Below are 57,671 nucleotides of genomic sequence, written 5' to 3'. Positions count from 1 at the left end.
CCGTCTTGCCGCGCGGCGTCCGCCGCGAGCCCCACGCCGCGCTCAGCAGGCCGACCAGTTGCAGGCCGCGGCCGCCCTCGTCCGTGTCGCGGGCGCGGCGGCGCCGGGGCTGGACCAGGCCCGCGTCCCAGACCTCGCAGACCAGCGTCCGGTCCCGCAGGAGCCGGAGTCTGATCTCGCCCTCGCCGTAGCGCAGCGCGTTGGTGACGAGCTCGCTGACGAGGAGTTCGACCGTGTCGATCAGGGCTTCGAGGCCCCAGGCCGTGAGCTGGCCGCGGGCGAGCTCACGGGCGCGGCCGACGGAGCGGGGCTCGCGCGGCAGGCGCCAGTCGCCGACGGCCTCGGCCGGCAGGCCCTGGATACGGGCCATCAGCAGCGCGATGTCGTCCTCGCCGTGCCGCGTGTCGAGCGCTCCGAGCACGTGGTCGCAGACGTCCTCCAGCGGGCGGACCGGATCGGTGAGCGCGGTGCGGAAGGCCCGTAGGCCCTCGTCGAGCGGGTGGTCGCGGGACTCGACCAGGCCGTCGGTGTAGAGGGCGAGGAGGGAGCCCTCGGGCACTTCGACCTCCACCTCCTCGAAGGGTTCACCGCCGACGCCGAGCGGCATCCCGGGCGGCACGTCGAGCAGCAGCGCCTCCTCCCCCGGTTCGACGAGCACGGGCGGCAGATGGCCGGCGTTGGCGAAGGTGCAGCGGCGGGTGACCGGGTCGTAGACCGCGTAGACGCAGGTGGCGAGGTAGACCTCGGAGAGGTCGGCCTCGCGGGAGGCGTGGGCGACGCGGGACGGGACCTGGGCGCCGCCCGGGGGCCGTCCGGACTTGGCGGGGCTGCCGAGTCCGCGGGCGATCTCGTCGAGCGCGGAGAGTACTTCCGCCGGTTCCAGGTCCAGCAGCGCCAGCGTCCGTACGGCGGTGCGCAGTTCACCCATGGCGACGGCCGCCCGCAGCCCGCGGCCCATCACGTCGCCGACGACCAGCGCGGTGCGGTGGCCGGGCAGTTCGATGACGTCGAACCAGTCGCCGCCCACCTCTGTCGCGGCGGCGCCGGGGAGGTAGCGGCAGGCGATGTCGAGTCCGGCGGCCTCGGGGTCGCCGGGCGGCAGCAGGCTGCGCTGGAGGATGAGGGCGCGCTCGTGCTCCCTGCGGTACAAGCGGGCGTTGTCGATGCAGACGGCGGCGCGGGCGGCGAGTTCGACCGCGAGCGCCCGGTCCCGCTCCCCGAAGGGTTCGCTGCCCTTGGCACGGGAGAACTGCGCCAGTCCGACGACGGTGTCGTGCGCCACCATGGGCACGGCCAGCGTCGACTGGACGAGGCTGCCGTCCTCCCCGGGGACCGTCCGGACGCGGGCGGTGCGCAGGGCCCCGGCGCACGGGGAGTTGAACGGGTAGCGGTGGACCTCGCCGACGGCGGTGGGGGCGCTGCCCTCGGCGACGCAGCCCGGGGTGGTCATCAGGGGGGCGTCGGAGACGGCGCTGGCGAAGGCGACGCGCCGCAGTTCGGCGCTGCCCCCTCCGAAGCTCTCCGAGCGCGCGGATCCCCACTGTCCGGGCGGGGCCTCCTCGCCGGTCAGCAGCCCTTGGTACAGGTCGACGGAGGCGAGGTCGCAGAAGCCGGGGACGGCGACGTCGAGGAGTTCGCGGGCGGTCGTCTCCAGGTCGAGGGAGTTGCCGATGCGGGCGCTCGCCTCGTTGAGAAGGGCGAGGTTGCGCCGGGCGTTCGCGGCTTCCCGGGCGGCGATGTGACGGCGTGTGACATCGGTGCCGAGCCCGGCCACGCCGACGGGCCGGCCGGAACCGCCGTGCACACGGTAGAGGTTGACCGACCAGTGCCTGCGGTCGGTGCTTCCGGGCACCGTACCGACGATCTGGAGGTCGGTGACGGACTCCCCGGTCTCCAGGACACGGCGCAGGGCGGCGTCCATCCGCTCGGCCTCCGGGCGGGAGAGGTAGTCGTGGACCGTGCGGCCGCGATGGTCCTCCGCGGAGCCGCCGAAGACGGTGGCGAAGCGCCGGTTGGCGCGCTCCACGGTGAGATCGGTGCCGAAGAGCAGGAAGCCGAAAGGAGATTGGCCGAAAATCGCCTGCGATGCGGCGAGGTCGGACTCGATCCTGCGCAGCGCCCGGACGTCGACGACGATGCAGAGCGCGGCCTGTTCGCCCAGGAGCGTCCGGCTGGGCATCACATAGATCTCGGCGAGGCCGTGCGTCCGGCCGCCTCCCGGCATCCGGAACGGGACGAGTCCCGTCCACTCCTTGCCGTCGAGGACTTCGGCGATCCGGCGGTGGCCCCGCGGACGCAGCTCCGCGGGCATGAAGACCTCGACCGGGTCCTTGCCCCTGACCTCGTCGGCGGTGATGCCGAACAGTTCCACGGCCCGGTCGCTCCACTGGTCGACCAGTCCGTCGTGACCGATCGAGAAGGAAGCCACCTTGATGTAGTCATAGATCGAGCCAGGCGGGCTGCTCTGCCATACGACATCGCTCGCCGTCTCAGGTATTTCGCTCACGCGACCGTCCCCTCCAGCTCACCCACCGGACCGGTCATGACCGCAGTATTCAGCACTACGGCTCCCACCGACACGGCGTTCACGATCACAGAGAGGTCTCGTTCGTTTTGAGCCGACTCAAGGCGTGATCGTCGTCCCTGAAGTCTTCTAACCAGCCAGAGCCAGCTCGAACCACACGGTCTTGCCCGTCCTGCCGCGACGCGTGCCCCAGCGGCGGGCGGAACAGGCAACCAGCTGCAGGCCGCGGCCGCTTTCGTCCTCCGACCGCGCGGACTTCTCGACCGGGGGATCCGGCAGCGGATCGGAGACTTCGACCCGCAGGACGGGCAGCGGGTCTCCGCTTTCCGGCCGGAAGAGCCGGACGGTGATCGGACCGGGGGTGTAGCGCTCGGAATTGGTCACCAGCTCGCTGACCAGGAGAACCGTCACATCTCCGACAGCGGCGTCCAGTCCCCATTCACCCAGTGTGTCGCGGACGGCATGACGGGCCGTGCGCACCACGTTCGGTTCGGCCGGAAAAGTCCACTCGGCGCATTCGCCTCTGGTGCCGATCACGCCGACCACTTCCCGATCACCACCGAAATCGTGTCCCATTTCAGGGGGGTTAATACGGACATACCCGTTTTGCGGCCCGGATTACCGTGCCCGGACCACAATGGAGGCACGCATGGCACCAACGGCGCACAGCTCAATGACGCGCGCCGCCCCCGGCCCGCTCACGGCGCAGGCGCGCCCATGCCGCGACCGCGGGCCGGTCCTGGTCGAGCCAGTCGACGGCGTCCAGCTCCTCCGGCGCGAGCCAGCGCAGTGCGTCGTGGTCCTGAAGAGGGCTCGGCTCTCCGGACACCAGCCGGACCGTCCACACCTGGAGCACATAGCCGGGCCGCAGCGGCCACTCGCCGGGAACGCGTTCGACCGGCTCGGTCTCGATGCCCAGCTCCTCGCGCAGCTCGCGGACCAGCGCCTGCTCGGGGCTCTCGCCCGGCTCGAGCTTGCCGCCGGGGAGCTCCCAGCGTCCGGCGAGCTCCTCGGGCGCGCTGCGGCGCGCGGCGAGGAGCCGCCCTTCCTCGTACACGGCGCCGGCCACGACCACCACACGATCAGTCATGCGGCGGAGCGTACTGCGCGCCGCAGCACGACCGGACGAGCCCCCGGGCGGGACGGGCCCCGGCGCTCCGGCGGCGCCGTCAGCGGGTCGTCCGGCCGACGCGTTCGATCCAGTAGAGCTGCTTGTGGCCGCGGCCGTCGAGGGAGTCCGCGATCTTCTGAGCCTCGGCCTCGGTGGCGTACCTGCCGACGCGGTAACGGTTGCCGTTGTCGTCCTGCCGTATGACGAGCCAAGGCAGGACAGCGCCACTGTCGGTCATCGCACCCCTCCCTCGGCCCAACCGAGTGTCCGTAACGATCGCCAGGAAACCGCAGTCTGCATATGCGGAAGCCTACGCCTGGCATTTACTGAGCGGATACGGGTTTTTACAAAGAGACATGAAGAGGGGGCGCATCCGGCCGGATGCGCCCCCTCGTGCCGGCTTGCGGCCGTCAGCTCCCGGCCTCCGGTCCCCGGCTCACTTCACGGGCAGGTGGTACGCGATGCGGTAGCGGTCCGCGGGCACGACGACGTCCGCCGTCTCGACCGGGCGCCCCGAGGCGTAGTACGTCCGCTCGATGACCATCACGACATGGCCCGGGACGCCGCCGAGCGCGAGCAGCTCCTCCGCGAGACCGGGGCGGGCGCCGACCTCCTCCGTCACGTTGTCCACCACGACGTCGATGGCGGCCATCCGCTCGACGACGCCGCAGCCCCCGAGCGGGCCGTCCTCGGGCAGCATGACCGGGGTGCGGCCGGTGACTTCGAGGGGCTCCCAGGAGGTGGAGAGCATCATCGCCTCACCCGCGTCCCGGAAGACATAGCGCGTGCGCATCACGCGGTCGCCGGCCTTGATGTCGAGCCGGGCGGCCACCTCGGGCGTCGCCGACTCCTGCTCGCTGGTGGACTCCCAGGTCCCCCTGGCCTCCTCCGCGGCCTGCTCCTGACGGAACGGGGACGCGCCCGACGGCGGCCGGAAGCCGGAGCGGGCGACCCGGCGGGGCACCGGCCGCTCGCGCACATAGGTCCCCGAGCCGGATCTGCCCTCCACCAGGCCCTCGGCCATCAGGACCTTGCGGGCCTCGAGGGCGACCGTGTCGGAGACGCCGTACTCCTCGCGGATGCGGGCCTGCGAGGGGAGACGGGTGTGCGGCGGCAGCGAGCCGTTCACGATCTTCTCGCGGAGATCGCTCGCGACGCGCAGATAAGCGGGCTGCTCACCGAAGGTCACTGGCCACTCCCAACAGGTTGACAGAGAGCAACAGCGTGACAACGGTCGGTTGCATGTCGCAAGCATGGGCCAGGGTTTCACTCGAAGTGATGATTTGCTGCTGACCAGAGGTTTATCGCGGATACGGGCGTCCGGCGCTCCGAGGGCCCTTGACCGCAATGGTCCATACCAATACGTTCCTGCGCACACGACACGACACCCCTCACGGAACCTGTTTCCGGTACGCGCACAGGAATGAGCCCGATGCGTCGAAGAACCTTTGTCCGGGCGGCCGTTGCCGTCTGCTCGCTCTCGCTCGTCGCCACCCTCGGCCCGGCCGCTGCCGCCACCTCCGCCCAGGACTCCCGTCACGGCGGCCACGGCCACGACCAGAAGCAGTCGTACAAGCGCGTCGGCTACTTCACCCAGTGGGGCGTCTACGGCCGCGACTTCCAGGTCAAGGACATGGACACCAGCGGCCAGGCCGCGAAGCTGACCCACATCAACTACGCCTTCGGCAACGTCGACGCCGAGGGCCGGTGCTTCACGGGCAACATCCCCGGCGAGGCCGACGCCTGGGCGGACTACGCGCGGCCGCTGCCGGCCGCCGATTCGGTCGACGGCGTCGCCGACACCGCCGAGCAGCCGCTCGCCGGCAACTTCAACCAGCTGCGCGAGCTCAAGGCCAAGCACCGCGGCCTCAAGGTCCTCATCTCGCTGGGCGGCTGGAGCTGGTCCACCCACTTCTCCGACGCCGCCCGCACCCCCGAGTCCCGCAAGGCGCTCGCCTCGTCCTGCATCGACCTGTACATCAAGGGCAACCTGCCGGTCGACGGCGCACGCGGCGGCGAGGGGGCGGCGGCCGGTCTCTTCGACGGCATCGACCTGGACTGGGAGTGGCCCGGCTCCGCGGGCGACACCGACACCGTGTACCGCCCGGAGGACAAGCGGAACTTCACGGCGCTGGTGCGCGAGTTCCGCACGCAGCTGGACGCCTACGCGAAGTCGCAGCAGAAGGCCGCGGGCGGCAAGCGCAAGCACTACGAGCTCACCGCCTTCGTGCCGACCGCGCCCGCCAAGATCGACGCCGGCTTCGAGGTCCGCAAGATCATGCGGGACTTCGACTTCATCAATCTCCAGGGCTACGACTTCCACGTCTCCGGTGAGCAGACCACCGCCCAGCAGTCCGCGCTGTACGCCCGCGGGGACTTCAGCGTCGACCAGACCGTCCGCGACTGGATCCGGCGCGGCGCACCCGCCCGCAAGCTGGTGGTCGGCATGCCCTTCTACGGCCAGGGCTGGACCGGGGTGACCGGCCGGGGCGACGGCATGAACCAGCCGGCGACCGGGCCCGCCCCGGCGACCTGGGCGGCCGGGTACGAGGACTACAAGGCCCTCAAGAAGCTCGCCGACTCCGGTGCGTACGAGGTGCACCGGGACCGGCGGAACGGGCACGCCTGGCTCTTCGACGGCACCACGCTGTGGACGTACGACGATCCGCAGGTGCTGCACGCCAAGACGGCCTACATCCGCCGGCACGGGCTCGGCGGCGCGATGTTCTGGTCGATGGACGGGGACACCGCGGACGGCGAACTGACGGCCGCGGTCGACAAGGGGCTGAACCGCCGCTGACGCGCGCGGCGCGGCCCTCGTCCCGGTGCGACGCCGGAACGAGGGCCGCGCGGCCCTCTCGTGTCTCAGGCCTCGGTCCCGTACTCCTCCGGCGGCGGGGTCGTACTCAGGCCCAGCGCCTCGCGGGCCCCGGTCCGGGTCTGCCGGGTCAGCGCCGCCTCCGCCGTCGTCACATGCGTCCAGAAGGCCGCCTCGTCCGTCGCCTTGGCGGCGCGGTCCCATTCGCCGGCCGACTTCTCGAACTGCCGCCCCCGCTCGTCCAGCGCCGCGGACGCCTCCTGCGGCCACGAGCCGGCGCGCAGCGCCACGGCCTTCTCCCGCAGGACGGCCGACATCTCCCGCGCCCAACTCCGGTGTGCGACCGGGTCCTCGGCGAACTCGGCCTCGGGCTGTTCCCACGCCGCCTTTTCCACGGCGTGCTCGGCGTTGATGTACGACAGCTGGCCGGGGTCGTGGCTCTCCGGTCCCACATGGAGCGACCCCTTGAGCCCGTCACCGGTGAAGGCGCAGGTCAGCATGCGGTCGCCGCGGGCCCAGCTCTGCTCGGTCGGGATGTAGTAGTACGTCTCGACGTCCTCGGGGAGCGCCCATGAGTCGCGGGCGTAGGCGTCGTTGATGTCCAGGCAGGTCCTCTCGGCGAACTCCTCGCCCCTCGGGCCGCCGGGCGCAGGGTCGGACTTCTTGATCCGGTAGGTGCCGGTCACCTCGGCGTCGTGCTCCTCGGCGCAGGGGACGATCCGGACGCTCACGACCACCCGCTCGAGATCACCGCCCGGCACGTTGAAGCAGTCGCCCCGGCGCAGGTCCTGGGTGCTCTTCGACCGGGCCGCGCCCTGGAATCCGTCCCGGAACCCGTTCCACGCCTCACGCGCCTCGCCCGAGGCGATCACGAGCAGGACGAGCAGGGTGCTGATCGACGACAGGACGATGCCCGCGATCGCCATCCCCTTGCCCCGTCCGCCCTTCCGGCGGATCTGCGTGAGCGCGAGGCCGCCGAGGATCAGCCCGAGTGGCGGCAGACAGCAGACGATGCCCAGGACGAGCGAGGTGACGGCGATCCCGTTCACGGGCGCCGGCGCCGGCCGTTGCGGCTGCGGGTACGGGTGCCCCCAGTTCGGGGGATACGGCTGCTGGTACGGCTCCTGGGGCGCGAAGGGCCGCGCACCCTGTTCGGAGGGGTCCACGGCTACGGGTGCTCCTCGTCGGTTCGATGGTTCGCACTCGGTGCGAACAGGCAGCGCGCAGGATACGCGGCGTCAGGAGTACGTCCGTGGGCGGCCCGTGGCACGGCGAAGGGCGGCCGCTCACGCGGCCGCCCCTTTGGCTGCTGTGCCGGTCACCGGCTCATGGGCTCAGAACTGCAGCGCCCAGGAGTCGATCTTTCCGGTGTCCCAGTAGTAGTTGTCGCTGACGCGCAGCTTCCAGGTGCCGTTGGCGGCCTCGGAGGACGCGTCCACCGTGTAGGTGGTGTTGATGTTGTCGGCGCTGCCTCCGGTGCCGTAGTTCTTCAGCGTGTACGCGGTGCCGTCCGGGGCGACGAGCTGGACCCGGAGGTCACCGATGTACGTGTGCTGGATGTTGACCTCGACGCTCAGGTTCGACGGCGCGTTGCCCGAGATGCCGCTCACGGTGACCGGCGATTCGACGGTGGCGTTGTCGTTGATCGCGTAGTCGGCGGTGTTCTCGAAGCGGTCACCCGTCGGCGGGTCGGGATCGGGGTCGGTGCTCCCGGTGCCCACGTACAGCAGGCGGTTCGGGGAACCGGTGCCCGGGTTGCCGACGACACCGCTGGTGGCGGCGGTGGTCAGGGCCGAGGAGACCTGGGACGGGGTCGCGCTCGTGTTGTCCGCCAGGTACAGCGCGGCGGCGCCGGCGACGTGCGGGGCGGCCATCGAGGTGCCGGAGATGGTGTTCGTCGCCGTGTCGCTGCTGTTCCACGTCGAGGTGATCGACGAGCCGGGCGCGAAGATGTCGAGCACGCTGCCGTAGTTGGAGAAGCTCGAGCGGGCGTCGGAACTCGTGGTGGAGCCGACGGTGATGGCCTCGGTGACCCGGGCGGGCGAGTAGTTGGAGGCGTTGGCGTTGGAGTTGCCGGCGGCGATCGCGTAGGTCACGCCGGAGGCGATGGAGTTGCGCACGGCGTTGTCGAGGGTGGTGTCGGCGCCACCGCCGAGGCTCATGTTGGCGACGGCCGGCTTGACCGCGTTCCGGGTCACCCAGTCGATACCGGCGACGACTCCGGCGGTGGTGCCGGAGCCGTTGTTGTCGAGGACGCGGACGCCGACGATCTTCGCCTTCTTCGCCACGCCGTGCGCCGTGCCGGCGACCGTGCCGGCGACGTGCGTGCCGTGGCCGTGGCCGTCCTGGGCGGTGTTGTCGTTGTCGACGGCGTCGTAGCCGTACGTCGCACGGCCGCCGAAGTCGCTGTGCGTGATACGCACGCCCGTGTCGATGATGTAGGCGGTGACGCCCTGACCCGCGCTGTCCGGGTAGGTGTAACTCCGGTCCAGCGGCAGGGCCTTCTGGTCGATCCGGTCGAGACCCCAGGAGGGAGGGCTCGGCTGCGTGCCGGAGATCGTGAAGACGCGGTTCTGCGCGACGGACTCGACGGCCGGGTCCGCGGCGAACTTCTTGGCCTGCCGCTCCGAGAGCTCGACGGCGTAGCCGTTCAGTGCGGCGGTGTACGTCTTCTTGATCTTGGCGCCGTACTCCGCGGCGAGGGCCTTGCCCGCCTTGGACTCCGCGTCGGCCGCGGACTCGCCGAGGGTGACGATGTAGCTGCCGGGGACGGCGTTCGGGGCGCCGGCGTACTGGATGACGCCTTCGGGCGCCGGCTCGACCGCGACGGCCGGAAGAGCGGAGACCGTTCCGAACGCCAGGGCGGCGACGGCTATGGCGCTGACCGACGTAAGTCTTCGCCGGGAATCACGCATCACTGACATGTGAGGGGTCCTCCTCATTGGTGGTGCGTCGCTGTGGGGGATCTTGAAGCTTGGCAAGAGCATGACAAGGCACACCGCCGGGTTCGCGGCGTTCCAAGTCCACCTACCGAGCGAAAGATTGACTGATCCATAGGAATCTCACAAGAGGTCCGACCGACAAGTAACAAGCGCGGCACGGAACTGCCATGCTGCCGGACCATGACGACCTATCACTGCCCGGACTGCGGCACCCAGGCCCCGACCACGTCCCTGACCTGGTGTTGTCCGGAGTGCCGGGGGCCCTGGGACCTGGCTTTCAGCGCCGCCCCGGTCCCGCTCACCGCCCTTGCGGGCCGGGTGAATTCCCTGTGGCGTTACGAGGAGGCCCTGCCCCTCTCCGACCCTGCGGCGTCGCTCGGGGAGGGCCGCACGCCGCTCGTCGAACTCACCCCTGCCGTCTCGGCGAAGCTCGACTTCCTGACGCCCACGCTCTCCTTCAAGGACCGCGGCGCCGTCATGCTCGCCGAGCTCGCGCGGCGCCTCGCACCGCGCGAAGTGATCGCCGACAGCAGCGGGAACGCGGGCACGGCGATCGCCGCGTACTGCGCCCGGGCGGGGCTGCGGTGCACCGTATACGTCCCCGAGGCCACCTCCGCCAAGAAGGTCGAACAGATCCGGGCACACGGCGCACGGCTGGAAATCGTCCCCGGCGACCGGGAGGCCACCGCCGCGGCCGCCCGTACGGCCGCCGACGCGGACGGCGTCTTCTACGCGAGCCACGTCCACAACCCGTACTTCCTGCACGGCACCAAGACGTACGTCTACGAGCTGTGGGAGGACCTCGGCGGCCGGCTCCCGGAGGCGATCGTCGTCCCCGTCGGCAACGGCACGCTGCTGCTGGGAGCGGCCCAGGCACTGTCCGAACTCCACGCGCACGGGCTGATCGACACCCGTCCCGCACTGGTCGCGGTCCAGGCCGAGGCGGTGTCACCGCTGGCCGCGGCGTTCCACGCGGGCGCCGACGACCTCCTCGACGGCGCCCCCGCGCGGCTGACGCTCGCCGAGGGCATCGCCATCCCGCGACCGCCGCGGGCCCGTCAGATCCTGCGGGCGGTACGGGAATGGGGCGGGACGTTCCTGACCGTCACGGAGGACGAGCTCCGCGCCGCGCAGCGCGATCTCGCCGCGCGGGGCCTGTTCGTCGAGTCGACGGGGGTGGCCTGCTGGGCGGCGGCGGGCGCGTGGACGGACCGGACGGCCGTGGTGCCGCTGTGCGGGGCGGGGCTGAAAACGGGGCTTGCGGGGTGAGGGGGTGGCAGGGGCGGGGGGGCGTCCGGGGCGGTGCCCGTCGCCGGTCACCCGCCACTCGCGCGTCAGGCCGGGGAGGGCGCGTCCTCCGACGAACCGGTGAGCCGCGGCTGTTCGTCCTCCGGTCCGCCGGTGAGCCGCCGCTGTTCGTCCTCGACGATCCGGCGGGCCAGCGAACCGACCGAGATGTCGACCGCGTCGGGCGTGGCCTCCGCGACGTCGCTGCGGCGGGCGTACGCGTCGAACAGGCGCGACTTGTTCGCCAGGATGTCGAGCATCCGCTGGTCCACGCTGTCCGTGGCGAGCAGCCGGTGCACCTGCACGGCGCGCACCTGCCCCATCCGGTGGGCGCGGGCGACCGCCTGGTGCTCCATCGTCGGCTTCACCTGCGGCTCGCAGATGATGACCACGGACGCCGCCTGCAGGTTGAGCCCGACACCGCCCGCCTCGATCTGGGCCAGCAGCACCGCGTGCCCGGGCTCGGCGGTGAACTCGTCGACCAGCCGCTGGCGGCGAGCCGCCGGGACGCTCCCCGAGATCGGGCCGAGGACCCGGCCGCCGGCCAGGGCCTCCTGGACCGTGCCGAGGACATCGCGGAAGTACGAGAACACGACCACCTTGAGCCCGTTCTCCGCGGCCTCCGCGACCAGTTCGCGCAGCCGCTCCAGCTTCGCCGACTGCGCGGGACGCGCGTACGCCGCCCTGCGCATCGCCATGAAGTTGCCCATCACCACCGCCTCCCGGTACGCCTCCGCGTCGGACGCGCTGAACTCCTCCCACTCCTCCACCTGGAGCAGCGACGGCAGTTCCGTGAGCACGTCCTGCTGGTTGCGGCGCAGATAGGCCGGCGCGACTGCCCGGCGGAACGCCTGGGAACCCGCGACGGCGTCGCTGCCCTGGATGCCGGGCAGCAGCTCCGGCCGGAGGTGGCGGACCAGGTTGCGGAACTCCTCGACCCGGTTCTCCATCGGCGTACCGGTGAGGAACAGGACCCGCTCGCACCGCTCGGCCCAGCGGGACACCGCCTGGGAGCGGCGGGCGTCCGGGTTCTTCACGTAGTGGGCCTCGTCGACGACCAGCATCCCCGGTGGTGTGCCGTCGGGGACCGCGAGAGCGTGCAGGGCGTCGAAGGTGGTGATCGCGATGCCGCCGCGCTCGCACCAGTCGGCGTACGCGTCGCGGCGGTCGGGTCCGTGCACCGGCACCGGTCTCAGCGCGCTGCGGGACCTGACCTCACGCGTCCAGTTGATGAGTACGCTCGCCGGGCACACCACCATGAAGTGGGTCTGCCCCCGCGCCGCGAGGTGGGCGAGCGCGGCCAGGGCCTGAACCGTCTTGCCGAGTCCCATCTCGTCGCCGAGGATCACCCGGCGCTGTGCGAGCGCGAACCGGGCCCCGAAGGCCTGGTAGCCACGGAGCGAGACCCGGCGGTGGGTGTCGTCGAGCGGCTGGGCACGGACGCGTTCGGCGAGCTCGGCCGGCAGGAACCCCTCTGCGGTCTCGGGATCGGGGTCCCGCCCGGAGACCTCCGCGAGGAGGCTGTAGTACTCGGCGGAACGCAGCTCGAAGTCCACCCACGCCGCGGCCTCGGAGGCCGGGCTCCGCAACAGGTCCACGGACGCCTGCCCGAGCAGCAGCGGCACGTCCGCGTCCGCGGCCTCCGCGGTCGCCTCCTTCAGCCGCCCCAGCGCCGCGAGCGCCCGCTCGCGCCGGTCCCGGCCGGCGAACAGCATGCGCATCCGCCCGGCGGCCGGCCCGGCCGCCGCGAGCAGCCCGGTGAGCTCCTTCTCCAGCCGCTCGGCCGTCTCCAGCGCGCGCCGCAGCTCCGGCCCGGCCTCGACGAGCCGGTGCAGGGCGATGACGAGCGCGGTGGTGCGCGGCTCGGGGTGGTCGACGTCGATCCGTACGGAGACGGTCTCCGCGACCGCGTCCGCGATCTGCCGTGCGGCGGCGATCGCCTGGTCCGCGGTCTGCTGACCGACACCGGGGATCTGCCGCAGCTCGTAGCGGCCCGCGGCGTGCACCTGACGGACCGTTCCGTACCCGGCGTCCTCCAGCGCACCGAGCCGCAGCCGCCCCTCGGTGACGTCCTTCAGCCGGGCCACGGGGATGGACCCGAGCTCCTGGTCCACCAGCCCGGTCCGTACGGGGTCGAGCGCCGCGCGCACCTCGGCCAGCGCACGACCGTGATCGGCGACCACGGCCCGGGCGGCGCCGTGCAGCTCCCGGGCCCGCGCCAGCAGCGCCCTGGCCTCCCGCCCGCCCCGCACCCCACGCCCCGCCGGCCCCGACCCGCCCTCTGCCATGACACCCCTCATGTGCCTGCCGCCCCGCGTGCGGACATCCTTCCACGGGGGTACGACAGGGCGACGGGGGACGGCTGGGTGCGGGCGAGCAGTCACCGCGCGGCCGGCGGCCGCACCTCCAGGATCGTCGCCGTGCCACCGGCCTCAAGGAGCCCCACGACGTCCGTGCGCCGAGTATGGATCAACGACACATCGCCCCCTCCTGGAACCTGCAGTCGCTAGGGTTGACTCATGACCGCACTGCCCGACTGGATGCGCCCGCCGCGCGCGGAAGGCTGGTTCGCGGAGGACCTGGACCGCCTCCCCGAGGCGCCTCGCCACACCGAGCTGATCGACGGAGCTCTCGTCTTCATGATGTCGCCCCAGCGGTCCTGGCATGGCCGCCTCGTCACCGCCCTGACCACCGCGCTCATGGCGCAGACACCGGCCGGCTTCGAGGTCGAGCGGGAGATGACGATTCGCCTCGATGCCCGCAACCGCCCAGAGCCGGACCTCCTGCTGACGGACCTGCCCTACGACCCGGACCGCACCTGGTACGCCCCGGACAACGTGAAGCTCGTCGTGGAGGCTGTGTCCCCCGAGTCGGCCCACCACGACCGCACGGTCAAACTCCGCAAGGTCGTCCATGTCTACGAGCTTGACGAACCGACCTGCGCCTACGCGCCCGCCGGCATCTTCCGGGGCTCGCTCCGGCGTCCGGTGCCCTTCGAGATCAGCCTGGACCTGGACAAACTCACTCCGCCGCGACGCAGCTGAGAATCCTCACCACCTCACGCCCGGCATCCGGCGCTCACAGCGGCCAGGCCATCAGCAAATCGCCGGGGCCGTAGACGGCATCGAGCCCCGGACAGCCGACTCCACTGCGCGAGACCGCCATGACCGGAACGGGTTCGCCGGTGAGGGCGGCCCGGTGTCGATGGAGAGCTGCCAGGTCGTGCCCGTCGAAGGGCGACTGCTCCAGCCACTTGATGGAGCCGACGAAGAGCAGCTCCTTGGCGATGGGTGCGCGGTCCGCCCCGACGATGTCGATCTCGACGTCGTTGGTACGGGTCCAGTAGCCGCCCACTGCGGGGGCCGCGGGCAGCCTGTCATCGGGCAGTATCCGCGCCAGGGCCTCGCGGACAAGGGGCTCGACGGCTCGGCCACGCCAGCTGGTCCAGTTCTCCCGGATGCGCGCCACGGTCAGATCGCCCCGCCCCCGCTCGATCTCCTCCATGGAGGGGCCGAGCAGATGCAACCAAAACCGCAGGTAGGGATCTGTCACCCGGTAGCGGCGATCCTTCGACGGTCGCAGCGATACGGGCAGCTCCGCGGCGACGATCCGCTTGGCCGTGAGCAGCTCCAGCGCTCGCTGCAGGGGCGTGGCCCCGATTCCGCCGGCCGCACGGGCGATGTTGGTGAAGGTCCGCTCGCCACTGCCGATGGCCGCCAGCACCGTACGCGCCTGAGCCTGCGCAGGGAATTCGGCAGCCAGCGAGCGCTCGGCCGACACCAGCAGGGCCGAGACCGGGTCACTCAGCGCCTCGACGAGGAAGTCCCACAACCCCGCGCCGCGCGGCCATTCCGCGCAGATCAGCGGCAGTCCGCCGGTGACCAGCGCGGCGTCGAAGGCTTCCGCCGGTTCCAGCCCGAGCATCTGCCCCACCTCGGCGGGGTTCAGTGGTCCCAGCACCATCTCCCGCCCGCGCTGGTGGAAGGGGCGTCCGTAGCTGTTCAGGGTCTCCATCATCGACAGATCGGAGCCGATGAGGACCAGCAGCACGGGCTTGGTCTCCAGCACCCGGTCCCAGGCCCTTTGCAGCATCCCCTCAAAGGCGCCGTCGGCATCCATCAGGTACGGCACCTCGTCGATGATCAGCACGCTCGCCCGGTCGGCGGGCAGCGCCGCAGCCAGGACGTCGAACGCGGCGTCCCAGCTCTCCGGCCGTGCGGCGGCCACGAGCCGCGCCATGGGCAGGGTCGACGCCTGGGCGTCCCGAGCGAGCCGGGCAAGATCATGTCCGGCGGACGCACCGGTCGCCGCGTAGAACAGGAACGGAGCTCCGGAGCGCTCCGCAAACCGCTCGGCCAGCCGCGACTTGCCCACGCGGCGCCGCCCGCGCAACATCACGCACCGACCGGGCCGCTCCCCGCCGACTCCTGTCGCCACCTTCTGCAGCTCTCGCTCCAGCGTCGCCAGCTCCTGGCGACGGCCTACGAAGTCCGCCATGCCTGCGACCTCCACTGGTGATACTGACATCAATGTTAGTAACTTCGACGTTAGCATCATTGGTGTCGGCTGTAAGCGGCTGATCGCAGCGCACAGCAGAACGTGAACCCTCCGAGGGCACCACCCGAGCGGCCCCGCCTTGCACGGTCGCGAAGACCTCACGCCGAGCCGGACGGCGAATTCCCGGAAGGGCGTACGGAATCCGCTTGCCAATGGTCAAGAATCGTTGACCATTACTCGCATGCCTACCGATGATCTTCCCGAGACGTTTCACGTCACCACTGACGAGCAGCTACGCGCCGTCTCCAATCTCACGCGTCACCGGATCATGGCCGTGCTCCGCTTCGAGCCGGCGACGATCACGCAGATCGCCGTGCGGGTGGGCCTTGCGAAGGGGAGTTCCAGCTATCACGTGCGGCTGCTGGAGCGGGCCGGCCTGGTGAAGGTGGTGCGGACGCGGAAGGTGCGCGGTGTCACCGAGCGGTACTACGCGATGGCCGCACGGGCGATCGTGCTGCCGGATCCGGGCGAGGGAGGGCCGGATGTGCTGATGCGGCATGCGGTGGCGGACCTGGAGGCGTCGCCGGTGGACGGCGAGCGGCACGTACGGATGACACATCTGCGGCTCACCGAGGAGCAGTTCGCGGAGCTGGGGGCGCGGCTGGAGGCACTGGCGGACGAGTACCGGGAGCTGTCCGATCCGTCGCTGCCGGACGCGTCGCTCGTCTTCGCACTGTTCCACCCGGCACCGCGCGAGCAGGCCGAGGGAGGCGCCAAGTGACCTTGGACGTTCGGAAGTTGCCGACCGGGTTCGGACGCCTGTGGACCGCGCAGACGGTGTCCTCGCTCGGTGACGGGGTGTCGCATGCCGCGCTGCCGCTGCTCGCGTTGACGTTGACGCGGGATCCGATGGCGCTCGCCGTCGTCACGGCCGCCGGGACGCTGCCGTGGCTGCTCTTCGGGGTGCTCGGCGGTGCGCTGGTGGACCGCTGGGACCGCCGGCGCACGATGTGGGCCGCGGACGCGGCGCGTGCGGTGCTGCTCGCGATACCGGCGGCAGCGGCCGTGCTCGACGGCTTAAGCATTCCACTGCTCGCGGCCGTCGCCTTCCTCCTCGGCCTCGGCGGACTCTTCTTCGACACGGCCGCCACGGCCTACCTGCCGGATCTGCTCGGCCGCGACCCCGCACTCCTGGAGCGCGCCAACTCCCGCTTGCGCGGCGCCCAGACCGCCATGTCCGGCTTCGCGGGGCCGCCTGCGGGCAGTGCGCTGCTCGCGCTCGGGCGGGCGGTTCCGCTGCTCGCCGACGCGGCGTCGTTCGCGCTCTCCGCACTGCTCGTACGGTCGCTGCCCGCCGCGCCCCGGCCCGTGCCGGAGGTCCGCGAGTCGCTGTTTCGGCAGGCGCGGGCCGGGGCCTCGTACGTCTTCCGGGACCGGCTGCTGCTCGGGCTCGCGCTCCGACCGGCGGTCGGGAACGTCGCCTTCCTCGCTGTGGAGACCGTCCTCGCCCTCTTCGCGCACGACCGCCTCGGCATCGACACCTTCGGTTTCGGCCTGCTCCTCACGGCGGAGGCCACCGGCGGCCTGCTCGGCGCGGGCATCGCCTCCTCCCTCGGCCGACGACTCGGCACCGGCACCGCACTGACCTGCACGGCCGCAGTCGAAGGGCTTGCCATCCTGGGGCTTGCCGCCGCCCCGAATCCGTACGTGGCCGGGCTCGCGCTCGCCGTCTGCGGGGCCGGCATGGGCGCCACGATGGTGCTCGGGCCCTCGCTGCGGCAGGCGATCGTCCCGGCCCACCTCATGGGCCGGGTCGCCTCCACCTCCCGCATGCTCGCCATGTGCGCCGCCCCGTTCGGCGCCTTCCTCGGCGGCTGGCTGGCCACCACGTACGACGTACGCACCCCGCTCTACGCCGCCGCCGGCCTCCTCCTGGCCATGACCGCCGTCACGGCGACCATGACCAGCAACCGCCGGGTCGAGGCGGCGCTGCGTGGCGCTGCCTCGACCGACCGTCCAGGCCACCCGGCATCCGAGGACCCCGTTCAGGAGGGTGTACCCGCGTCGCCGTGACGCTCTCGCGGGAGGTGGCACGGAGGTTGCGGCGTGGGGGTCGATCGGCAGTCGTCGTGTGCCGGCGCCACTGCTCCGGCCGCTGCCGCGAGCCCCGCGAGGCGAAGCACAGCGCGAGCGGGAGGCTCTCCGGCCATCACGTCGGGTGGCAGGAGCCACCAGATGAACCTGGGCGCGCACCCGCTCCTCCACTGGGCGTGAGGGTGAGGCGCACCCGCCCGCACACTCCCTGCCGCAGGCACTGGACCGCACAACCCGGCACGGGCGTTCCGTCTGACCCCATCACCATCCCAGCACGGGAAAAACCAAGGGCCCGACTCCGAAGAGTCGGGCCCCTACTGACGTGTACGTTCGCCGGATCAGCGACGTGGCGGCACGTCAGCGGCTACACGTTGAAGCGGAACATTCAACGCAGCGCTCCCACCTGCGGAAACTTTCCCTCAGGTGATCGCATCCAGCACCCATCCAGCACCGTCGGGACTCATCCAGCACATCCAGCACGTCAAGCCGCGGAGACAGACTCGCCTGACTCCTCGACCGCCGGACGCATGGCACTCTGCATGACGTCTCGGCAACGACCCCACGCCTCGGGGACTAGGTGCCCGTAGATGTCCACTGTCGTCTTGATCGACTTATGACCGAGCCAGCGCGAGACCTCGCGGATCGGCACGCCGTTCGCCAACGCGGTCGAGGCGAAGAAATGCCGCAGACTGCCGGGCGTGTATTGGCCTTGCCGTCTACGTCGACCACGCCTGCCGCCACGCACGCCTTCTTGAAGTGGTATCCGAAGGTGGAGGCGGTGGGCATCACACCCTTGCCACGCTGGCGCGGGGAGAAGAAGACCTCCAGCCGCCGACGTCTGCCGCGAAGCCCTGTGAAGGCCACGGGCACCGGCGCCCACCGCGACAAGTGGCCGTCGATTTCCTGCTCGACGAACGGAGCAGCCGGGACGTCCCGGTACTCGCCCTCCGTTCGGTGCTTGAGCGGCACGATGATCGTGTGGCAGTCACCGCGGTGCGCTTTGGCGCTGACCTGCCAGCGGACCCTGACGAAGCCCGACCGTCGGCACTCGGTGGAGAAGGCGAGGGCCTCGCTGGGGCGCTGGCCGGTGCCCGACTGCAGATAGACCGCGAGCCGGTACTGCGGGGCGATGTGCTCCGCGATCAGATCAACCTCGCCCAACGTGGGAATCTCGTCCTCGTCCACCGCGCACCGGGCCGCCCTGGATACCCGGACGCCGCGCGCGGGATTGTGCGGGATGCGTTTCTCAACGACGGCCACCTCTAGCATCGCGGCCACCATCACCAACCGATCGTTGATCGTGGAGACCGCCAACCCGGCGCCGGAGGAGTGCAGTTGCTTGGCGAACTCCTCGAAGTCGCGCCGTGCCAGCCCGGCCAGCATCTTCCGTCCCAGTCGCGGCACGAGATGGTTCTGGATGAACCCTCCGTAGTTGCGGCGCGTCGATTCACCGATGACCCGGCGCTCCAGCCACTCCTGAGCCCAGACCTGCAATGACACCCGCCCAGGCGCAGGATCGAAACGAACGTCGGCCTTCTTGTCGTTCTCGACCTTGTCGGCGAATGCGTCCGCACCATCCGAGCCCACCCGCCGGGCAAACGACCTCTCCCGCTGCCGCCCTCGCCTACCGCCCGGCTCCCGGTACCGCACCGTCCACCCGTGCCGACACCGCGGACGGTCACAGGGGAAGTTCCGGTCCCGGACGTCCCTCTTGCACCTCTGAAAAACGCTCGCCACCCAAGCCCCGATCCGTCACCTGGCCCGTGCTCGAAACCGTGCACTGGCGCCCCAGGACCCAGCAAGGCATTCATCGCTAATCCGCTCTTTCCAGCGAATATCGACCCAGCTTCACCCGCGGCCCTGGGCCCACCGAGCCCCCTCACCGCACGCGCTCGCACCCCAACGCTCGCTGGCGCGTGAAGCGCACATCGACACCGGAGGCCATACCGCACTATGGTTAATGTATGGCTACCAAGAAGGTGACTATCACCCTCGACGAATCCCTGGTCGAAGCCCTGGCCGGAGCCGCCGAGGAAGAAGGCATCCCACTCTCCCGCCTCGTCGCCGGAGCAGCCGAACGCGAGCTGCGCCTGCGGGCCGGCCGGGCCGTCATTCAGGAGTGGCAGGCCGAGCACGGCGCCTTCACCCCGGAAGAGCTCGCCGCCGCCCGCGCGGATCTGGCCGCCGCCGACGCCGAATACCTCAGCAATCCGGGAGCCTCGGCCGCGTGAACATCCCCTACCTGTACGACGCCGGGGTCCTCATCGCCATCGACAATGACGACCGGCGCATGTGGGCCCGACACAGCCTGGCCCTGGACGACGGACGGGACATCCACGTCCCGTCCGTCGTCGTCAGCCAGGCATGGCGGGACTCCCGCCGCCAGGTCAGACTCGGCAAGTTCCTCGCCGGATGCCACGTCGTACCCGTCGGCCTCGAAACCGCCAAGACCGCAGGCATCCTCTGCGGCAAGGCCGGCACCTCCGACATCGTCGACGCCACCGTCGTGACCATGGCAGCCAGCCTCGGCGCCATCATCTGGACCTCAGACCCGGACGACATCCGCACCCTCATCGACGCCCAGGACATCAAACCCGCCCCGGTCATCCGCACCGTCTAGCAACCAATGAGCTCCTACGACCAGCCTGCGAGGGGATCCGGAGAGGCAAGGGCTGATGCCCGCCAGGTCGGCCTCGCGCATCAGCTACTCGACCCGTATGGGCTCACAGCGCGCACCTTCGCAGCTGAGACGCCCGAAGACGAATTCGCAGGGATCGAAATCGCGATTATTCGTTCGACGCCTGGTTGATCTCCACCTGCGCTTCCGAATTCTCGGTCAGAGCCGGGGCCGGAATCGGATGTGCTGGGGGCTTGGACGCGTCCCCCTCCAGCGCATATGCGAGCGCGAGCGCAATCCGCTCGATCCAGTTCAGCGCGTCCGTGACATCAGCCTCGCCAATCGGGCGGCGCTGCTTGAGGTCGCCGTCGATCAGATCCGCGTCGTGTGCGATCTGGTTTCGACGGCGGAGCAGCAGGACGTACTGGCCGCGCAGCCGTTTTTCGTCGTATGAAGTCCGGTACTGGCTCCACCGGTTGACCCACTTCGCCGCCTCCCGCCACACCTTGACATCGGTAACGAGCGCCATCACCTTCGCGATGGCGTCCGGGTTCTGCAGGGTCTGGTGGGCGATGTCCTGGCGCACCCGTTCCGCGACCACCTCGGCTGTGGTCGTCTCGCCCCGCTGCACCTGCTCCACGCAGTGCAGCGGCAACGGGTATTCACGCAGCTTACGCGGCATGTCCGGATCGTCCTTGGCAGCTTCCTCGGCGACCCGGCGCAACACCTCTTCCTGTACCCAGTGTTCGAGGGCGGCGATGGACTGCACCCAGGCGGCCCGGTAGAAATCGGCGGTGTCGATACCCTTGGGGCTGAGCACCTCCAGCGCCTGCCCGGCTCGCACCATCTTGCGTGCGTACGACAAGTTCGTGACGAACGATTCGAACTGACGGGTCTGGGGGTGCGCGATGGCCATGCATACCTCTGTACGGCGCGTAGGGAGAACGGAGAACTCCGGAACGTGGACTCCTGATGTTCCCTGTACTGCACAGAGGTCGGTCAAGCGGCTTTTCGGATCACGGTCGGTTTGTGGCTCGATCCGATCGGTTCAGCTCCGGATCCGGCCCTTCACTCCCTTACAGCAGGCTTCTGGAGCGCTCCGCGATACGTACGGGGTCGGCCGGCTCGCGTCGAGGCGTCGGCTCAGCGTTCTGGGCGATCAGCCCAGAGGCCAGGCCACTACCGGAGCCGGAGACGACGTAGGAGGCTTCGCCGTCGACGCTGTCCCAAAAGAGGTGGCTGGATCGGCCCAGAGATGTCCGCCGTGATGGCTGTGGCGACTGCTCCATCATCGAGCCAGTGCATCGTAGGGACTTCGGCATCGCCACCTCTGATGGAATGCCGACAGTAACCGCGCGAGAAAGCCGAGGGCCGCAAGGCACTCGGCATTGCGGCCCTCCAGGGCGGTGACGCCAGCCTTCCGGCCATCGTCAGCCCTCTTCGGCCTCCGGTACATCAACATCCGCGCCCAAGGACTTCGCGATGGCCGTGAACTCGGCCAGGGCGGACTGAAGATCGCGCACGATCTCCTCGGCGATGACCTCCGGCTCCAGGTCGCTGTCCGCGTCCTCCAGGGCCGGGTCCTTCATCCACGTGATGTCGAGGTTGATCTTGTCGCGCCCGATCAAGTCCTCGTACGCGTACGGCTTCCAGCAGCCGTTCTCGTCCTCGTCCGCGACGCGGGCGGTCAGCGGCTCACCTGCCTTGTATCGGGCGACGAAGTCGTCCAGGTGGGCACGGGTCAGCGGGCGCTGCTTCATGGTGAAGTGCTGGCCGGTGCGGAAGTCGTAGACCCAGGTGACGGTGGTGTGCGGTTTGCCGTCGGCGCGCGGGGGCTTCTTGTCGAAGAACAGGACGTTGGCCTTGACACCGCCCGCGTAGAAGATGCCGGTGGGCAGGCGCAGGATCGTGTGCAGGTCGAACTCGTCGAGGAGCTTGCGGCGAACCTTCTCACCCGCGCCGCCCTCGAAGAGGACATTGTCCGGGAGGACTACGGCGGCCCGACCGTTGACTGCCGTCAACGACATGATGTGCTGAAGGAAGTTGAGCTGCTTATTGGTCGTGGTGGCGGTGAAGTCGTCGCGGTCGTACTGGACGTCCTCCTTCTCCACCTCGCCGTCCTGGCCGATCACGGTGATCGCGGACTTGCGCCCGAAGGGCGGGTTGGCGAGGACGAGGGAGGCATGTCGTCCGCTCGGCTTCTCAGCGAGCGCGTCGCCGACGTCGATCAGGCTCGGGCCGTCGCTCTTGCCGATGCCGTGCAGCAACATATTCATGGCGGCAAGGCGGGCGGTGCCGGTGACCAGCTCGTTGCCCCAGATCTTGGACCCGCTGTCGTACGCCTTACGGGCGTCGATGTCCATGTCCCGGACGTGGTGCCGGGTGACGTACGCGTGCGCCGCGATCAGGAAGCCGCCGGTACCGCAGGCAGGGTCGGTGATGGTGTCGTTTGGGCCCGGCCGGGTCACGTCCACCATGGCATCGATGAGCGCGCGCGGGGTGAAGTACTGGCCGGCGCCGGTCTTGGTGTCCGAGGCGCCCTTGGCGAGCAGGCCCTCGTACGCGTCGCCCTTGAGGTCGGTCCCGGTGACCGTCCACTCCTCGCGGCCGATCAGCTCGACGACCAGCTTTTCGAGCAGTGCGGGCTTGGTGATCCGGTTCTGGGCGTCGGCGAAGATCGTGCCGATGGTGGTGTGGGGCTTGCGGCCCAAGTGCTCCAGGATGGCGCGGTAGTGCGCTTCGAGCTCGGGACCGCGCTTGCTGACTAGCGACTTCCAGTTGTAGTCAGCGGGCACAAGGTCGCTGAGGTCGCGGCCACCCCACTCGTCGTTCTCGATCTCGTCGACCATCTTCAGGAAGAGCAGGTACGAGAGCTGCTCGACGTACTCGATGGTGGACATGCCGTTGTCACGGAGGACGTTGCAGTAGTTCCAGAGCTTCGCGACCAGCGTGTTGGTCTGCGCGGCAGCCTTCTTGGACTTCGGCGTCTCGGTGAGGGGGACGTTGTCGACCGAGGGCGTGGCAGCGTCGTCCGCGGTGGTCTCGGTGGCGGTATCGGATGCGAGCGCGGTCACTGGACGAACAACTCCTGCTGAACGGAGGCGGAGGGGGCGGGGGTTGGAGCGGGGGCGGCCTTCGCCGCCGCAGCGGTCGCCTTACGCGGGCGCGCGGTCGGCTTGGCCGCCTTGCGGGCAGGTTTGGCGGCCTCGCGCTCGGCGGCGATGCGGTCGAGGAGGGTGACGGCGGGCTCGTCGGCGGGGTCCTGGGCGACCAGGCCGCCAGAGAACGCCTTCCGGAGTAGGCCGTTGCGTAGGCTGCCTCCCCGCCGCCGAGCCTTGACCAACTCCGCAGCCAGCCGTGAAATACGCTCGCGCTCATCTGCCACACGCTGAACAATTCTTTTCTGAACTTCCAGCGCGGGGACCGAGATCTCAAAACCTTCGATAGCCGCTTGATCAATCTTCGGCATCGAGCCAGCGAGACCCTTCGCCCTTCCCTTGAAGTAAGAGCGCCCCCGCTTGCTCTGCAACTCAAGAAGCACGAATTCGGGCATAACTCGCGAGTTAAGGCGTACTCGAATCAGCAAGTCCGGGAAGATGGCCCAATTCCGAGCACCGGTGAACAATGCCGCCGTACCCACAAGCTCGGGAGTATTGGAACGCTGGATCAAGAGGTCCTGCGGCTCCAGCCACAGCCCCTTCACTCGATCGCGATCAGCAACGGTCAGCTTCGTGTTCGCGTCACTAAATTCACCGCTCGTAACGGCGGTCAGACTGAGTGTGCGCACACCATTTGGGTCGATGGTCGCCTTCGCTGAATGACCATTGCGCAGCGGTTCACTGAGGACGTTCCCCAGAAGCATCTTCGGAGAATCGGACACCGAGCAAAGCGCAGAGTCAACAACGGCACGGAGGAGCGTCTGCGACCGCCTCAATCCCTGCTCGACGGAAGCCGCGGCCGCGTCGAGTCGGGAGAGCTGCTCTTCGAGGGCCTCGACGATGCGGTGCTGTTCGGCGAGCGGCGGAACCGGAACCTTGATGCGCTTCAAAGACGCACCAGAGATTCCCGCTTGCCCAGCAGATGTCTTGACTTGGCCTCGCACTTGCTCACGAACCTGCGACGACGCCCACGCATAGGTAAGGAACCGGGAGTCCACAACATCGGAAGGCACGCGCACCCGGATCAGCTTGTCGGGATAAGCAAGTTGGGGTGCCCCCTCCGGAACCCTGGCCCCCGCTCCTACGTATTCGGGGTTTCCGTTGTACCGAGTGAACAGCAGGTCACCGGGAACAGCATCACCCGCCTGATCCAGCACTTCTCGCCAGTCCAACCCGGTGTACCTCAGGTCGGCCAGACTGAGCCGCATCGGCCTAACAGCACCGATCCGAAGAATCGGCGTACCGTTCGGCTCCGCGCCGGGGCGTGACACGTACATCCCATTCTTGACGGACGAAGCGATCTGTCCGAGTTCCGCCCAGACCCACCCCTCCGGCAACTCTCCCATTCCCTCGCTCAAGCCAATTCCCGATTCAGCTCGTCCAACAGTTCCAGCGCCTGATTCCTGCCGCCAAAGGCGTTCGCGAAGCCCGAGCCACCGCCCTTCTCCGAGAACGGCATGTGGCCGAAGTCCTCGCGTTCCATGCCCAGGTCGACCACGATCGCGTCCTTGATCCGGCGCAGCCACCACAGCTGGTCATCGGTGAATTCCGCACCCGCCTGGCTCTGCCGCAGCAGCCAGCCTTCGAAGCGCTCCTCGACCACCGTACGGTACGGGCGCAGCTGGTCGTCCGCGCCGAGCGTGTAGCGGACGAGGTTCATGAGGTCGCCCAGGCCGGCCGTCTTCGACAACGACTCGGTCGCCTCGCCGACCAGCTCGTAGTGGTCCCAGATGACCTTCGGTGTCCAGGTCCGCTTGGTCGCTTTAATAGAAGCCATCAGTTCCTTCAGGTGGGCCCGCGCCTCTTGCGGCCGGACCCGAGATCCGCTGCCGAGGATCACCTGGAGGGCGATCGCCTCCGCCGCCGCCTCATCGCGCTTGCGGCTGTCCAGGAGCTGGCGCCATTCCGCCAGTTCCTTCGCCGCCCGCTCCTCCCTCGGGACCTCGTTCATCTTCAGCGTGACCTCGGTCGTCGCGTCGTACGTGAGGTCGTGCTGCTGCTTGATGCCGATGATCAGCTTCCGCAGTTCCGGGTGGGTGGTCAGGGTCTCGACCGAGTCATGGACCAGCCGCCGCGCGCGGTCCGCGCCGCCCTCCCGGTATGCCCGGTCCTGGGTGTCGACGTCCACCGCGTCGGTGATCTTCCGGACCATGTCCGCGAGTGGCACCCCGCCCGACGCCTGCTCGATCCGCTCCCGCTCCTCCTTGGTGAGCTTGCGGTCGAGCCGGGCCAGCCGGCGCCCGAGCGTCTCGGCCTGCTCGGCCGTCAGCGAGCGGCTGCCCGCCTTGTCCATCAGCTTGGCCAGGCTGAGACTGCCGCCGTCCGGCGGCAGCATCGGGCGGGTGTCGACCAGCGGCGAGGCGGTGACGCCCACCGCGTCGACCAGGACGAAACGGTCCTTGGCGAGGTCGGCGACCGGGTCCGGGGTGACCGCCTTCAGGTCGTCGGCGTCGATCGTGCGGGCGCCGCGGCCCTTCATCTGCTCGAAGAGGACGGGGCTGCGAACGGCCCGCAGGAATATCACGCACTCCAGGGCCTTGACGTCCGTACCTGTGGCGATCATGTCGACAGTGACGGCGACCCGCAGCAGCGGCGAGTTCCGCAAGTCGTTGACGAGCTGCTCGGGGTCGTCGCCCTTGTCCCGGGAACGGTAGGTGATCTTCTTGGCGAAGGCGTCTCCACGGCCGAAGACCTCCTTGACCTGCTTCAACACCTCGTCCGCGTGATCGTCGCTCGCCGCGAAAACCAGTGTCTTGGGCAGTTCGGTCCGGCCCGGGAACCAGCGCTGCCAATTGTTCTTGTACGCGGTGAGGACGGCCCGAATCTCGTCCTCGGCGATCACTGTGCGGCCGATCTGGCCGACCGTGTACGTGAAGTCCTCGTCCAGCTCCTCGTAACGCTGGGCGCGGGTCTTACGGTCGCGGATACGGACCGTCGTTCCCTTGTCGATCTTCGCGCCGCCGTCCTCCCGTATCGAGGAGTCCATGGTGACCACGTCGAAGTCAACGTTGACGCCGTCGGCAACGGCCTGTTCGTAGGTGTACTCGGAGACCATGTTGCCGTCGAAGAAGCCCTTGGTCTGCCGCGTCGGGGTGGCGGTGAGGCCGACCAGGTGGGCGTCGAAGTAGTCCAGGACACCGCGCCACAGGCCGTAGATGGAGCGGTGACACTCATCGATGACGATCAAGTCGAAGGACTCGATCGGGACGGCCGGGTTGTACTCGACGGTGACCGGGCGGTCGGTCATGTAGTTCTCGTCGAGAGTGGAGGAGTCCTCGCGGTCCTCTGCCTCGGCGGTGTCCTCCAGCGGCTCGCCCTTGAGGAGCGCGTACATGCGCTGGATGGTGGAGACGACGACGGAGGACGTCTCCTGGAGACCGGACCGGCCGAGCGAGTCGACGTTGTAGAGGTCGGTGAACTTGCGGTTCTCGTCCGGTGCCTTGTAGCGGTCGAACTCGGCCTTGGCCTGGCGGCCGAGGTTGTTGCGGTCGACGAGGAAGAGGATGCGGCGCGCACGCGCGTGCTTGAGCAACCGGTACGACTCGGTGACTGCGGTGTAGGTCTTGCCCGCGCCGGTGGCCATCTGGATCAGCGCGCGCGGCTTGTCCTGGGCGAGTGAACTCTCCAGGCCGACGACCGCCTCTTCCTGCGCGGTACGCAGGTCGTGCGACTCCAACACCGGCAGCGCGGTGCGCAGGGCGGCCCGGAAGGTGGGGGTGTCCGGGTGCTCGGTGGCGCGCTTCATCCAGGCCGCGAAGGACTCCGGGCGGTGGAAGGCGAAGACCGGGCGGGAGCGGGCGTGCGGGTCGAGGCGGTTGAGGAAGAACGTCTCGGCGCCGGTGGTGGCATAGCGAAAGGCGAAGGGTTCCTGCTCACGCCAGACCGCCATGGAGTGTTCCTTGAGAACGCCGCCCGCATACCGCTCGTTCTGCGCGAGGGCGCCGGCCAGGGCGGTGCCCTCGCGCTTGGCCTCGATGACGCCGACGATCATGCCGTCGACGTAGAGAACGTAGTCGGCACGGCCGGTGGCCAGGGTGAACTCGCGGACCGCGACGCCCTGCGAGGCGAGCGGGTTGAGGTCGCCGTAGTTCTGGACCGTCCAGCCCGCCTGGGTGAGCATCTCGTCGATGCGGACTCGGGCCTGCACCTCGTTCAGCGGCTCGGGCTTCTGAGCGCGCTCGACGATCGCCTCACGGGCATTGACGGTGACCGGCCGGGGCTTGAGACGCGCCTGGTCATAACGGTCCTGGTAGGCACGCCGGAGCCGCTCGATTTCGTCCCGGTGTCGGGCTACCTCCGCCTCGGACTCGGCACGGGCCCGCTCGGCCGCCTCGGTCAGCCGCTCGGCCTCCTCCCGGCCACGTCGCTCGGCCTCCAACCGGTCACCGACCTGGCTGAGGCGGGTTTGAGACTCGGCGAGGGTGCGCTGGTAGTGGCCGAGTGCCTCGCGAAGCTCGGCCAGCTCAGCGGATCCGCCCGGCACCTCGCTCGGCAGCTGGGGCGGCACGAACGCGGCGATCTCTCGTACGTTGTCGATCGCGCGGGAGAAGAACTGGCCGAGTTGGAAGCAGAGTTCGACGGCCTTGAGAGCCTTGCTGGTGTCGAAGAGGTGGTTGTGCGCGGCGTCGTTGCGCCCACGGCGGAGCGTATCGAAGGCATCTCTGGTGCGGCCGGGGAGCAGGCCGGCGCGCTGGAGTCCGGCCAGCCGGTCGATCTGCCGGGTTCCCTCGATGCGCACCCCGGCCCGCTGCACCAGCTCCGCGGCGAGCAACTCGCCGAACTGGCCGGAGGCGACGTACGAGACGTTGGGGTTGGTGAAGACGGACTGCTCGGCCTGCGCGCCATAGATTGCCAGCAGGGGCTGCATCGCATAGAGCCGCCCGAAGTTGGGCGACTTCCGAGCCGCTGCCTTCAACTGCTCCGGGACTTGCTCACGACGCCGTGCCTGCCCGCTCATACGCTGCCGCTCCTCGACCAGGCCACATCCGGCCCTCACCTGTGACAAGACCTCTCAGCCTATGCCCAACCAAGCGCTCCGCTCTGGCAAATGAACCGATCACGACAAGATCGACGGCCCCACAACCGCCCACCCTCAAGGGTTCGCGTGCGGTCGGAATTCCAGCACGGGACAGCATCCCGGGGGGCGGCCACAAGTGCCGACAGGTGCTCCGATCCGGCCCTCTGGGGCAGCGTCCAGCGCCCATTGCACCGTCCGACCCTCGCCGGAGCCGCAAAAGGGCCCGTCTTGTATTGACGGGCCCCTCTTGACCTGCACCTTTACAGAGCGGGAATTTTTGATTGAAACTTCAATTAAACATTGAAGCGGAACTCCACCACGTCGCCGTCCTGCATCACGTAGTCCTTGCCCTCCATGCGGGCCTTGCCCTTGGCGCGGGCCTCGGCCACCGAGCCGGTTTCGACCAGGTCGGCGAAGGAGATGACCTCGGCCTTGATGAAGCCCTTCTGGAAGTCGGTGTGGATCACGCCGGCCGCCTCGGGGGCCGTCGCGCCCTTCTTGATGGTCCAGGCGCGGGTCTCCTTGGGGCCTGCCGTCAGGTAGGTCTGGAGGCCGAGGGTGGCGAATCCGACGTGGGCGAGGGTGGCGAGGCCGGGCTCCTCGGCGCCGACGGACTGGAGGAGTTCGAGGGCGTCGTCCTCGTCCAGCTCGGCGAGGTCGGCCTCCAGCTTGGCGTTCAGGAAGATCGCCTCCGCGGGGGCGACCAGGGCGCGCTGCTCGTCCTTGAAGACGTCGTCCGTCAGCTCGTCCTCGTCGACGTTGAAGACGTACAGGAACGGCTTCGTCGTCAGCAGGTGCAGGTCGTGGAGGAGCTCGGCCTTCTCCGAACCCTGGACGATGCCGTGCGTGAAGAGCGTGTCGCCCTTCTCGAGGATCTCCTGCGCCGCCTCGACGGCCGCGACCTTGGGGGCCACGTCCTTCTTGATGCGCGATTCCTTCTGCAGCCGCGGCAGGACCTTCTCGATGGTCTGCAGGTCCGCGAGGATCAGCTCGGTGTTGATCGTCTCGATGTCGTCCTTCGGCGAGACCTTGCCGTCGACGTGCACGACGTTCTCGTCCTTGAAGGCCCGGATGACCTGGCAGATCGCGTCCGACTCGCGGATGTTCGCCAGGAACTTGTTGCCCAGGCCCTCACCCTCGCTCGCGCCGCGCACGATGCCCGCGATGTCGACGAAGTCGACCGTGGCGGGGAGGATGCGCTGCGAGCCGAAGATCTTCGCGAGGACGGCGAGGCGGGGGTCGGGGACCCCGACGACGCCCACGTTCGGCTCGATGGTGGCGAACGGGTAGTTGGCCGCCAGCACGTCGTTCTTGGTCAGGGCGTTGAACAGGGTCGACTTGCCGACATTCGGCAGACCGACGATTCCGATCGTGAGCGACACGTTGGCGACTTCCTGACGTGGAGAGTGTGAGAGTTGCGGACCGGCGGGCGGCCCTCACAGCCCGGGAAGGTGGGGCCGATCCCCCAGTTTACGGGCGGCGTGCGCGGCCCTGCGACGGCCGCCCGGAGTCGAACGCAGCACCAAGGTCGTCCAAAGGGCGTGTCTAGTGCCGGTTTCGTCCCTCCTGTCGACCTACGTTGTGCGGGTGGAGCAGCACAGGACAGGTCGCCCCCGGCCCCGGCAGCAGCCGCAGGCCCCTCTTCCGGCGCCCGGCACGCTCGCCGACGCCACCGTCTACCCGGTGTCCGCCCGCCCCCCGCGGCCCGTCCCCCCGCTGGTGCTGGCGCTGCGCCGGCTGCCGAACCCCCGGCTGACCGGGCTCGGCGCGGGGCTGTTCAGCGCCGCCACGATGCTGGTCCTCGGCGGCCTCGACCAGCTGCTGTTCGACGGCTCCTCGATCGTCTACGGGCTGCTGTTCCTGCCCGTCAGCGCGCTCACGGCGCTGTGGGTCCGCGAGGCCGACCTGGTCAGTGCGCCGATCATCGTGCCGATCGCGTTCACCGTCGGGATCGTGCCGATCTCCGGGGGCAGCGGCGGGTTCGGCGGTCAGACGATGGCCGTGGTGACGGCGCTCGCCGTGCACGCCGGGTGGCTGTACGGCGGGACGCTGGTCGCCGGCGTCATCACCTGCGTACGGAAGGTGCGGACGATGGGGCGGCGCCGGCGCCGGGGGCCTACGGGCGGCGCCGGCCGGCGCGGCTGACTCCCGGACCCCGCGCCGCAGACTGCCTGCCCCTGATCGCTGACCACCGGCCCCGCCGCCCCCGGCCCATGTCCTACCGCCCGGCCCAGGCCCGCGTCCTACCGGCCCGCCGCCGCCATCGCCGCTCCGACGATGCCCGCGTTGTTCTGCAGCTCGGCCGGGACGATCTCCGCGCGCACGCCCTCGATCAGGGGCAGGAACTTCTCCGACTTGCGGCTCACCCCGCCGCCGACGATGAACAGCTCCGGCGAGAACAGCATCTCCACATGGGCCAGGTACTTCTGCACCCGCCGCGCCCAGTGCTGCCAGGTGAGGTCCTCGTCATCCTTGGCCTTGGTCGACGCCCGCTTCTCCGCGTCGTGGCCGTGCAGCTCCAGGTGGCCCAGCTCGGTGTTGGGGACCAGGCGGCCGTCGACGAACAGGGCGCTGCCGATGCCCGTGCCGAAGGTCAGCAGGATGACGGTGCCCTTGCGGCCGCGGCCGGCGCCGAACGTCATCTCGGCGACGCCCGCCGCGTCCGCGTCGTTCAGGATCGTGACGGGCAGGCCGCCGAGGCGTTCGCCGAGCAGCGAGGCGGCGTCCCTGTCGACCCAGCCCTTGTCCACGTTGGCCGCGGTGCGGGTGATGCCGCCGGTGACGACGCCGGGGAACGTGATGCCGACCGGGCCGGTCCAGCCGAAGTGACCGACGACCTCCGCGACGCCGTCGGCGACGGCGTCCGGGGTCGACGGTTGCGGTGTCAGGACCTTGTGGCGCTCCTGCGCCAGATCGCCGCGATCCAGATCCACGGGAGCGCCCTTGATCCCGGATCCGCCGATGTCCACTCCGAAGACGTTCATGGACACAACGTTAGAGGGAGGAGCTGAGCGTCACTGCCCGGACGGCCGACTCGACAGCTCGGCGGCCTCCGCGCGCAGGTCGCGGCGGAGCTCCTTCGGCAGCGAGAAGACGATCGACTCCTCAGCCGCCTTCACGATCTCGACGTCCTCGAAGCCGCGCTGCGACAGCCACTCCAGCACCCCCTCGACCAGCACGTCCGGCACGGACGCGCCCGAGGTGACGCCGACGGTGGAGACGCCGTCCAGCCAGGCCTCCTCGATCTCGTCCGCGAAGTCGACCAGGTGCGCGTCCCTGGCGCCGGCGCCGAGGGCGACCTCGACGAGGCGGACCGAGTTGGACGAGTTCTTGGAGCCGACGACGATGACGAGGTCGGCCTCCGCGCCCATCTGCTTGACGGCGATCTGACGGTTCTGCGTGGCGTAGCAGATGTCGTCGCTGGGCGGCGAGACCAGGCCGGGGAACTTCGTCTTGAGCGCGTCGACGGTCTCCATCGTCTCGTCGACGGAGAGCGTGGTCTGGGAGAGCCAGACGACCCGGTCGGGGTTGCGGACCTCCACGTTGGCCACGTCGTCCGGGCCGTCGACCAGGGTGATGTGCTCGGGGGCCTCGCCGGAGGTGCCGATGACCTCTTCGTGGCCCTCGTGGCCGATCAGGAGGATGTCGTAGTCCTCCTGGGCGAACCGCACGGCCTCCTTGTGGACCTTGGTGACCAGCGGGCAGGTCGCGTCGATGGTCGCGAGCCTGCGCTGTGCCGCCTCCTCGTGCACGGTCGGCGCGACGCCGTGCGCGGAGAACATCACGATCGACCCCTCGGGCACCTCCGCCGTCTCGTCGACGAAGATCGCGCCCTTCTTCTCGAGGGTCTGTACGACGTACTTGTTGTGGACGATCTCGTGGCGTACGTAGATCGGCGACCCGTACTGCTCGAGGGCCTTCTCGACGGCGATCACGGCACGGTCCACACCTGCGCAGTAGCCGCGCGGGGCGGCGAGGAGGACGCGTCGGGCAGGAGGCGTAGCAGTCATGCCCCCCATCGTAAGGCCGCGTCGCGGACCTGATTGGTCGGCCGCGGCCCGCAGACTGGGCGGCACGTGACCGGCAGGTGAGCGAGGGAGCACGTGATGAGGCGAGCCGCCGCGCCCGTGACCGGCCACGATCCGGCCCCCGGCCACGGCGGACTGCGGCGCACCCTCGGATTCCGCGATCTGGTCGTCTACGGGCTGCTGTTCATCGCCCCGATGGCACCGGTCGGCGTGTTCGGGACGCTGGACGCCAGGTCGGGCGGGGCGGTCGCCCTCGTCTATGTCGTCGCCACCGTCGCCATGGCTTTCACGGCGGCGAGCTACGCACAGATGGTGCGGGTCGCGCCGCTGGCCGGCTCGGTGTTCACGTATGCGCGCAAGGGGCTCGGCGAGGGGCCCGGTTTCATCGCCGGGTGGATGGCGATGCTCGACTGTCTGCTGATCCCGGCAGTCGCCCATCTCTTCTCCGGGATCGCGATGGAGGCCCTGGTCCCCGGGGTCGACCGGTGGGTGTGGACGGGGCTCGCGGTCGTCGTGACGACGCTGCTGAACCTGTGGGGCGTGCGGGCGGCGGCACGGGTCGGCTTCGCGGTGCTCGCGATGGAGATCGTGGTGCTGCACGCGAGCGTGGTCGGCTGGTTCGTGGTGCGCCGTGGGGACGGCACGCCGGACTGGCTGCGCCACCTGGTGGTTCCGGTCCTGGGCGCGTGCGTGCTGATCGCGGTGATCGTGGAGGCGGCGGGCTCGGCGCAGGTGGTGGGCGCGGTGTGGCCGGCGGTCGGGCTGGCCGTGCTGTCGGTGCAGCGGGGGCGGCGAGGGCGGCGAGGCGGGTAGCCGGCCGGGGGCAGCGTTTCGCGAACGGCCGGGGGTTGTCGGAGGCGGCCGATACGCTCGCCCCTATGGCTCTCAACACGTCCGCGGAATCCCCTCTGCCGGTCGGCGAGGTGTCACGGCTCATCGGCGGGTGGATCGACCGGCTCGGCGCGATCTGGGTGGAGGGGCAGATCACCCAGCTGTCGCGGCGGCCGGGCGCCGGTGTCGTCTTTCTGACGCTGCGCGACCCGTCGTACGACATCTCCGTCAGCGTCACCTGCTTCCGGCAGGTCTTCGACGCCGTCGCCGACGTGGTGTCCGAGGGCGCCCGCGTCGTCGTGCACGCCAAGCCGGAGTGGTACGCGCCCCGGGGGCAGCTGTCCCTGCGGGCGGTCGAGATGAAGCCGGTGGGCATCGGTGAACTGCTCGCGCGGCTGGAGCAGTTGAAGCGGACCCTCGGCGCGGAGGGCCTGTTCGCGCCCGAGCGGAAGAGGGCGCTGCCGTTCCTGCCGCACCGGGTCGGCCTGGTCTGCGGGCGCGCGTCGGCGGCCGAGCGGGACGTACTGGAGAACGCGCGCCGCCGGTGGCCGCACGTGCGTTTCGAGGTCCGCAACGCCGCCGTGCAGGGTGTGCACGCGGTGACGCAGGTGGTCCAGGCCGTCAAGGAGCTGGACGCACTGGACGACGTGGACGTGATCATCGTGGCGCGCGGCGGCGGCAGCGTGGAGGACCTGCTGCCGTTCTCCGACGAGCAGCTGATCCGCGCGGTGGCCGCCTGCACGACGCCGGTCGTCTCCGCGATCGGCCACGAGCCCGACGCCCCGCTGCTGGACCTGGTGGCCGACCTGCGGGCCTCCACGCCGACGGACGCGGCGAAGAAGGTCGTGCCGGACGTCGGCGAGGAGCTGGACCGGGTGCGGCAGCTCCGGGACCGGGCGCTGCGCACCGTGCAGGGGCTGCTGGACCGGGAGGAGCGCGGTCTCGCGCACGCGCTGGCCCGGCCGTGCATGGAGCGCCCGCAGCGGATGGTGGACGAGCGCGAGGCCGAGGTGGACGCGCTGGTCGCCCGCAGCAGGCGGGTGCTGGGCCATCTGCTGGACCGCGCCGACTCGGAGCTGGCGCACACCCGGGCCCGGGTCGTCTCGCTGTCGCCGGCGGCGACGATGGAGCGGGGGTACGCGGTGCTTCAGCGCGCCGACGGCACGGTGGTGCGCTCGCCGGACGAGGTGAGCGCCGGGGACGCGCTGCGGGCGCGCGTCGCGGAGGGCGAGTTCCCGGTACGGGTCGCCGAGTGACGTCCCCGGACGGTCACCGCGGTTCCGTTGTCGTATCTCATACATAGGGTGGATGGCATGGCTGCCAAGACGGAAGAGGCCGCGCTCGGTTACGAGCAGGCGCGGGACGAGCTGATCGAGGTCGTACGCCGGCTGGAGGCGGGCGGTACGACGCTCGAGGAGTCGCTGGCGCTGTGGGAGCGCGGCGAGGAGCTGGCGAAGGTGTGCCGCCACTGGCTGGAGGGCGCCAGGGCCCGCCTCGACGCCGCGCTCGCGAAGCCCGAGGAGCCGGGCGCGGACGGGACGGGCGACGACTAGAGCGGCCCTTCCCGGGCGGCGGCGTGAGCTGCGCCACAATCCCTAGGTAGTTGAAATTTAATGCACTCGGGGGCGGTTGGAAGCGCCCGTAAGGCATTTTCAACCGACGCGGAAGGCACGCCCCAGATGTCGCTCGTTCTTGACCCCGCCGCCCAGGACCTCCTCTTCCGTGAGGCCCGCACCGCCAACACGTTCACCGACGAGCCGGTGACCGACAAGCAGGTCCAGGCGATCTACGACCTGGTCAAGTACGGTCCGACGGCGTTCAACCAGACGCCGCTGCGCGTCGTGCTGGTCCGCTCCCCCGAGGCCCGTCAGCGTCTCGTGTCGCACATGGCCGAGGGCAACCAGGCCAAGACCGCCGCCGCCCCGCTGGTCGCGATCCTGGCCGCCGACAACGAGTTCCACGAGGAGCTCCCGGTCCTGTTCCCGCACTTCCCGCAGGCCAAGGACGCCTTCTTCAGCGAGCGCCCGGCCCGCGAGCAGGCCGCCGGGATGAACGCCGCCCTCCAGGCCGCGTACTTCATCATCGGCGTCCGCGCCGCCGGCCTCGCCGCCGGCCCGATGACCGGACTCGACTTCGCGGGCGTCCAGAAGGAGTTCCTGGACGACGACCACACGCCGCTGATGGTCGTCAACATCGGCAAGCCGGGCGAGGACGCGTGGTACCCGCGCTCCCCGCGCCTGTCGTACGAGGACGTCGTCACCACCGTCTGAGCCCCCGCGCGCAGACACAGAGCAGACACCGGAAGGCCGCCGCACCCGTCAGGGCGCGGCGGCCTTCCGTCGTAAGCCGCGCAGCCGTGGGTCAGGAACCGGCGGAGGGCTTCGCCGACGGGGTGCCCGCCGCGCCCTCACCCGCGCCGTCCACGCCCTCGGACGTCAGCGCGGCGGCCATCTCGGCCAGCCGGTCCTGCTTCGCCGTGCCCATCACGACCGTCGTCGCCCCGTCGGCGCTCAGCACGAGGGCGTCGTACTTGGGGCCCTCCCAGTACTGCCACGTCTCGCCGTCCACCTGCCGCGTCCGGTCCGTCTTCACGGCGTCGCGGGTGACCTCGCGGACGTACTTCTCCGGGGACCCGGCCGTGGACTGCTCGACCGCCACGTACTCGTTGTCGGGGTCGAGGAAGCCGAGGTGCCAGGCATAGGCCTTCGCCCGCTCGAAGGTGACCGACGTCGCCCGCCACTCCGCGCCCAGCCCCTCGGGCGCCGCGACCGGGTACGGTGCTGCCCGCTGCGCCGTCACGAGCTCGACGCGGTAGTCGACGGCCTTGATCGGGTCCTTGTGCTCGTCGTGCGGAACGAGCATGTAGATGCCCGCCACGACCACGCCGATCACCGCCATGGACTGGAACATGCCACGGATCGTCTGCTTGCCTCGCATACCTGCCACGCCCCCCATATTCGCATCCGGTAGATGTGCTCAGACGTGGCCCCCTCTGCTCATTTTGTCGACGTACCGATAGAGTCGCCCCACCCTCTTTACTTACGGCCGTCGTCGTACAGAAAGGTGCGCTCCGATGACCGAGAATCATCTGCCGTCCCCGCTCGAGGTCTCTCCCGAGGCCCCCGACCGCAACCTCGCCCTGGAGCTCGTGCGGGTCACCGAGGCCGCCGCCATGGCCGCCGGCCGCTGGGTCGGGCGCGGCGAGAAGAACGGCGCCGACGGCGCCGCGGTCAAGGCCATGCGGACCCTCGTCTCCACCGTCTCGATGAACGGCGTCGTCGTCATCGGTGAGGGCGAGAAGGACGAGGCCCCGATGCTGTTCAACGGCGAGCGGATCGGCGACGGGACCGGCGCCGAGTGCGACATCGCCGTCGACCCGATCGACGGCACGACCCTGGCGGCCAAGGGCATGCCCAACGCCATCGCCGTGCTGGCCGCCGCCGACCGCGGCACCATGTTCGACCCGTCCGCCGTGTTCTACATGGACAAGCTGGTCACCGGCCCGGAGGCCGCCGACTACGTCGACATCAACGCGCCCGTCTCCGTCAACATCCGGCGGGTCGCCAAGGCGAAGCACTCGTCCCCCGACGACGTCACGGTCGTCATCCTCGACCGCCCGCGCCACGAGGGGATCGTCAAGGAGATCCGGGAGACCGGCGCGCGGATCAGGTTCATCTCGGACGGTGACGTCGCCGGCTCGATCATGGCCGTCAAGGAAGGCACCGGCGTCGACCTGCTGCTGGGCATCGGCGGCACGCCCGAGGGCATCATCTCGGCCTGCGCCATCAAGTGCCTCGGCGGCGTGATCCAGGGCAAGCTGTGGCCGAAGGACGACGACGAGCGGCAGCGCGCGATCGACGCGGGTCACGACCTGGACCGCGTCCTGAGCACGAACGACCTGGTCTCCGGGGAGAACGTCTTCTTCGTCGCCACCGGCATCACGGACGGCGAGCTGCTGCGCGGCGTCCGCTACCGCGCGGAGACGGCGACCACGCAGTCCCTGGTGATGCGCTCCAAGTCCGGCACGATCCGTCAGATCGACTCGACGCACCGGCTGTCCAAGCTCCGCGCGTACAGCCAGATCGACTTCGACCGCGCGCAGTAGGCGGCTCACGGAGCCGGCAGGCACAAGGAAGGGGCGCCCTTGTGCGGGGGCGCCCCTTTCCGTACGGTCGGGATCGAATCAGGCCGCCGACGCCGGCTTCTTCAGGTCGGCGTCGCGCCGCCTGCGACGGGCCAGCGCCACGCGGCGCTCGGCCGCCGTGAGGCCGCCCCACACGCCGTACGGCTCGGGCTGGAGCAGTGCGTGCTCCCGGCACTCCACCATCACCGGGCAGCGGGCGCAGACCCGCTTCGCCGACTCCTCCCGCGCCAGCCGTTCGGCCGTGGGCTCCTTGGACGGGGCGAAGAACAGGCCCGCCTCGTCACGGCGGCACACCGCCTCCGCATGCCAGGGGCCCGCCTCGTCCTCCCGGGCAGGATTGCGCTGGTGCGGCACGGCGGCGACCTGCAGGGACTGATGCGGCAGTTGCAGCACGGTCTACTCCTGACGACGGGATTCGCGAGCGAGAGACGATGCCCCAGTCCCTACCCGCTGTGTGCACGCCTATGCACTGAGTGGCACTGAGTTCCGACGCACGGACTTGCGGATCGGCGCCCGCGGCGCGAAAGCGCCCCTCGTGCGGCCGCGCCCGTGCGCGGCCGCCTCCCGCCCCCGGTCCCGTCAGCCCAGGTGCTTGCGCATGCGGTCGTGGAGATCGGAGATGCGCCGGCCGCGCTTGGGCTTCGCCTCGACATTGCCGAAAACCGTGTAGCCGTTGACCACGACCACCGGCGCCTCGGGATCGGCGGCCTCCAGCGTCACGACCTCGAAGTTCCCGAAGATGCCGGTCCCGCTGCCGCGCAGCGAGATGTTCTCGGGGACCCGCACCTCGACGTTGCCGAAGATCGCGGTCGCGTTGATCACGGAGAGCCGCTGGCCGTAGAGCGCCTCGGTGAGGTCGATCTCGATGTTGCCGAAGAGGGAGAAGGCGTTCGTCCTGCGGCCGACCCGCCAACGGCCCTTGCGCGTCGAACTGGAGAAGACGGCGACGAGGTTCTCCGCCGGGCCGCCCGGATCGCCGCTCTCGTCGTAGGCCCGCGCGGCGGCGCTGTCGGGACGCCGGCCGGCGGCGGGCAGGTCCCGCACGATCGGTGCCAGCTCGCCGACGGTCTTGGCGCGGTAGACGGCGTCGATGCGCTCCGAGTGCTCCTCGGCGTCCAGCCTGCCCTCGGCCAGGGCCTCCCGGAGGATGTCGGCGATCCGGTCGCGGTCGGCGTCGGAGGCACGGATGGCGCCGGCCGTGGCCGGCGGGGCGGACGGCTTCTTGGACTGTCCGCGGTCCGGGTCCGCTGAATCATGCTTGTCGAGGTCCACGGCACCACACTAGCGAAACGCGATAGATCGCGACTAGGGGCACACGCCGTCGCTCACGGCCGTGCCGCCCTTCTTGTCCGGTTCGAAGTGAGCCTTACCTCACAGGATCGGGACTCTCCGGTCGTTCTACGCTGGAGGGCGCGCCGCCAATGGAGGCGGCGCAGCCGTCTGTCGAGTGAGGAATGGCCGTAATGTCCCCTGTCTCCCGCCCTCCCAACCCGGCGTTCACGTACTCCGACCTGCTCCCCCTGGGAGAGGACACCACGCCGTACCGCCTGGTGACCGCCGAAGGAGTCTCCACCTTCGAGGCCGACGGCCGTACGTTCCTCAAGGTCGAGCCGGGGGCGCTGCGCAAGCTGGCCGCCGAGGCGATCCACGACATCCAGCACTTCCTGCGCCCGGCCCACCTCGCGCAGCTCCGGCGGATCATCGACGACCCGGAGGCCTCCTCCAACGACAAGTTCGTCGCCCTCGACCTGCTGAAGAACGCGAACATCGCCGCCGCCGGCGTGCTCCCGATGTGCCAGGACACCGGCACCGCGATCGTCATGGGCAAGCGCGGGCAGAACGTGCTCACCGAGGGCGGCGACGAGGAAGCCCTGTCGCGCGGCATCTACGACGCGTACACCGAGCTGAACCTGCGGTACTCGCAGATGGCCCCGGTCACCATGTGGGAGGAGAAGAACACCGGCTCCAACCTCCCGGCGCAGATCGAGCTGTACGCGACCGACGGCGGCGCCTACAAGTTCCTCTTCATGGCCAAGGGCGGCGGCAGCGCCAACAAGTCCTTCCTCTACCAGGAGACGAAGGCGGTCCTCAACGAGACCTCCATGATGAAGTTCCTGGAGGAGAAGATCCGTTCGCTGGGCACGGCCGCCTGCCCGCCGTACCATCTGGCGATCGTCGTCGGCGGCACCAGCGCCGAGTTCGCGCTGAAGACCGCGAAGTACGCGTCCGCGCACTACCTGGACGAGCTGCCGTCCGAGGGCTCGGAGCTCGGCCACGGCTTCCGCGACGAGGAGCTGGAGAAGAAGGTCTTCGAGCTGACGCAGAAGATCGGCATCGGCGCGCAGTTCGGCGGCAAGTACTTCTGCCACGACGTCCGCGTGGTGCGCCTGCCGCGCCACGGCGCGTCGCTGCCCGTCGCGATCGCCGTATCCTGCTCCGCCGACCGCCAGGCCGTCGCGAAGATCACCGCGGAGGGCGTCTTCCTGGAGCAGCTGGAGACCGACCCGGCGCGCTTCCTGCCGGACACCACGGACGAGCACCTGGCCGAGGACGGGGACGTCGTCAGGGTCGACCTCAACCGGCCGATGGACGAGATGCTCGCGGAGCTGTCCAAGTACCCCGTCAAGACCCGGCTCTCGCTGACCGGCCCGCTGGTCGTCGCCCGCGACATCGCGCACGCGAAGATCAAGGAACGGCTGGACGCGGGCGAGGAGATGCCGCAGTACCTGAAGGACCACCCGGTCTACTACGCCGGTCCCGCGAAGACCCCCGAGGGTTACGCGTCCGGCTCCTTCGGCCCGACGACGGCCGGCCGGATGGACTCCTACGTCGAGCAGTTCCAGGCCGCCGGCGGCTCGAAGATCATGCTGGCCAAGGGCAACCGCTCCAAGCAGGTCACCGACGCGTGCGGCACGCACGGCGGCTTCTACCTCGGCTCGATCGGCGGCCCCGCGGCGCGGCTCGCGCAGGACTGCATCAAGAAGGTCGAGGTCGTCGAGTACGAGGAGCTCGGCATGGAGGCGGTCTGGAAGATCGAGGTCGAGGACTTCCCGGCGTTCATCGTCGTGGACGACAAGGGCAACGACTTCTTCCAGGACCCGGCCCCGGCGCCGACGTTCACCTCGATCCCGGTGCGCGGCCCCGGCCTGGCGTAGCCCGCACACAACGGCTCGGCGTCTCCCGCAAGCAGCGGGAGGGGCCGAGCCGTCGGGGCAGCCGCATTCCTCGCGTCAACCGACCGGTATTGCGGAGCCCGGTATTTCGGTCGGCGGCTCGTCGATCCGCACGGCGGAGCAGACAGCGCCGGCCGAAGGCGGAAGTCACAGCCGGCCCCGGCCCTGAAAGAGCGTTCTGTCCAAGCAGGGGCAGTCCGGAGGGTCTGGGCGGTCAGGACGACGAGTGGTGCTTCGACTGCTGCGCATCGCGGGTACCCGCCCCGTCGCCAAGGCCCCGCTCGGCGCAGCGCCGCACGTACAGCGTGGTCAGTGCGGTATGGGAGAACGGCAGTGTCAACAGCGCGCACAGTGGCAACGCGACGGCCGAGGGAGCCAGTTGGGCCGCCGCGTATGCAAAGTAGGTGTTGCCCGAGCTGACCCACATCGCCAGGGCGTGCGCCGCACCGTCCGCCGGCTCCATCGCGTACCGCAGAGCCAGGAACGCGCCGGCATTCAACGCCACGAGCGCAGTGACACAGGCGGTGGCGCGCCACCACGCGCCCTGCACCAGCATCCAGGAGCGCCGCAGGGCGGCGGTCGCGCCCAGGCCCTCGAGGGCCGCGGCGGCCGGTGCCAGGGCGAGGGCGACGCGCAGCGCCACCACGGCGGGCACCAGCAGCGCCAGCAGGACGTACCCCAGTACCGGTGCGGCCGAGGGCAGCACCACGTCGGCCAGCGACCACAACAGCGCCCCCGGAAGGACCAGTCCGCCCAGCAGCAGCCCGCGCCAGACCTGAACCGCCGCGGCCCGTCCCGCCTGCCGCCGCGCTCGCCGCCACAGCTCACCCACCTCGACGGGCGGGACACGGGTGACGGCCAGGGCGTGCGCCGTGTGCAGCACGCCGAACGAGAACGCGGCAAGGCCCAGAAGTAGGGGCAGGGCGCCGGCCGCGACCAGCAGCAGCGCTTCGGTGTTGTCGGGCGTGTACGAGTCCTCCTGCCGCCTGGCCAGCTCGGCGCCCTGCCGCATTTCGACGAACGCGGGCCACGCGGCGGCGAAGGCTGGCAGCAGCACGCCGGCCCCGGCCAGCGTGGCCCAGGCGGTGCCGTGGAGCGTCAACCTGTAGGCCGGGCCGAAATGTCGGGCAAAGGCGCGCAGTACCCCAGGGGCTTTGGGGTCGGGTGGTGGGGTTTCCCCGGTGTCAGCCGGATCCCCCGTGGTCCCCGCCATCCAGGGTGCCTCCCTTGCGTCTCTGGCGCGGACGGCCACGATCCCGCAAACGACCGCTCAGCTCAAAGGCCCTGTTCTCGTACGGCATCGCCCAAGCCCCCTCTTCACGTCGCTCTCAGCCACGGGCTTGCTTTCGCTTGCGCAGGGCGAAGTAGCTGCACGTGCAGAGCAGCACGGCTCCGGCGGCGATGGCGATACCTACGATCACGAAGACCTCCTGAATCCCGTCCCGATGTTTTGTCGGCGCATATAGGAGGCACGGGCCCGCCGAAAGGATTCGGCCTGCGCCCGGACAAGTTGATCGCGCGGTGCGGGATCAGCTTCGGCACAGCGGCGGCAGCGGAGGGTCAAGGGCACCTGTCGGGCGCGACCAGGACCGGAGCGTGGCAGGGGCAGTCGCACACCAGGTGCCGCACCCCGGGTACGCCGCTGTCGCCAGGCACGTGATCGCGGCGGCGGTCGTGACGGCCGACGATGCAACGGGGTGACCGGAATGCGGGCTCGGGCACCACCTCGCCGGTCACCGCTCCTCCCCCGGCCACCCGAACGCGTTCGCCAGAGCGCGGGCGAGCAGGGAGACACTGACGGCGTCGGCGACCTCCGTGGTCACCCACCAGGCGTGTCACAGTGCGAGGCAAGGGCTCCTTCGTCAGCCCCGACGCCGGAAACAACGGCACCGCGTCCGACGCGTAGCGTCGTCCGCGGCGCCGTGCTCCCGGGGTCAGGCGAAGCGCTGGTTCGCCGAGCCGTCGCAGCTACGGAGCCGGACCGGCTCGTTCGCCGCGCCGTGGGTAAGGCAGACCCCCGTCGCGGACGCGGGCCGGATCGTGGCGCCGTCGCGGACGAACTTCTGGTTGGGGCCGCCGTGGCAGTCCCACACGATCAGGGCCGTGCCCGCCCGGTAGTTGCTGTCGGGCACGTCCAGGCAGCGGTCCTGGGACAGCTCCGTGTGGACGGTGCCGCGGGCGGAGTCGTGCCACCAGCCCTGGTTGCGGCCGCCGTGGCAGTCCCAGCCGAGCACGCCCGTGCCGTTGGCGCTGCCGGCGCCGTGGACGTCCAGGCAGTCGCCGGTCGCCTCGTTGCGCAAGGGTCGGTAGGCGTCGTCCCAGGCGTACGGGACCAGCAGGGGCCTGCCCGTGGAGTTGACGTCCGCGCAGCTCGCCTCGCGGGCCGGGGAGTTGTAGAGCTGGGTCAGGCACGAGGCGAAGGCCGCGTGGCCGCGGATGTTGGGGTGGAAGGACTGGCGGACGGAGTTCTCGTCCGGCAGGCCGGGCTTGGAGAGGTCGATGTAGAGCCCGCGGGCCCAGGGGTCCTGGTGGCAGACCTCGTGGCCGTGGAACAGGCGGGAGTTGTCCAGGTAGACCGCCCCCGTGGCGCGTGCGGCCTCACGCATGCCGCGTTCGAAGGCGGGGACGGCGCTGTCGCGGCCCCATACGGTGTCGGAGTCGTAGCCCAGCCCGCCGCAGATCAGCTTGCCGGGGAAGTTCGGGTTGTCGCGGAAGTCGGGGCCGATGGGGCTGGGGTAGCCCATGACGACCATCTTGTAGTCGCCGTCCCGGTAGCCGGCGTCCCGCATCACGGTGCGCAGGTCGCGCACGGTCTGCTCGACCTTGGGGACGAGGCCGTCGACGCGGGCCTGCCAGCCGGGGGCGTACTTGGGCTCGCAGGGGCCCTGGACCAGGATGTAGCGGGTGACGCAGTCGGTCATGACGGGACCGAACTGGAGGTCGTCGTTGGCGCCGGCGACGAGCAGGACCATCTTGATCCGGGTGTTGCGGGCCTTGATCGCCAGGCTGTCGCTCTGGACCGGCTCGTCGGCGTACTGCTTGCTGCCGCCGATGCGGATGTTGGCGGTGGACGCACCGGAGCAGGACACGTTGTAGGTGACGTCCGCGGGGATTCCGGTGCGGTGGACGGCGGCGTCGGGCGACCGGTGGCACCAGTTGTCGGGCCCGTTGGTGGGCGGCTCGTAGGTGCCGGTGCCCTCGCCGGAGATCTCGCTGTCGCCGAGCGAGATCAGGCCGGTCTTACGCTGATCCAGCGGCCGTTCCTCGGGGCTTCCGTAGAGTGCGGTCGCCTCCGCTGCCCGGACGGCCTCCAGCTCCGCGGTGAGCGGTACGGAGGACACCGACCGCGTGTCGTCGGCCTCTGCCGCTCCGGCGGGGGCGGTGGCCGTCAGGGTTCCCAGTGCCGTGGCGGCGGCCACGGCACCAACCGTGACGGCCCGGCGGAATCTGTACCTGGTGCGCTTCATCGCGCCTCCTGGAAGTGGGGTTACCCACGGTTTTTACTGGCAGGTAGGCCGACTGGGAATACGCGGAACAAGACAAGTGCTCAACTTTTACGGGAGGTTGAAGAACGTGAGCGATGCGAGCGGCTACCGGACCGAGCACGACTCCATGGGCGAGGTGCGGGTCCCCGCCCACGCCAAGTGGCGGGCGCAGACCCAGCGGGCGGTGGAGAACTTCCCCGTGTCCGGGCAGCGTCTGGAGCGTGCGCACATCGAGGCGCTCGCCCGTATCAAGGCCGCGGCCGCGCAGGTCAACGCCGAACTCGGCGTGCTGGACGCGGACATCGCCGGTGCGATCGCCGACGCCGCGGCGGAGGTCGCGGAGGGCCGCTGGGACGAGCACTTCCCGGTGGACGTCTTCCAGACCGGCTCGGGGACCTCGTCCAACATGAACACCAACGAGGTCCTCGCGACGCTCGCCACCGAGCGGCTGGGCCGTGACGTCCACCCCAACGACCATGTGAACGCCTCCCAGTCGTCCAACGACGTCTTCCCCTCCTCCATCCACATCGCGGCGACCGCGGCCGTCACCCGCGACCTGATCCCGGCGCTGGACCACCTGGCCGGCTCGCTGGAGCGCAAGGCCACCGCGTTCGCGGCGGTCGTCAAGGCGGGCCGTACGCATCTGATGGACGCCACGCCCGTCACCCTGGGCCAGGAGTTCGGCGGCTACGCGGCGCAGATCCGCTACGGGATCGAGCGGTTGACGGTGTCACTGCCGCGCCTCGCCGAACTGCCGCTGGGCGGCACGGCCGTCGGCACCGGCATCAACACCCCGCCCGGCTTCTCCGCCGCCGTCATCGCCGAGGTGGCCCGGACGACCGGGCTGCCGCTGACGGAGGCCCGCGACCACTTCGAGGCGCAGGGGGCACGGGACGGGCTGGTGGAGACCTCCGGCCAGCTCCGTACGGTCGCGGTCTCGCTCACCAAGATCTGCAACGATCTGCGCTGGATGGCCTCCGGCCCGCGCACCGGCCTCGCCGAGATCGCCCTGCCCGACCTCCAGCCCGGCTCCTCGATCATGCCGGGCAAGGTGAACCCGGTGATCCCCGAGGCGGTGCTGATGGTCGCCGCCCAGGTCACCGGCAACGACGCCACCGTCGCGGCGGCCGGCGCGGCCGGGAACTTCGAGCTCAACGTGATGCTGCCGGTGATGGCCAAGAACCTGCTGGAATCGGTCCGGCTGCTGGCGAACGCCGCCCGGCTGCTGGCCGACCGCACCGTCGACGGCATCACCGCCGATGTCGAACGGGCCCGGGAGTACGCGGAGTCCTCCCCCTCGGTCGTCACCCCGCTCAACAAGTACATCGGCTACGAGGAGGCGGCGAAGGTCGCCAAGAAGTCGCTCGCCGAGCGCCGGACGATCCGCGAGGTGGTGCTCGAATCCGGCTATGTGGAGCGCGGGGAGCTGACGCTGGAGCAGCTCGACGAGGCGCTCGACGTGCTGCGCATGACCCACCCGTGAGACCGGCCGCGTGGCACGGCCGGCGGCACGTCCCGCGACACGGCCCGTGACACGCACCGCTGCGCGGTCCGTTGCGTACTCCTAAGATCTGCTCATGACAGGCACGGGAGGCCCGGCACACGACGCGGGCAGGACGGACCAGCGCACGACCGACGCACAGCGCAGCTCACGCTGGGAGCCGGGGGACCACATCCTCTGGCGCTACCGCGGCCATGCGCCCGGTGCGGCGGGCCGCGCTTTCCACATCTGCCGGCCCGTGACGGTCGTCCAGGACACGGACGACCTGCTCGCCGTGTGGATGGCCCCCGGCACCGAGTGCGTGAAGCCGCTGCTCGCCGACGGCACCCCGGTCCACGAGGAGCCGCTGGCCACCCGCTACACGGCGCCGCGCACCACCGCCCGCGCCCGCTGGACCGGCAACGGCGTCCTGAAGCTGGCGCAGCCCGGGCTGCCCTGGTCGGTGTGGCTCTTCTGGGAGCACGGCTGGCAGTTCCGCAGCTGGTACGTCAACCTCGAGGAGCCGCGCACCCGTTGGTCGGGCGGCGTCGACTCGGAGGACCACTACCTCGACATCTCCGTCTATCCGGACCGCAGTTGGCTGTGGCGGGACGAGGACGAGTTCGACCAGGCCCAGCGGGTCGGTCTGATGGACGCGCGCACCGCACGCGGAGTGCGGGAGGCGGGCCGGGCGGCGGTCGAGGTGATCCGGTCCTGGGGGACGCCGTTCCGCGACGGCTGGGAGCTCTGGCGGCCGGACCCGGCGTGGCCGGTGCCGGCCCTGCCGGCCGACTGGGACCGCCTTCCGGCGCGGCAGGCGGCCTGATCCGAGCACTGTGGCCGGTTCCCGACGGGAACGCGCTCCGGCGTATACGACCTCGTGAGACTCTTGATGCGCCCCCTGGGGTCAAACGTAGGATCGTCGTCCGCAAGGCTGCGCCGTACGAGGGAGCAGGAGCACAGGGCCCGACCGCAGAGTCATCGAGCAGTCACACAGCGTCCGGTCGCGCAGCGTCTCGGACGGGACACGAGTCAGTCACAACAGGGGGTTGAGCTGTGCCGGAAGCCCGCCACCCTGTCGATGTCACCCCCAGAGCGGGTATACCGCCCCACGAGGCGATTGCATCGCACCACCGGCCCGGATGGACGGAATCCCACGCGTGACGGAGCATCCCACCTCCCACGAAGGCCGACAGCCGCTGGCTGCCCGGTCCCAGGAACGCACCCGGCCGCGGGCGCAGGCGGCCGGGGGCTCCCCCGCGCCCGCAGGCCCGCCGCCGAAACCCCAGCCACAGCCGCAGGTGCACCCGGCGCAGTTGCAGGCCCAGGACATCGCCGGCACCGCGAGACGCGAGGGCGACCGGCTGCGGTTCGTGGGGGCGGCCACGCGGCGGATCGCCCGCGGCATCGACCTCGACGAGATCGTCCTCGGCCTGTGCCGGGCCACCGTGCCGACGTTCTCCGACGCGATCCTGGTCTACCTCCGGGACCCGCTGCCGGTGGGCGACGAACGCCCCGTCTCCCCGTTCGTACTGCGCCTGCGCCGTACCGACCGGCTGCGTTTAAACGCGGAGGACGGGGACCAGGCCGTCGCCGGGGCTCTGCCGCTGCTGGACGCGGGGAGCGACACCGTTCCGGCCGCCGAACTGTGCGAGGTCCGCTCCGGCGGGGCGCTCTCCGAGGTGCTGCGCGGGGTGCGGCCGGTCTTCGGCGACTCGGCGGCGGCCCGCGCCGCACTGCCCGAGCTGCTCGGCGACGGACGTTCCGTGCCCAGCGGCCACCGCGCGATACTCGCCCCGCTCCGCGGCCGCCGGCGGGTCATCGGCGCGGCGGTCTTCCTGCGCCGCCCCGACCGGCCCGCCTTCGAGCCGAACGACCTCCTGGTCGCCGCCCAGCTGGCCACGCACACGGCGCTCGGCATCGACAAGGCGGTGCTGTACGGCCGCGAGGCGTACATCGCCGACGAACTGCAGCGCACCATGCTGCCCGACTCGCTGCCCCAGCCCACCGGCGTACGGCTTGCCTCCCGCTACCTCCCGGCGGCGGAGACGGCCCGCGTCGGCGGCGACTGGTACGACGCGATCCCGCTGCCCGGCAGCCGGGTCGCGCTCGTCGTCGGCGACGTCATGGGCCACTCCATGACCTCCGCCGCGATCATGGGCCAGCTCCGGACGACCGCCCAGACACTGGCCGGCCTCGACCTGCCGCCGCAGGAGGTCCTGCACCACCTGGACGAGCAGGCCCAGCGTCTCGGCACGGACCGCATGGCCACCTGCCTCTACGCGGTCTACGACCCGGTCTCGCACCGGATCACCATCGCCAACGCCGGACACCCGCCGCCCATCCTGCTGCACCTGGGCGGGCGGGCCGAGGTGCTGCGGGTGCCGCCCGGCGCGCCCATCGGCGTCGGCGGCGTCGACTTCGAGGCCGTGGAGCTCGACGCCCCGGCCGGAGCGACGCTGCTGCTCTACACCGACGGGCTGGTCGAGTCCCGGCTGCGCGACGTGTGGACGGGCATCGAGCAGCTGCGGGAACGGCTCGCCGACACCGCGCAGCTCACCGGCCCCGACCACTCGCCGCCGCTGGAGGCCCTCTGCGACGACGTGCTCGACATGCTCGGCCCCGGCGACCGCGACGACGACATCGCCCTGCTCGCGGCCCGCTTCGACGGGATCGCGCCGAGCGACGTCGCCTACTGGTTCCTCGAGCCGGAGGACGCCGCCCCGGGCCGCGCCCGCCGCCTCGCCCGGCGGGCCCTGGCCCGCTGGGGGCTGGAGGAGCTGTCCGACTCGGTGGAGCTGCTGGTCAGCGAGGTCGTCACCAACGCGGTGCGGTACGCGGAGCGGCCGGTGACGCTACGGCTGCTGCGCACCGACGTACTGCGCTGCGAGGTCGGCGACGACTCGCCCCAGCTGCCCAGACAGCGCCGGGCGCGGGACACCGACGAGGGCGGCCGCGGCCTGTTCCTGGTGAACCGGCTCGCCAGACGCTGGGGCGCGACACGGCTGTCCACGGGCAAGGTCGTCTGGTTCGAGCTGCCCACTCGCGCGTAGCCGGTCCGCCGGCACGAAAGCGGCGCCCGCACCCGAGACCGGGTGCGGGCGCCGCTTTCGGTGTTGCCCGGCCGGCCGCTCAGGGTGACAGCAGCGAGCCGCGCTCCCCGTCCCGGTTCACCTCGCCACCGCCGTCCGTCTCGACCGGCGTGGTGAAGGTCTCGGACGGCGCCGTGAAGGACGGGGTGACCGGCACCTCGTCCGTCGGGGTCGGGTCCGCGCTCTCGGTCTCCGTCGGCGTCGGGGTCGGGTCCTCGGACTCGGTCTCCGTCGGCGTCGGGCTCGGCTCCTCGGACTCCGTCTCCGTCGGGGTCGGCGTCGGGTCGGGAACCGCGATCTCCGCCACGTCGAGGTCGAACCGGGCGTCCGAGCCGCCGTTCAGGGCGCCCGTCGTGTAGTCGGCCCAGATCTTGGCGGGGAAGCCGCCGCCGTTGGCGCGGCCGGCCTCGGCCGTGCCGGTGAGCGAGACCTGACCGCCGCCCTCCTTGGTGGACTCGCCGAACAGGGCGACCACCGTGGCGAGTTCGGGGGTGTAACCGGCGAACCAGGCGGACTTGTTGTTCTCCGAGGTGCCGGTCTTGCCGGCCGCCTGGTAGGCGCTGGACTGCGCGTTGACGCCGGAGCCGTTCTTCACCACGCCGGTCAGACCGGCGGTCACCGTGTCGGCCGACTCGCGGCTGATCACCTGGTCGCCGATCGGGTCCGGGAGTTCGACCTCACGGTCCTTGTGCTCGGCCTTGGCGACGATCGTCGGCGTGACCTTCTTGCCGTGGTTGTCGAGGGTGGCGTAGACGCCGGCCATGTCCCAGGTGGAAGCGGACATGGTGCCGAGCGCCACCGACGGGCGCACCGGGAAGTCCTCGTCCGGGACGCCCAGGTCGAGCGCCGTCTCCTTCACGTTGTCCAGGCCGACGTCGACGGCCATCTGCGCGAAGGAGGAGTTGATGGAGCGGTTGAGGGAGGTCTGGACGGTGACGTCCCCGTAGCTCTTGTCGAGGTCGTTCTGCGGGGCGTAGCGGCCGTCGATGCCTTCGACCGGGCGCTTGCTGGTGCCGTCGTAGATCGTGTTGAGGCCGATCGGGACGCCGTCCTGGGTCTCGGACCCGTTCTCCAGCGCGGAGGCGAACACGACCGGCTTGAACGTGGAGGCCGGCTGGTAGTCGCGGCGGGTCGCGTTCGAGATGTAGTGCTGGGTGGCGCTCACCCCGCCGTACAGGGCCACGACCTTGCCCGTCTCGGGGTCGACCGAGGTGGCGCCGGCCTGCACGGTGGCGTCGACCTTGTTGCCCTCGCGGTCGAGATTGGTCTCCAGCTGCTCCTCGACCGCCTTCTCGAGCGCCTTCTGCTTCTTGGAGTTGATGTTGACGGTGATCGTCCAGCCGCCGGCGTCGAGATCGGCCTTCTCGACGCCCTGGCGGGCCAGCTCCGCCTTGGCCGCGTCCACGATGTACCCGGCCTGGCCGCTGAGGCCGGCCGGGGCCTTGGGGGCCTTGGGAACGGGGAACTTCATGGTGTCGCGGGTGCTCTTGTCGAGCCAGCTCTCCTCGACCATGTTGTTCAGCACGTAGTTCCAGCGGTTGGTCACCGCCTCCTTCGTCCTGTCGGAGGCGACGGCCCAGTCGAAGCTGCTGGGGGCCTGGACGAGAGCCGCGAGATAGGCGCCCTGGGAGACGTTCAGCTTCTCGGCGTCGACGCCGTAGTACGCCTGGGCGGCGGCCTGGATGCCGTACGCGCCGCGGCCGAAGTAGCTGGTGTTGAGGTAACCGGCGAGGATCTCGCTCTTCTCCTTGTTCCGGTCCACCTTCAGCGAGATCACCAGCTCCTTGAGCTTGCGGGTGACCGTGCGGTCCTGGGTCAGGTAGTAGTTCTTCACGTACTGCTGGGTGATCGTCGAGCCACCCTGCTTGCCCTGACCGGTGACCGTGTTCTTCAAGCCGCGCAGCGTGCCCTTGATGTCGACGCCCGAGTCCTCGAAGAAGGTCTTGTTCTCGGCGGCGACGAAGGCGTACTGGACGTCCTTGGGGATCTTGTCCAGGCCGATGATCTCGCGGTTGACCTCGCCGGTCCGGGCCAGGAGCTTGCCGTCGCTGTACTTGTAGACGTTGCTCTGCAGCTTGGCCTCTGCGTTGGCCTCGGGGACCGGGACGAGCATGTAGGCCACGAAGAACGCGCCCATGGCCAGCAGGCACAGACCGAAGAACGTGCCAAGGATCTTCCGGAACGTGAAGAAGCGGCGTATGCCCGTGGGCCCGGTTCTGTTCGCCCGGCGCGCACCGCGCTGCCGGGCCTGTCGCGCTTCCGCTCGACCCATCGCTTCGTCGCTCCGCTCTCTCGGCTGTGGTGTCTGTCCATCGGCATCGGTGCCGTGATCGGCCCGGAATCAACTCAGCAAGCTAACACCGGAGGTATAGACAAAGAGGCGCCGATCCCGCCTTTTACGGACGTGAGAATCAGCACCCTGCGTCAAGTGAACCGACTCACGAGGGGCGTCCAGGGTTGCGATGTACGATAAAGTGATATCACTTTGCTAGAGGCGCGGAAGGGCTCGCGCGACACGGAAACGGGGATGCCCATGCCTGTCACCAGCACGATCGACCACGAGAAGGACCAGGCGGCCGACACGCCGGAGATGCCCAGGCCGCAGGTCCGGGAGTTCGCCGCGCACAGCATCGGCGGCGGTCTCGCCCTCCTCCTCGGCCTGCTCGGACTGGCCGCCGGGGCGGTGCTCGTCATCGCCGCGACGGCGGTCGACTCCACCGGCACCAAGGCCGTACTGATCACCGGCGGCATCCTCATCGGCATCGCCGCGTTCCTCGCCATGTGCGGACTGAACATGGTCGCGCCCGGCGAGGCCCGCGTCGTCCAGCTCTTCGGCCGCTACCGGGGCACGATCCGCACGGACGGCCTGCGCTGGGTCAACCCGCTCACGTCGCGGGTCAAGATCTCGACCCGGGTGCGCAACCACGAGACGGCCGTCCTCAAGGTCAACGACGCGTACGGCAACCCCATCGAGCTGGCCGCGGTGGTCGTGTGGAAGGTCGAGGACACCGCCCAGGCGATGTTCGAGGTGGACGACTTCCTCGAGTTCGTCTCCACCCAGACGGAGGCCGCGGTCCGGCACATCGCCATCGAGTACCCCTACGACGCCCACGACGAGGCTGGCCTGTCGCTGCGCGGCAACGCGGAGGAGATCACCGAGAAGCTCGCCGTCGAACTGCACGCACGGGTCGAGGCGGCCGGCGTCCACATCATCGAGTCCCGCTTCACCCACCTCGCGTACGCCCCCGAGATCGCCTCCGCGATGCTGCAGCGCCAGCAGGCGGGCGCGGTCGTGGCCGCGCGACGCCAGATCGTCGACGGCGCGGTGGGCATGGTCGAGGCGGCCCTCACCCGGATCTCCGAGCAGGGCATCGTCGAGCTGGACTCGGAGCGCAAGGCCGCGATGGTGTCCAACCTGATGGTGGTCCTCTGCGGCGACCGCGCGGCGCAGCCGGTCCTCAACACGGGCTCTCTCTACCAGTGACGCCGCCACCCCCCTCCGAGCGCAAACAGGTACTGCTGCGGCTGGACCCGGCGGTGTACGAGGCGCTGGCCCGATGGGCCGGCGACGAACTGCGCAGCGCGAACGCGCAGATCGAGTTCCTGCTGCGGCGTGCGCTGGCGGACGCGGGGCGGCTGCCGGGGGGTACGGGGCCGATTCCGCGGCGGGGGCGGCCGCGGGGGGCGGCGGAGCCGCCGGGGCCGCCGGGGGGTGCGCCGCCGTAGGGGGTCCGCTGCGCGGGGCGGTTCCCCTACCCGCCCCTTCCCGTAACCGGGCTCTGCCCGGACCCGCGCCTCAAACGCCGGCGAGGCTGAGTCAGCCCGGCCGGCGATTGAGGCCACCGCGCGAAGCGCGGTACGGGGTCCGGGGCCTGTCCCGGTTCGGGAAGGGGCGGGTAGGGGACAAGCCCGCCGCAGGCGCCCGCCCCCGCCGCGTCACTCCGTGCGCAACCCGTCCGCCCGCATCAGCCGCCACAGCGCCCCCGCGCTCAGCAGCGTCACCGTCACGATCAGCCCCGCCCCCATCCCCACCACCGGCACGAACGCGCCCCAGTGCGTGACCTGTTTGCCGATCATGCGCAGCATCACCGCGCCGAGGCCGACGCCTCCCGCGATCGCGACCGCCGTGCCGAGGGCGACGGTGACGGCGGTCTGCCACAGGACGGACCAGACCAGGGTGGAGCGGGGGGTGCCGAAGGCGACGAGTACGGACAGCAGGCGTCTGCGCTCCCGGAGTTGCTCGATCAGCGTGACCGCCATCGACGCGGCGATCAGGCCCATGGTCGCGGTCGCGGCGGCCAGCAGTCCGCTGCGGACGCTCGCGTACTGCCGGTCGCGTTCGATCCGCTGTGCCGTCCTCACCCCGGCGGACGGGTCGAGCCGCGCGACGGTGTTGCGGACGAACTCCCGCCCGTCGCGCACGCTCTCGTCGATCTGCACGCGCGCCGAGGTCCAGCCGCCCGGGATCGTCGCCGCGTCCAGGGCGCCGGGGGTCGCGAAGATGCCGACGTAGTCGTCGGCCATCGGGTCCGTGCGCAGCATCACCGTCGGCGAGTGGGCCGGCAGCGTCCACAGGACCGGTGCGGAACCGTCGTAGGCCGTGTCGCTGTTGAGATTGACCGGCTTCCCCTTCCGGGCGGTCCGGTCGGTCCAGATGTTCGGCGGGTCGTTGCTCCTGTGGTGCACGACGAAGGTGTCGCCGTCCGTGCAGGAGCCGATCTCGGCCAGCCTGCGGAGCGTCGCGCAGTCGGCGACCGTCAGGCCCGTCGTGGGCCGGAGATCGTCCTCGCCGACGGGCTCCGGGCTCACCACATACGCCTCCACGGTGCTGATCACGCTCCGGACACCCTTCGTGTCCTGCAACGCGTGCGTCATCCCGGTGGCCAGCTCCGCGCTCGGGAAAGGAACGGACACATCCATCCGCGCCGAGGACGCGTTCAGTCCCGTGACCCGGTTGAAGTCGTCGTGGATACCGGCGAAGAGCATCTGCAGCGCGATCGCGCCGGCCACCGCGACCGTGATGCCGCTGACCGCCCTGACCGCCGGGCCGCTGTTCAACTGAAGTCGGCGAATGGCGAGTTGCCAGGCGACCGGACCGCCGTGCAGCCGTCGGACGACCGCCTCCACCAGCCAGGGAAGCAGTGCCGTCAGCGAGCACAGCACCAGCAGCGTGCCGGCGGCGATCGGCCACGGCTGGACCACCTCGGTCCTGTCATCGACGGTGCCGGTCGCCAGCAGTACGCCGATGCCCGCGAGCAGCATCAGCAGCCGCCACCACAGCCGGCGGCGGCGCGGCGCCGACCGGCGTACGACGCCCAGCGGCTCGACCGTCACCGCGCGCATGGCGAACAGCGCCACCACGACCGACGCCACGGGCACCGCGAGCAGGATCGCCGCGGCGAGCGGCGGCACCGGTACGACGTCGGACGGGAACGCGCTCAGGTCCCACACCCGCACGGAGCCGGCGAGCGGCCGGGCCAGCGCGAAGAACCCGGCACCGGCGGCCAGGCCGAGCGCGGCGCCGAACAGTGCCTCGCCGGCCGCGATCCAGCGCGTCGTCCGCGCGTCCGCGCCGACCAGGCGCAGCGCGGCGAGCCGCCGGTCGCGCTGCTCGCCGCCGAAGCGGACGGCGGTCGCGATGAAGACGGCCACCGGCACCAGCAGCACCACACAGGCCAGCACGATCACGACGATCAGCACCGGATCAATCGGCCCGGCGCCGCCCCCGGCGCCGTAGCCGTAGCCGTCGGTCCGGACGGCGCCGTTGCCCGTGATCAGCGTGGAACTGCCCGTGTAGTAGAGAAGTTCGCCCGGGTCGAGGAGCCCCGCGTCGCCGATGAGGCCCGCGGTCCGGTGGGGCAGCCGCTCCGCGAGGAGCCTGCCCTCGGGCGACGCCAGCAGTTCGGCGAGCGCCGGCGACACGTACATCTCACCGGCGGCCGGGGCTCGTTCGAGCCCGGGAGGCAGCACCGGACGCGCGCCGTCGGGCCGCATGGCCACGCCGCCGACGGTCTCGTTCCGGTAGTCGGTGTCCGCGACGGCGACCACGACGGACCGGTCGCTGCGGGCGGCGGACTCGCCCGACACCAGGGCGTACGCGGTCCGCGCGGCCGCGCGTTCGTCCCGGCCCTCCATCATCTGCGGCACGGACGCGGCGATCAGCAGCAGGGCCACGCCGAGGCCCACGCCGACGGCGGTCAGCGTGTTCCGCGTCCAGCCCTCGCGCCCGCCGGACGTAGCGAACCGGACACCCATCGCCAGGTCCCGCAGCCGTGCGGCCGGGCCGCGGCGCGGTTCGCTCGGCGTCTTGTTCGTACGGCTCATACGGTGAAGTCCGGGTCGCGCGACCGGCCGTCGCGTACGACGATCTCCCGGTCCGAGTACGCGGCGACCCGCGTCTCGTGCGTGACCAGGACGACGGCCGTGTTCTGCAGCCGGGCGGCGTCCGTGAGCAGGGACATCACCCGCTCGCCGTTGAACGAGTCCAGAGCGCCGGTGGGTTCGTCGGCGAAGACCACCTTCGGCGACGGCGCCAGCGCGCGGGCCACGGCGACCCGCTGGCCCTGCCCGCCGGAGATCTCCCCGGGCCGCTTGCGCGCCGCGTCCTCGACCTCCAGCCGCTCCAGCCATTCGAGGGCGGTGCGCTCGGCCGCCTTGCGCTTCACACCGCTGAGCCGCAGGGGCAGCGCCACGTTCTCGACGCAGTTCAGCTCCGGTACGAGCTGCCCGAACTGGAACACGAACCCGAAGTCGGTACGCCGCAGAGCGCTGCGCTGCGCGTCCGACAGGGTGGTCAGCTCGCGCCCCGCGTACACGACGGAACCGGAGTCGGGACGGACGATCCCGGCCAGGCAGTGCAGCAGGGTCGACTTGCCGGACCCGGAGGGCCCCATGACGGCGACGACTTCGCCGGGGTGGACGGAGAACGAGGCCCCGTCGAGCGCGGCGGTCGGACCGAAGGACTTGCGCAGATCCTCGGCGACGAGCAGGGAGCCGGAGGGGATCACCGACGCACCTCCGCGGCGAGCCGGTCGAGCCGGGCGGCGGTCAGTTCCAGCCAGCGCAGATCGGCCTCGAGATGGAACAGGGCGTGGTCGCAGATGAGCTGATCGGCGAGGTCGCCGCGGCGCTTGCGGTCGGTGAGCGCCCGCATCAGGCGCAGATGCTCCGCGCGCTGCGTGTCGAGTATGTCGTCGGCACGGCGGCCGGTGAGCAGCGCGAGGACGACCTTGGTGTAGAGGGTCGACTGGAGGTACGGCTCCGGCTTCTCGGGCTGCACGAGCCACTGCGAGACGTCGGTGATCCCGGCCTCCGTGATCGCGTACCGCTTCCGCTCGGGTCCGGCACCGGCCTCGACGCCGTCGACCTCGACGAGCCCGTTCTTGAGCAGGCGGGACATGGTCGAGTAGACCTGCCCGTAGTGGAGGGGGCGGTCGTGCCCGAACCTCTCGTCGAAAGCGCGCTTGAGGTCGTAGCCGTGGCGGGGGCCGGATTCGAGGAGGCCGAGGAGGGTGTGACCGATGGACATGGGGGCACTGTACACGGGGTGTATACCGGGCGCGTATAGCGAGCGTCGGGGGCCGCTGCGCGGGGTGGCCTCAAACGCCGACCGGGCTGATTTCGCTGCGCGAAATCAGCCCGGTCGGCGTTTGAGGCGCGGGTCCGGGCGGGGACCGGTTGCGGGAAGGGGCGGGTAGGGGAACAGCCCACCGCAGGCTCCACCCGCCCGCGCCCTCAGCCCGCCACCCGCACCGGCAGCCTCCCCATCGCCTCGCGCAACGCATCCGCCAGCTGCTCGAACTCGTCCGCCCGCGCCGAGCCCGACCGCATCGCGAGGGCGATGCGGCGCGACGGGGCCGGGTCGGCGAACCAGCCGGTGTGGAGGTTGCCCGCACGGCCCGTCTCGACGTCGACGGCCGTGCGCGGCAGGAGCGTGACGCCGAGGCCGCCCGCGACGAGTTGGACGAGCGTCGCCAGGCCGGCGGCCGTCGTCGTCACGGGACCGCCTTCCGTGCGGCCCGCCTCGCGGCAGATGTCGAGGGCCTGGTCGCGCAGGCAGTGCCCCTCGTCGAGCAGCAGCAGATGCAGTTCGCGCAGCGCCTCGCGCGGAATGTCGTGGCGGCCGCCGAGCCAGTGGCCCTCGGGTGTGACGAGGACGAAGTCCTCGTCGAAGAGGGGCAGCTCGGTGACCCCCGGCACCCCCAGCGGCACCGCGAGCAGCAGCAGGTCGAGCCGCCCCGCGGACAGCCCCTCCAGCAGGGAGGACGTCTGCTCCTCGTGGACCTGGAGGTCCAGCTCCGGGTACCGCTCGTGCACCAGTTTCAGCACCGTCGGCAGCAGATACGGCGCGACCGTCGGGATCACCCCGAGCCGGAGCACGCCCGTGAACGGGGCCCGTACCGCTTCCGCCTCCTCCATCAGCAGACCGACCGCGTCGAGCACGGCCTTGGCCCGTACCGCCAGCCGTTCGCCGGCCGGCGAGAGGAGGACCTTGCGGGTCGTACGCTCGAGGAGCTGGACACCCAGTGCCTCCTCGAGCGCCGAGACGGCGCCGGAGAGCGCGGGCTGGCTCATCCCGATTGCTGCCGCCGCGTCCCGGAAGTGCAGATGCTCGACCACGGCGGCGAAGGCGCGCAGCTGTGCGAGACTCGGCTGTTTGACCCTATTTATTGCGGCCACTGATAAGTACCTCCGATCGCGATGACCGAGTCTAGCTATTTCCGCGATCAATGCACTCTGTGCCACTATCAAGATCCGTCCAACCCCACCGGATGACCTCAAAAGGGAAATCCTGTTTTTGCAAGGAGAGCGCGTGCTCACTGTCGGTGACCAGTTCCCCACGTTCGAACTGACTGCCTGCGTCTCGCTGGAGAGCGGCAAGGAGTTCGAGGAGATCACCCACAAGTCCTACGAGGGCAAGTGGAAGGTCGTGTTCGCGTGGCCCAAGGACTTCACCTTCGTCTGCCCGACCGAGATCGCCGCGTTCGGCAAGCTGAACGACGAGTTCGCCGACCGTGACGCCCAGATCCTCGGCTTCTCCGGCGACTCCGAGTTCGTCCACCACGCCTGGCGCAAGGACCACGACGACCTGCGTGACCTGCCCTTCCCGATGATGGCCGACTCGAAGCACGAGCTGATGCGGGACCTCGGCATCGAGGGCGAGGACGGCTTCGCCCAGCGCGCCGTCTTCATCGTCGACCCGAACAACGAGATCCAGTTCACCATGGTGACCGCCGGCTCCGTCGGCCGTAACCCCAAGGAGGTCCTGCGGGTGCTGGACGCCCTGCAGACCGACGAGCTGTGCCCGTGCAACTGGACCAAGGGCGAGAACACCCTGGACCCCGTCGCGCTGCTGTCGGGCGAGTGATCCGCG

The 57,671-nt window shown here is 70.4% G+C and carries 47 protein-coding genes and 1 pseudogene (1 of these 48 cut by a window edge); 20 read left to right on the top strand and 28 right to left on the bottom strand.

Annotated elements, in window-relative coordinates; all coding sequences use genetic code 11:
• From ACWD01_RS06370 to ACWD01_RS06350, 5 genes are all read right to left on the bottom strand, one after another.
• Window positions 1-2,506, bottom strand: partial view of a SpoIIE family protein phosphatase gene (locus ACWD01_RS06370; protein WP_451158669.1) — the 5' portion only. 77 nt of this gene lie to the left of the window's left edge; only the first 2,506 of its 2,583 coding nucleotides appear in the window; the start codon lies at window positions 2,504-2,506; its stop codon lies off the left edge, out of view.
• A 147-nt stretch (window positions 2,507-2,653) separates the two neighbouring features.
• Window positions 2,654-3,070 (bottom strand): ATP-binding protein, encoded by a 417-nt coding sequence (locus ACWD01_RS06365; protein ID WP_451158871.1) that lies wholly within the window; start codon window positions 3,068-3,070, stop codon window positions 2,654-2,656.
• Between the two features lie 124 nt (window positions 3,071-3,194).
• Window positions 3,195-3,614, bottom strand: a complete 420-nt coding sequence (locus tag ACWD01_RS06360; RefSeq protein WP_451158667.1) for a (deoxy)nucleoside triphosphate pyrophosphohydrolase — start codon at window positions 3,612-3,614, stop codon at window positions 3,195-3,197.
• 79 nt (window positions 3,615-3,693) lie between these two features.
• The gene (locus ACWD01_RS06355; protein ID WP_451158665.1) at window positions 3,694-3,873 is read right to left on the bottom strand and encodes an SPOR domain-containing protein; all 180 of its coding nucleotides are present in this window, start codon (window positions 3,871-3,873) and stop codon (window positions 3,694-3,696) included.
• A 198-nt stretch (window positions 3,874-4,071) separates the two neighbouring features.
• A complete protein-coding gene (locus tag ACWD01_RS06350) occupies window positions 4,072-4,824 on the bottom strand; it encodes a GntR family transcriptional regulator (RefSeq protein WP_451158663.1) in 753 nt (250 codons plus the stop codon).
• A gap of 243 nt (window positions 4,825-5,067) precedes the next feature.
• Between ACWD01_RS06350 and ACWD01_RS06345 the strand changes: the two genes are divergently transcribed.
• Window positions 5,068-6,435 carry a glycoside hydrolase family 18 protein gene (locus ACWD01_RS06345; RefSeq protein ID WP_451158661.1) on the top strand — a complete coding sequence of 456 codons (1,368 nt, stop codon included), beginning with the start codon at window positions 5,068-5,070 and terminating at the stop codon, window positions 6,433-6,435.
• Between the two features lie 65 nt (window positions 6,436-6,500).
• Here the strand turns inward: ACWD01_RS06345 and ACWD01_RS06340 are convergent, their stop codons facing one another.
• Window positions 6,501-7,619, bottom strand: a complete 1,119-nt coding sequence (locus ACWD01_RS06340; RefSeq protein ID WP_451158659.1) for a DUF4190 domain-containing protein — start codon at window positions 7,617-7,619, stop codon at window positions 6,501-6,503.
• Between the two features lie 168 nt (window positions 7,620-7,787).
• Window positions 7,788-9,377 carry a S8 family peptidase gene (locus ACWD01_RS06335; RefSeq protein ID WP_451158657.1) on the bottom strand — a complete coding sequence of 530 codons (1,590 nt, stop codon included), beginning with the start codon at window positions 9,375-9,377 and terminating at the stop codon, window positions 7,788-7,790.
• A gap of 198 nt (window positions 9,378-9,575) precedes the next feature.
• Between ACWD01_RS06335 and ACWD01_RS06330 the strand changes: the two genes are divergently transcribed.
• On the top strand, window positions 9,576-10,664 hold the full coding sequence (locus ACWD01_RS06330) for a threonine synthase (RefSeq protein ID WP_451158655.1): 1,089 nt from the start codon (window positions 9,576-9,578) through the stop codon (window positions 10,662-10,664).
• Between the two features lie 65 nt (window positions 10,665-10,729).
• Here ACWD01_RS06330 and ACWD01_RS06325 read toward each other — a convergent pair whose 3' ends face one another.
• Window positions 10,730-12,970: a DEAD/DEAH box helicase gene (locus tag ACWD01_RS06325; protein WP_451158653.1), complete on the bottom strand. Its 2,241-nt coding sequence runs from the start codon at window positions 12,968-12,970 to the stop codon at window positions 10,730-10,732.
• Window positions 12,971-13,201: 231 nt separating this feature from the next.
• Between ACWD01_RS06325 and ACWD01_RS06320 the strand changes: the two genes are divergently transcribed.
• Entirely contained in the window at window positions 13,202-13,726 is a 525-nt protein-coding gene (locus tag ACWD01_RS06320; protein WP_451158651.1) for a Uma2 family endonuclease, read from the top strand.
• A gap of 34 nt (window positions 13,727-13,760) precedes the next feature.
• Here the strand turns inward: ACWD01_RS06320 and ACWD01_RS06315 are convergent, their stop codons facing one another.
• On the bottom strand, window positions 13,761-15,179 hold the full coding sequence (locus ACWD01_RS06315; protein ID WP_451158649.1) for an ATP-binding protein: 1,419 nt from the start codon (window positions 15,177-15,179) through the stop codon (window positions 13,761-13,763).
• A gap of 241 nt (window positions 15,180-15,420) precedes the next feature.
• On the opposite strand from ACWD01_RS06315, the gene ACWD01_RS06310 reads away from it, so the two are divergent.
• A complete protein-coding gene (locus ACWD01_RS06310; protein ID WP_451158647.1) occupies window positions 15,421-15,960 on the top strand; it encodes a helix-turn-helix domain-containing protein in 540 nt (179 codons plus the stop codon).
• Window positions 15,957-17,252, top strand: a complete 1,296-nt coding sequence (locus ACWD01_RS06305; RefSeq protein WP_451158645.1) for an MFS transporter — start codon at window positions 15,957-15,959, stop codon at window positions 17,250-17,252. Before ACWD01_RS06310 ends, ACWD01_RS06305 begins: the two co-directional genes overlap by 4 nt.
• A 502-nt stretch (window positions 17,253-17,754) precedes the next feature.
• Here the strand turns inward: ACWD01_RS06305 and ACWD01_RS06300 are convergent.
• Entirely contained in the window at window positions 17,755-17,922 is a 168-nt protein-coding gene (locus tag ACWD01_RS06300) for a hypothetical protein (protein WP_451158643.1), read from the bottom strand.
• On the bottom strand, window positions 17,847-18,860 hold the full coding sequence (locus tag ACWD01_RS06295) for a tyrosine-type recombinase/integrase (RefSeq protein WP_451158641.1): 1,014 nt from the start codon (window positions 18,858-18,860) through the stop codon (window positions 17,847-17,849). The genes ACWD01_RS06300 and ACWD01_RS06295 overlap by 76 nt, the downstream gene beginning before the upstream one ends.
• A gap of 377 nt (window positions 18,861-19,237) precedes the next feature.
• Here ACWD01_RS06295 and ACWD01_RS06290 point away from each other — a divergent pair, with 377 nt between their 5' ends.
• Together ACWD01_RS06290 and ACWD01_RS06285 are read left to right on the top strand one after the other, a co-directional pair.
• Window positions 19,238-19,504, top strand: coding sequence for a hypothetical protein (locus ACWD01_RS06290; RefSeq protein WP_039658197.1), 267 nt, complete (start codon window positions 19,238-19,240; stop codon window positions 19,502-19,504).
• On the top strand, window positions 19,501-19,893 hold the full coding sequence (locus tag ACWD01_RS06285) for a PIN domain-containing protein (RefSeq protein WP_351067002.1): 393 nt from the start codon (window positions 19,501-19,503) through the stop codon (window positions 19,891-19,893). The genes ACWD01_RS06290 and ACWD01_RS06285 overlap by 4 nt, the downstream gene beginning before the upstream one ends.
• Window positions 19,894-20,059: 166 nt before the next feature.
• On the opposite strand, the gene ACWD01_RS06280 is transcribed toward ACWD01_RS06285, so the two are convergent.
• From ACWD01_RS06280 to ychF, 5 genes are all read right to left on the bottom strand, one after another.
• Window positions 20,060-20,806, bottom strand: coding sequence for a hypothetical protein (locus tag ACWD01_RS06280; protein ID WP_451158638.1), 747 nt, complete (start codon window positions 20,804-20,806; stop codon window positions 20,060-20,062).
• A 514-nt stretch (window positions 20,807-21,320) separates the two neighbouring features.
• Complete coding sequence (locus tag ACWD01_RS06275) at window positions 21,321-22,964, bottom strand: type I restriction-modification system subunit M (RefSeq protein ID WP_451158636.1); 1,644 nt, start codon at window positions 22,962-22,964, stop codon at window positions 21,321-21,323.
• The gene (locus tag ACWD01_RS06270) at window positions 22,961-24,406 is read right to left on the bottom strand and encodes a restriction endonuclease subunit S (RefSeq protein WP_451158634.1); all 1,446 of its coding nucleotides are present in this window, start codon (window positions 24,404-24,406) and stop codon (window positions 22,961-22,963) included. Before ACWD01_RS06270 ends, ACWD01_RS06275 begins: the two co-directional genes overlap by 4 nt.
• Window positions 24,403-28,005, bottom strand: a complete 3,603-nt coding sequence (locus ACWD01_RS06265) for a type I restriction endonuclease subunit R (RefSeq protein ID WP_451158632.1) — start codon at window positions 28,003-28,005, stop codon at window positions 24,403-24,405. Before ACWD01_RS06265 ends, ACWD01_RS06270 begins: the two co-directional genes overlap by 4 nt.
• A 353-nt stretch (window positions 28,006-28,358) precedes the next feature.
• A complete protein-coding gene (gene ychF / locus ACWD01_RS06260; RefSeq protein ID WP_451158630.1) occupies window positions 28,359-29,447 on the bottom strand; it encodes a redox-regulated ATPase YchF in 1,089 nt (362 codons plus the stop codon).
• A 205-nt stretch (window positions 29,448-29,652) separates the two neighbouring features.
• On the opposite strand from ychF, the gene ACWD01_RS06255 reads away from it, so the two are divergent.
• A complete protein-coding gene (locus ACWD01_RS06255) occupies window positions 29,653-30,210 on the top strand; it encodes a DUF6542 domain-containing protein (protein ID WP_451158628.1) in 558 nt (185 codons plus the stop codon).
• 98 nt (window positions 30,211-30,308) lie between these two features.
• Here the strand turns inward: ACWD01_RS06255 and ppgK are convergent, their stop codons facing one another.
• Window positions 30,309-31,049, bottom strand: coding sequence for a polyphosphate--glucose phosphotransferase (gene ppgK / locus ACWD01_RS06250; protein ID WP_451158626.1), 741 nt, complete (start codon window positions 31,047-31,049; stop codon window positions 30,309-30,311).
• A 30-nt stretch (window positions 31,050-31,079) separates the two neighbouring features.
• Window positions 31,080-32,084 carry a 4-hydroxy-3-methylbut-2-enyl diphosphate reductase gene (locus ACWD01_RS06245; protein ID WP_451158624.1) on the bottom strand — a complete coding sequence of 335 codons (1,005 nt, stop codon included), beginning with the start codon at window positions 32,082-32,084 and terminating at the stop codon, window positions 31,080-31,082.
• 87 nt (window positions 32,085-32,171) lie between these two features.
• Here ACWD01_RS06245 and ACWD01_RS06240 point away from each other — a divergent pair.
• The 4 genes and pseudogenes from ACWD01_RS06240 to ACWD01_RS06225 form a co-directional block, all read left to right on the top strand.
• Window positions 32,172-32,759 (top strand): annotated as a pseudogene (locus ACWD01_RS06240) (APC family permease); the annotation flags it as partial.
• 212 nt (window positions 32,760-32,971) lie between these two features.
• Window positions 32,972-34,180, top strand: coding sequence for an exodeoxyribonuclease VII large subunit (xseA, locus tag ACWD01_RS06235; RefSeq protein ID WP_451158622.1), 1,209 nt, complete (start codon window positions 32,972-32,974; stop codon window positions 34,178-34,180).
• A 57-nt stretch (window positions 34,181-34,237) separates the two neighbouring features.
• A complete protein-coding gene (locus ACWD01_RS06230; protein ID WP_451158620.1) occupies window positions 34,238-34,477 on the top strand; it encodes an exodeoxyribonuclease VII small subunit in 240 nt (79 codons plus the stop codon).
• 126 nt (window positions 34,478-34,603) lie between these two features.
• Entirely contained in the window at window positions 34,604-35,194 is a 591-nt protein-coding gene (locus ACWD01_RS06225) for a malonic semialdehyde reductase (RefSeq protein WP_451158618.1), read from the top strand.
• A gap of 91 nt (window positions 35,195-35,285) precedes the next feature.
• Here the strand turns inward: ACWD01_RS06225 and ACWD01_RS06220 are convergent, their stop codons facing one another.
• A complete protein-coding gene (locus tag ACWD01_RS06220; RefSeq protein ID WP_451158616.1) occupies window positions 35,286-35,879 on the bottom strand; it encodes a DUF4245 domain-containing protein in 594 nt (197 codons plus the stop codon).
• A 118-nt stretch (window positions 35,880-35,997) separates the two neighbouring features.
• Here ACWD01_RS06220 and glpX point away from each other — a divergent pair, with 118 nt between their 5' ends.
• Window positions 35,998-37,029: a class II fructose-bisphosphatase gene (gene glpX, locus ACWD01_RS06215; protein WP_356892513.1), complete on the top strand. Its 1,032-nt coding sequence runs from the start codon at window positions 35,998-36,000 to the stop codon at window positions 37,027-37,029.
• 78 nt (window positions 37,030-37,107) lie between these two features.
• Here glpX and ACWD01_RS06210 read toward each other — a convergent pair whose 3' ends face one another.
• Window positions 37,108-37,461: a WhiB family transcriptional regulator gene (locus ACWD01_RS06210; protein ID WP_451158614.1), complete on the bottom strand. Its 354-nt coding sequence runs from the start codon at window positions 37,459-37,461 to the stop codon at window positions 37,108-37,110.
• Window positions 37,462-37,647: 186 nt separating this feature from the next.
• Window positions 37,648-38,340 carry a DUF1707 SHOCT-like domain-containing protein gene (locus ACWD01_RS06205; RefSeq protein WP_451158612.1) on the bottom strand — a complete coding sequence of 231 codons (693 nt, stop codon included), beginning with the start codon at window positions 38,338-38,340 and terminating at the stop codon, window positions 37,648-37,650.
• A 191-nt stretch (window positions 38,341-38,531) separates the two neighbouring features.
• On the opposite strand from ACWD01_RS06205, the gene ACWD01_RS06200 reads away from it, so the two are divergent.
• A complete protein-coding gene (locus tag ACWD01_RS06200; RefSeq protein WP_451158610.1) occupies window positions 38,532-40,223 on the top strand; it encodes a fumarate hydratase in 1,692 nt (563 codons plus the stop codon).
• A 232-nt stretch (window positions 40,224-40,455) separates the two neighbouring features.
• On the opposite strand, the gene ACWD01_RS06195 is transcribed toward ACWD01_RS06200, so the two are convergent.
• Both ACWD01_RS06195 and ACWD01_RS06190 read right to left on the bottom strand, forming a co-directional pair.
• Window positions 40,456-41,298, bottom strand: coding sequence for a hypothetical protein (locus ACWD01_RS06195; protein WP_451158608.1), 843 nt, complete (start codon window positions 41,296-41,298; stop codon window positions 40,456-40,458).
• A gap of 877 nt (window positions 41,299-42,175) precedes the next feature.
• A complete protein-coding gene (locus ACWD01_RS06190) occupies window positions 42,176-43,708 on the bottom strand; it encodes a ricin-type beta-trefoil lectin domain protein (RefSeq protein ID WP_451158606.1) in 1,533 nt (510 codons plus the stop codon).
• 106 nt (window positions 43,709-43,814) lie between these two features.
• Between ACWD01_RS06190 and ACWD01_RS06185 the strand changes: the two genes are divergently transcribed.
• The 3 genes from ACWD01_RS06185 to ACWD01_RS06175 all read left to right on the top strand — a co-directional run bounded on the left by ACWD01_RS06185 (window position 43,815) and on the right by ACWD01_RS06175 (window position 48,259).
• Entirely contained in the window at window positions 43,815-45,209 is a 1,395-nt protein-coding gene (locus ACWD01_RS06185; protein ID WP_451158604.1) for a class II fumarate hydratase, read from the top strand.
• Window positions 45,210-45,303: 94 nt separating this feature from the next.
• Window positions 45,304-46,032, top strand: coding sequence for a cytidylyl-2-hydroxypropylphosphonate hydrolase (gene fomD, locus ACWD01_RS06180; RefSeq protein ID WP_451158602.1), 729 nt, complete (start codon window positions 45,304-45,306; stop codon window positions 46,030-46,032).
• Between the two features lie 334 nt (window positions 46,033-46,366).
• Entirely contained in the window at window positions 46,367-48,259 is a 1,893-nt protein-coding gene (locus ACWD01_RS06175; protein ID WP_451158600.1) for a SpoIIE family protein phosphatase, read from the top strand.
• A gap of 79 nt (window positions 48,260-48,338) precedes the next feature.
• Here the strand turns inward: ACWD01_RS06175 and ACWD01_RS06170 are convergent, their stop codons facing one another.
• Entirely contained in the window at window positions 48,339-50,570 is a 2,232-nt protein-coding gene (locus tag ACWD01_RS06170; RefSeq protein WP_451158598.1) for a transglycosylase domain-containing protein, read from the bottom strand.
• A 261-nt stretch (window positions 50,571-50,831) separates the two neighbouring features.
• Between ACWD01_RS06170 and ACWD01_RS06165 the strand changes: the two genes are divergently transcribed.
• Both ACWD01_RS06165 and ACWD01_RS06160 read left to right on the top strand, forming a co-directional pair.
• Window positions 50,832-51,782 (top strand): SPFH domain-containing protein, encoded by a 951-nt coding sequence (locus ACWD01_RS06165; protein ID WP_451158596.1) that lies wholly within the window; start codon window positions 50,832-50,834, stop codon window positions 51,780-51,782.
• Window positions 51,779-52,024, top strand: coding sequence for a hypothetical protein (locus tag ACWD01_RS06160; RefSeq protein ID WP_451158594.1), 246 nt, complete (start codon window positions 51,779-51,781; stop codon window positions 52,022-52,024). Before ACWD01_RS06165 ends, ACWD01_RS06160 begins: the two co-directional genes overlap by 4 nt.
• A 210-nt stretch (window positions 52,025-52,234) precedes the next feature.
• On the opposite strand, the gene ACWD01_RS06155 is transcribed toward ACWD01_RS06160, so the two are convergent.
• The 4 genes from ACWD01_RS06155 to ACWD01_RS06140 form a co-directional block, all read right to left on the bottom strand.
• Complete coding sequence (locus ACWD01_RS06155) at window positions 52,235-54,622, bottom strand: FtsX-like permease family protein (RefSeq protein ID WP_451158592.1); 2,388 nt, start codon at window positions 54,620-54,622, stop codon at window positions 52,235-52,237.
• Window positions 54,619-55,305 (bottom strand): ABC transporter ATP-binding protein, encoded by a 687-nt coding sequence (locus tag ACWD01_RS06150; protein WP_451158590.1) that lies wholly within the window; start codon window positions 55,303-55,305, stop codon window positions 54,619-54,621. Before ACWD01_RS06150 ends, ACWD01_RS06155 begins: the two co-directional genes overlap by 4 nt.
• Window positions 55,302-55,826 carry a PadR family transcriptional regulator gene (locus ACWD01_RS06145; RefSeq protein ID WP_451158588.1) on the bottom strand — a complete coding sequence of 175 codons (525 nt, stop codon included), beginning with the start codon at window positions 55,824-55,826 and terminating at the stop codon, window positions 55,302-55,304. Before ACWD01_RS06145 ends, ACWD01_RS06150 begins: the two co-directional genes overlap by 4 nt.
• Before the next feature lie 206 nt (window positions 55,827-56,032).
• Window positions 56,033-56,968 (bottom strand): LysR substrate-binding domain-containing protein, encoded by a 936-nt coding sequence (locus ACWD01_RS06140; protein WP_451158869.1) that lies wholly within the window; start codon window positions 56,966-56,968, stop codon window positions 56,033-56,035.
• A 142-nt stretch (window positions 56,969-57,110) separates the two neighbouring features.
• Here ACWD01_RS06140 and ACWD01_RS06135 point away from each other — a divergent pair, with 142 nt between their 5' ends.
• Window positions 57,111-57,665 carry a peroxiredoxin gene (locus ACWD01_RS06135; RefSeq protein ID WP_356892538.1) on the top strand — a complete coding sequence of 185 codons (555 nt, stop codon included), beginning with the start codon at window positions 57,111-57,113 and terminating at the stop codon, window positions 57,663-57,665.
• Window positions 57,666-57,671 lie beyond the last annotated feature (6 nt).

It is taken from the genome of Streptomyces sp. NPDC002835 (assembly GCF_053591995.1).
Note: the sequence above shows the minus strand (reverse complement) of the source record. Positions and strands in the feature narration are given on the sequence as shown.

Bases quoted from the DNA above. Each gene is read 5' to 3' on its own strand.
- ACWD01_RS06360 (WP_451158667.1), bottom strand. From the start codon at position 3,614: ATGACTGATCGTGTGGTGGTCGTGGCCGGCGCCGTGTACGAGGAAGGG.
- ACWD01_RS06355 (WP_451158665.1), bottom strand. From the start codon at position 3,873: ATGACCGACAGTGGCGCTGTCCTGCCTTGGCTCGTCATACGGCAGGAC.
- ACWD01_RS06345 (WP_451158661.1), top strand. From the start codon at position 5,068: ATGCGTCGAAGAACCTTTGTCCGGGCGGCCGTTGCCGTCTGCTCGCTC.
- ACWD01_RS06335 (WP_451158657.1), bottom strand. From the start codon at position 9,377: ATGTCAGTGATGCGTGATTCCCGGCGAAGACTTACGTCGGTCAGCGCC.
- ACWD01_RS06330 (WP_451158655.1), top strand. From the start codon at position 9,576: ATGACGACCTATCACTGCCCGGACTGCGGCACCCAGGCCCCGACCACG.
- ACWD01_RS06325 (WP_451158653.1), bottom strand. From the start codon at position 12,970: ATGGCAGAGGGCGGGTCGGGGCCGGCGGGGCGTGGGGTGCGGGGCGGG.
- ACWD01_RS06320 (WP_451158651.1), top strand. From the start codon at position 13,202: ATGACCGCACTGCCCGACTGGATGCGCCCGCCGCGCGCGGAAGGCTGG.
- ACWD01_RS06315 (WP_451158649.1), bottom strand. From the start codon at position 15,179: ATGGCGGACTTCGTAGGCCGTCGCCAGGAGCTGGCGACGCTGGAGCGA.
- ACWD01_RS06310 (WP_451158647.1), top strand. From the start codon at position 15,421: ATGCCTACCGATGATCTTCCCGAGACGTTTCACGTCACCACTGACGAG.
- ACWD01_RS06290 (WP_039658197.1), top strand. From the start codon at position 19,238: ATGGCTACCAAGAAGGTGACTATCACCCTCGACGAATCCCTGGTCGAA.
- ACWD01_RS06280 (WP_451158638.1), bottom strand. From the start codon at position 20,806: ATGGCCATCGCGCACCCCCAGACCCGTCAGTTCGAATCGTTCGTCACG.
- ACWD01_RS06265 (WP_451158632.1), bottom strand. From the start codon at position 28,005: ATGAGCGGGCAGGCACGGCGTCGTGAGCAAGTCCCGGAGCAGTTGAAG.
- ppgK (WP_451158626.1), bottom strand. From the start codon at position 31,049: ATGAACGTCTTCGGAGTGGACATCGGCGGATCCGGGATCAAGGGCGCT.
- ACWD01_RS06245 (WP_451158624.1), bottom strand. From the start codon at position 32,084: ATGGGGGGCATGACTGCTACGCCTCCTGCCCGACGCGTCCTCCTCGCC.
- xseA (WP_451158622.1), top strand. From the start codon at position 32,972: ATGGCTCTCAACACGTCCGCGGAATCCCCTCTGCCGGTCGGCGAGGTG.
- ACWD01_RS06230 (WP_451158620.1), top strand. From the start codon at position 34,238: ATGGCTGCCAAGACGGAAGAGGCCGCGCTCGGTTACGAGCAGGCGCGG.
- ACWD01_RS06225 (WP_451158618.1), top strand. From the start codon at position 34,604: ATGTCGCTCGTTCTTGACCCCGCCGCCCAGGACCTCCTCTTCCGTGAG.
- ACWD01_RS06220 (WP_451158616.1), bottom strand. From the start codon at position 35,879: ATGGGGGGCGTGGCAGGTATGCGAGGCAAGCAGACGATCCGTGGCATG.
- glpX (WP_356892513.1), top strand. From the start codon at position 35,998: ATGACCGAGAATCATCTGCCGTCCCCGCTCGAGGTCTCTCCCGAGGCC.
- ACWD01_RS06200 (WP_451158610.1), top strand. From the start codon at position 38,532: ATGTCCCCTGTCTCCCGCCCTCCCAACCCGGCGTTCACGTACTCCGAC.
- ACWD01_RS06190 (WP_451158606.1), bottom strand. From the start codon at position 43,708: ATGAAGCGCACCAGGTACAGATTCCGCCGGGCCGTCACGGTTGGTGCC.
- fomD (WP_451158602.1), top strand. From the start codon at position 45,304: ATGACAGGCACGGGAGGCCCGGCACACGACGCGGGCAGGACGGACCAG.
- ACWD01_RS06170 (WP_451158598.1), bottom strand. From the start codon at position 50,570: ATGGGTCGAGCGGAAGCGCGACAGGCCCGGCAGCGCGGTGCGCGCCGG.
- ACWD01_RS06165 (WP_451158596.1), top strand. From the start codon at position 50,832: ATGCCTGTCACCAGCACGATCGACCACGAGAAGGACCAGGCGGCCGAC.
- ACWD01_RS06155 (WP_451158592.1), bottom strand. From the start codon at position 54,622: ATGAGCCGTACGAACAAGACGCCGAGCGAACCGCGCCGCGGCCCGGCC.
- ACWD01_RS06145 (WP_451158588.1), bottom strand. From the start codon at position 55,826: ATGTCCATCGGTCACACCCTCCTCGGCCTCCTCGAATCCGGCCCCCGC.